Source organism: Rhizobium laguerreae (genome assembly GCF_019778565.1).
GTDB lineage: Bacteria > Pseudomonadota > Alphaproteobacteria > Rhizobiales > Rhizobiaceae > Rhizobium > Rhizobium laguerreae.
Map to the genome: position 1 here is coordinate 168809 of NZ_JAAXQT010000012.1, position 56560 is coordinate 225368.

Sequence of the window (56560 nt, forward strand, 5' to 3'; positions counted from 1 at the left end):
GGTCGAGCATCAGCTTCGGCCGCTGTTTGGTTTTTTCATGGCCCATACCTTACCGACTGCCGTTTACGCGTCCGACCGCGATTTCACAGACTATGCGGTTTCATCCGACGCGCTTTTGGCCCGGATCAACGACGTGATCGGCGAATTGGCGGCCTTCTTTCCGGGCGCAAACCCGACCCTGGCGGCGGCCGAGTAAGGGGGCCGCCATGGTTCGATCTCAAGAAGCGACGATCACCGATGCGGAGAGGCCGGGGCCAAGCGATCAATTGTGGAGCGTCTTCGAATTCGCCCGACGATATCGTCTCGCCAAACGCGAGGAGAACCGCCTGCTGATGCTCTACGGACCGACGGCATCGCTTCACGTTCTACTCGCCAATGCACAACGTCATTCGCTGATTTCCTAGCCGAAGAATACCGGTTCCTGACAGGAGGTTTGCATGAAGCCTGATTTCCACTTCTGGCTGAAGCTCGCGATTGGTCGGCTGCTAGAGCCGAAGACGCCGGCTGTGCGCGAGCCTGTAAACGGGTTGCATGCGCGGGACGAAGAGCGCGACCGGTCCGCCCGCGAATACGAACTCCATTATTGGGGCACCATGCCCGGCCTTTGGTATTGAGGAGAGCGGCGTGATGGCAATTATCGTTGAGACCGACCTGCGTCGGCACGGTGCGAGAAGAGCGGAAGGCAGTGTCATGTCGCATTTCAGGCATGCGGCCGGAATCTGCACGATCGTCAGCTCCTTTACTTTCCTGTTCGCGCTGGTGATCGGGTGGATCTGATGAGTGAGGTCAGATGTTTGCCCCGATCGGGAAAAAGACCGGCGCGCGGCTTGAGAGAGGATGCCGGCAGATGATCGATGTACTTATTCTTCCCGGGCTTTTCGGCTCGGGAGAAGGGCATTGGCAACAGCACTGGCAGCAGGATCAGCCGGGCAGTCGTTGCGTCGTTCAGGACGACTGGGATCATCCGAACCTTGACAACTGGCTGCTGCGACTGGAAGGCGCGCTTGAGGAGGCCGGCGAGGCCTATCTGGTCGCCCATAGTCTCGGATGCCTGCTGGCCGCCCGCTTGGCCGGGCGAAGTGCTGCGCGGCGCGTCAAGGGAGCATTGCTCGTTGCTCCATGCGATCTGCCGGTCACGGAAAACCTGCATCCGGGGCATATTTCGTTTGGCGCCATGCCGACGGCACCTTTGCCTTTTCCGAGCATCGTCGTCGGCAGCATGAACGATGCCTACATGACGGTCGACCGGTTGACCCTGTTCGGCCGCCTGTGGAACGCAGAGACCAGGAATATCGGCCTTGCCGGGCACATCAATGTCGCCAGCGGCTTTGGCCGCTGGCGCAACGGCTACCGATTGCTGGAGGGCTTGAAGACGCAAACGCGCGGTCGAAGGCATGTCGTTTCCACGCCGCCGGCTTTTGCTATGTGAGTGGAATCGCAATGTCCGACATTGTCGCCGACCTGCTGCGCCTGAGCGAAGATCCGAATGCCGACCCGAGGACCAGGCGCCGCCAAACCATGGAGCGGCTGGTGCAGACGCTGCTCACCATGGCCGATGCCCAAATGGGATCGGAAGATCCGCAGCATCGCCATTCCATTATTCATTTGACGACGATCATCCGCGAGATGACGGGAAGGATCGCAGAGGCCGATGATGCTACGTTTTCGGCAATCGTCAGGGAGGCCGCGATGCTGATACGCAGCCTGCAGCGGCGCCAGGCCGACGCGGCCAGATTTACGGTGCACTGACGCATGACGGATATCCGGGAGCATAAGCTGGTGACGGTCCAGGGAAGCAAACTTTTGATGACCGGATCAACAATGGCTCTGACGGACGAGCTCGTATCGCTGAGCCTTCGCCCCGCGATCGACGTCGGCCCCGAGCCACACCGAAAACCGCTGACCGAAGCGGAGGTGGAGATGCTCGCCAACCGGCTTCTCCAGGAGTCTACCGGCGCGCCACTTTGGATCTTCGCCTATGGATCATTAATATGGAAGCCGGACTTCGATGCCGTCGAATCGCAACATGGCGCTACAAGAGGGTGGCATCGCTCCTTCTGCCTGCAGATGACCCGCTGGCGGGGAACGCGCGCCCAGCCGGGACTGATGATGGCACTTGATCGTGGTGGACGTTGCAACGGCATCGTCTTCAGGCTTGCCGATGATGATCGCCTTGGTCAGATTCGGCGGTTGATCCGCCGTGAAGTCGGCACGATCGAAGACACTGCGACCGTTCGCTGGATCCCGGTCGCGACCGCGCATGGGCTGGTGCGCGCGCTGGTCTTTTGGGCTGGTCCGAAAGGCGAGCGTGTTTCCCGCAGATTGCCGCTGGAGACGGTGGCGCAGGTGCTCGCGAGAGCCTGCGGACACATGGGCTCCTGCGCCGAATATCTGTATCTGACGGTGAAACATCTGGAAGAACGTGGCATCCGGGACCGCAATTTATGGCGGCTTCAGAAGCTGGTCGCAGCCGAGCTCGTCGCCATACACGGGCTGAACGCGGCGGCGGGAAACCATTGAATATCGCTCCCTGCCGCCCTCTGGTCAGAGCTTGCCCTTCCAGGGCACGAGGAACGCCTCCAGAAACCGGATGGCAGCCGAGAAGGTGAACGCGCAGATCGCGATGATGCCGATGCCGACGAAGACGACGTCGGTCGCCAGGAACTGTGAAGCCGACATGATCATGAAACCGATCCCGCGCGTGGAGGCGATCAATTCAGCCGCAACCAGCGTGCCCCAGCCGACACCGAGCGCGATCCGAATGCCGGTGAGGATCTCGGGCAGGGCCGACGGCAGGACGATATCAAGGAAGAGCTGCAGCCGGCTCGCGCCCAGCGAACGCGCGGCATTGACGCGCTCGATCGGCAGCGAACGGACGCCGGCCTGGGCCGAGAGACAGATCGGTGCGAACATCGCAAGCACCAGCAGCGTGATCTTCGACGTCTCGCCAATTCCGAGCCAGATGATCATCAGCGGCAGGTAGGAAAGTGGCGGAAGCGGCCAGTAGAACTCGATCGGCGCGTCGAGCACCCCTTTTGCCCAGCGGTTCAGGCCCATGAGCAATCCGAGCGGGATGCCGGCGGAGACGGCGATGAGGGCGGCGAGCACGATGCGGAACAGGCTCGCAAAAACATGCTCGGATAGCGACGCTCCGGCGTAACCGTCGCGATAGATGGCGCCGATCTGTGTCAGCACCTCGTCAGGACGCGGCAGAAACAGGTGTGGAACGACACCGAGGGCGGAGACGAGCCACCACAGCAGCAGTATGGCCAGCGCCGTGGCAATGCTGATGGCCACCGTCGATTTCTCGCCGGCTCCAAAGCCCGCCATTTTCACCAGCTTGACCTGATGGTCCTCTCTACCCGCCGCAATCGGCGGGGCCTGCACTATATCGCTCATGCGGCGCTCCTGAGGTCTTCTGTGCTGTGGAGAATGGCGCGTATCTCCTCGCGCAGCTCGGCAAATTGCGGCGATGCCTTGATCGATCGGGCATCGCCGGTTTCGGCGAAGCGACGAACGAAATCCAGATCGAAGCGTGCGACGACGCGCCCCGGTCGAGGTGACATGACTAGGACCTGCGTGCCCAGGAACAAGGCCTCTTCGATCGAGTGCGTGATGAAGAAGACTTTCTTCGCCGTCTTATCCCGGATAGAAACCAGCAATTCCTGCATCTGCTCGCGCGTCAGGCTGTCGAGGGCGCCGAACGGCTCGTCCATCAGCAGGATGTCGGGATTTGTCGCCAGAGCCCGTGCGATGCCAACACGCTGGCGCATGCCGCCCGACAGCTCGTAGGGAAAAGCGCCGGCGAATTCGTCGAGGCCGACGAGACGGAGAAGCTCCAGAGCGCGCGCTTGGCGCTCCCTGCGCTTGACCCCGGCGAATTTCAAACCGAGCGCGACATTGTCGATCACCGATTTCCAAGGCAGCAGCGAGTCTTTCTGAAAAACGACGCCGCGATCTGCGCCGGGTTGTTCCACCGCACGGCCATCGAGCGTGATCCGGCCATCCGAAAGCGGAAGGAAGCCGGCAATCGCGTTGAGAAGGGTTGATTTGCCGCATCCCGACGCGCCGAGTGCGACGACGAAGCCCCGTTCGGGAATATCGAAGGAAACGCGATCGAGCGCGTGAACGGTCCGCCCGTCGCGGGCTGCGAAGAAAACGCTGGCGTGATCGACTTTAAGCATGTTGCGCTCGCAGGTTCGACGCCGGCGCGATAAGCCGCGCCGGCGCTGGGGAGGATCAGTTGCTGACGCCGGTGAGGGCATCTGCGGTGACGAAGGCGCCGTAATTCGCCTGTACATCGGAAACCTTGCCCTGTTCCTTCAGGAACGATGCCGTGTCCTTGAGGATCTTGCCGGCACCTGCCTTTTCGCCGCCGCCGAGCCAGGCATCCGATGCCTGGACCTCAGGTGTCAGAAGCGTGAGGTTCTTCAGGGCCGATGCCTGCTGCTCAGCTGTTCCGCCGAGAAGCTTGGCAAGTGATTTGGCGTTGTCGCTGTCGGGACCCCAGGCGGATTTGTCCGATGCGAAGGAGGCGTAGTATTTGTTGATGACCGAAGCGAAGCCCTTCAGAAAGTCCGGGTTGTCGGCGGCAAATTTCGAGGTCGCGACCCAGGCCGAGAATGTCGGCGCACCCTTGTCTGCCACCTCCTTGGAGGTGACGAGAACCTTCCCGTTCTTCTTCAGTTCGGTGAGCGCCGGATCCCAGACGAAGCCGCCATCGATATCTCCGCGGTTATAGCTGGCGACGATCTCAGGCTGAGGGATTGCGAAGACCTGAACGTCTTTTTCGGTCAGGCCAAGCGATTTGATCAGCGCCAGCAGCTGATAGTGGTCCGTGGATACCGGCGCGGCAGCAAGCTTCTTGCCCTTCAGATCATTCAGGCTTTCGATGCCGGAACCGTTGCGGACGACCAGAGCCTCGTCGATGCCCGAGATGGAGGCGAGGTAAAAGGCCTTGACCTCGAGCCCGCGTGATACCGCAGCCGCAAACGGGCTGGAGCCGACATAGCCGATCTGGACGTCACCGGAGGCAATGGCCGCAAAGATTTCGGCGCCCGAATTGAACCTGCGGAAGTCGATGTCGTATCCCGTCTCCTTGGCGAATTCGCCATTGGCGATCGCCACGGAAGACGGCAAGGCGTCGGTCTGATAGGCGACAACGACCTTCTTGTCCGCCGCTTCGGCGACAACAGCCGTTGCAAAAGTGCCGACGCCGACGGCGATCGCGGCAACCAAATTCCTGAAATTCATCTTGAGCCCCTTTGTTCAGGGCCGGACGGCCCTTGATCTCACCCTCAAAAGCGTAATGGTTGGGGAGGGGCTAGCGGGAGAAATAACAAACTATATTTATAGACAATAGAGATAATTGTTTCGTGATTCTGCCGCTTGTGCGATCAACAGGGACCGGCGAGCGACATTGGGCTTGAATGACGAAATATCTCGATGACGCTCTGAGCTTCAGGGAGAATGTATTTGGCATATGATGTTATCGTGGTCGGTTCCGGTTTTTCAGCGATAGCGGTTACCTGCAATCTCATCGAGCAGCTTCCCGCTTCGGCGAAGGTCGCCGTCGTCGGCGACGATCCTGGTTTCGGCCGCGGGACGGCTTACCGGACGGAGCTCTATCTCCATCGCCTCAATGTTCCGGCCGGCCGCATGAGCCTTTTGCCGCATCAACCCGACGACTTTGTCGACTGGCTTAAAAGCCATGGCCGTCCGTTGCAGGCCGGCGATTTCGCCTCGCGCAGCGATTATGGTCTTTATGTCCGCGATACGCTTGCACGGTTGCTTCGAAAGCGGGACGGCCGTTGCCGGGTCGATTTCATCAAGGCTAAGGCAGCGGGATGCGTTGAACGTTACAGCAGCACGCTGGCCTTCCATCTCGGCAACGGTGACGAGATTGCCGGGAAGACCGTGGTGCTCTGCCTCGGCGTCGGGAACGCGACCCTTCCGGTCGCTCCGGACGGAATTCCGTCATCGCTGCGATCGCGGATCATCGAGAACCCGTGGCGGCTTTCGTGGCTGAGGCGCGTCGCACCATCCGATGCGGTGTGTATCCTCGGATCCGGCCTGACGATGATCGATCAGGTGCTGGCGCTTCGTGCCCATGGCCACCGTGGCAGGATCGATGTGCTTTCGCGGCGCGGGCTCGCACCCCTCGGACATGCGCGAAAGCCGCCGGCGCCTCTGCCGATCGACGTCGAGAAGCTTCCAGATACGATCAGCGGCATATTGAAGACCCTGCGGGGAAAGAGCAGGACGGTTGCCGACTGGCGAGCCGTGATGGACGGTCTGAGGCCTGCAACGCAAGCTCTCTGGCAACGGCTTTCGAGCAAAGAGCGGGCACGATTCCTCAGGCATGCGCTTCCCTGGTGGAACATCCACCGTCACCGGGTCGCGCCTGACGTGTTCGACAGGTTTGAGAAGCTGGTCTTAGACGGAACTGTTCGTTTCCACGCAGGCTTCATGAAATCGCTCGGGGCCGAGGAGGGCCGGCTTGTTGCCGGCTACAGGGTCAGAGCGGCGCGCGAGATCGCCGAGATCAGGGCGGACTGGCTCGTCAATTGCACGGGAATGGAGCGGGCCGGGATCAGTCATTCACCGCTTTTGAAGGAAATGAGCCGCTTCGAGTTGATTGCCCCCGATCCTCTTGGCCTCGGGATCCAGGTGGATGCGGCTTCCGAGGTGATAGCCCCGTCCCGGATATCGCCGGCCCGACTATTTGCGGTCGGTGCCCTGACGGCGGGGCAATTCTGGGAGATTACGGCCGTTCCGGATATCCGGGTGCAGGCCAAGGCCGTGGTCGAAGAGATCGTTTCAAGAGGCTAGCTCCCGACGTGTCGGCAGCAGATCAAAGGTGCTGCAACGTCCTTTGCGCGTCTGAAAAGGCGAGCGGCGCTATTGGTCGGCACAGCGCTTGTTGAATTGCCGGGCGCCGACAGCTACAGTATCTGGTACGCCATAATACGATTCTTGCATTCGGCTGCCGCGGCGGAAGTTGAGCGTGCAAAGTCCAACACTGAGGTACAGAATGAGCGGCGCTCTAAAGGACGCAATTCGAGTCGAGCGTCCTGCAAAGACCTTGCGGGAATTGGCGCTCGACAAGGTCCGCGAAGCCATCGTCAACGGATATTTCCGTCCCGGAGATCGCCTTGTCGAGCGTGACCTCTGCGCCCAGCTCGGCGTCAGCCGAACAGTCGTGCGCGAGGTTCTGAGGCATCTGGAATCGGAAGGGCTTGTCGCCAATCTGCCGAACAAGGGGCCGATCGTCGCGCAGCTCGACATCGGGGAAGCCAAGCAGATCTATGAGATCCGTGGCGCGCTGGAAGGCATGGCGGCGCGGCTGTGCGCGGAGCGCCGCAGCCCCGAGATCGTCGCTGCGCTGGAGGAATCTCTGGCCGGGATCCGCAACAGTTACCGCGATAACGATATGGCGGCTGTGCTGACGAACACCTCTTCCTTCTATCATACGCTGTTCACGATGGTTGACAGGAACGTTGCCTGGGGTGTCGTCAATCTTCTCACCGTGCGCATCAACCACCTGCGCTCGATGACGATCAAGACGGAGAGACGCGGCATCGAAGGCCCGCTGCAGATGTCGAAGATCGTCGACGCCATCCGCCGCGGCGACGGCGAGGGGGCTTACCGGGCGGCGATGGATCACGTCGCCGCCGCGAGCGCGATTGCCGAAGCGGTGCTGTCGGGGAAGAAGCCTGCCGACTAGGCACGAGCGGCCCCTGCCGCTTCCCCGCAGGCCTGGCAAAGCGCTCATCTCAGCTGTCGATATCACTCCATTCGCGATGATGTTCCGCGCAATTTAGCGGAACCCATACTCCGCGCTTGACACCCAACTTTGTCCAATGTGATGGTATGCCATATTAAGTAATATGTAAGGCGGTAGCATGAACTGGGATGACCGTGACTTCTGCACTCGGCCTGCCTCCACGGGCGCCGCCATGTCGTTTGTCAGCTGACAACGCGCTGACGGGAAGAAAGCGCTGCCCGGTGGGTCGAAGGGCGCACGCGCGGCAAATCGAAAAACTCGCCTTGGCCTAAACTGCTCCTCGAGGGAACCAACTTGACACTCATATATTATGGTATACCATAATACGAAATTGAGAAATGAGGTGCTCTATGGCCATTCAAATTCGCAAGACGGGACTGCAGATCGAAACGACGCTGATCGAAGGCGGCAAGGCCGCGGCGGTTCCGCTGAAGCTGTTTACCGCCTTCGCGGTCGTGAAGAATCCCTGGGCCGGTCGCGGCTTCGTCGACGACCTCAAGCCCGAAATTCACGCAGGCGCTCCGGTGCTCGGCGAGTTGCTGACCAAGATGATCATCGATGCGGTCGGGTCCGGCGAAGCTGTCGAAGGATATGGAAAGTCCGCTGTCGTCGGCCTGGACGGCGAAATCGAACACGGGTCCGCGCTTATCCACACGCTGCGTTTCGGCAATTTCTATCGCCAGGCCGTCGGCGCCAAGTCCTATCTCGCCTTCTGCAACACACGCGGTCCGGCCAATGCGCCGATCATGATCCCGCTGATGGACAAGAACGATGAAGGCCGCCGTTCGCACTACCTGACCATCCAGACGTCGATCCCCGACGCGCCTGCTGCCGACGAGATCGTCGTGGCTCTCGGTGCTTCGATAGGCGGGCGCCCGCATCACCGCATCGGCGACCGCTACCAGGATCTGAAAGACCTGGGGCAGGACGTTGCCAATCCTGCGGGCGTTTGAGGGAGCGCCTGAGATGCTGACAGCCGGATCGACCACACGCACCGCTGCAGCAACAAACGCCGCCGGTGCCTTGCCCCGCAAGAAAACGGCAAGCGGAACGGCCTATCACGAGGCCGGCAGCGGCGAGCCGCTGGTTCTCATTCACGGCGTCGGCATGCGGCTGGAGGCCTGGGCTCCGCAGATTGCATTCCTGTCTGCAGGCCATCGCGTCATCGCTGTCGATATGCCGGGACATGGAGAGAGCGCAAAGCTGCCGGCGGGCAGTCGGCTCGAGAAGTTCGTCGACTGGTTCGGACGCTTTCTCGACGAGATGGCAATCGACACGGCAAATGTTGCCGGACACTCGATGGGCGCACTGGTTTCAGGAGGGGCGGCCGTGACCTTTGGCGAGCGGATCAGCCGCGTCGCCTACCTCAACGGCGTCTACAGGCGTGATCCTGAAGCAAAGGCCGCCGTGCTTGCGCGCGCCGCGGCCATTCCGGTATCGGGCGTCGACAAGGAAGGCCCTCTGGCCCGCTGGTTCGGCGATGATGCAGACAGCGTCACTGCGCGTGAATTGACGCGAAAATGGCTGAACCTCGTTGATCCCCAGGGCTATGCCGTCGCTTACGCCGCCTTTGCGGGAGGAGACGAGACCTATGCTGACGGCTGGAAAGACGTGGCTGGTCCGGCCCTGTTTCTGACGGGGTCCGATGATCCGAACTCGACGCCCTTGATGGCGACGCAAATGGCAGAGCTTGCGCCGCAGGGCTACGCTCGCATCGTCGAAGGCCATCGTCATATGGTGAACCTGACCGCGCCTGATATCGTCAATTCGCTGCTCGCCGAGTGGCTGTCGTTCGGGGAGGATGAACGATGACAATCCAGACTGTCGACCCAAGAGCACTGCGAGATGCATTCGGGGCCTTTCCGACCGGGGTGACTGTCGTCACCGCCTGTGACGGGGATGGAAATCCGATCGGCTTCACAGCGAACTCCTTCACCTCAGTCTCGCTTAATCCGCCTTTGCTGCTCGTCTGCCTTGCCAAGTCGTCGCGCAATTTCGCCACCATGACCGGAGCACAGCACTTTGCGATCAACGTGCTTTCGGAAACGCAAAAAGACGTGTCGAACACTTTTGCTCGCCCGGTCGAGGACAGGTTTGCGGCGGTCGAATGGGCGAAGGGATCGGCAGGCTGCCCGATATTCTCTAGCGTTGCGGCCTGGTTCGAATGCGCCATGGAAGAGGTCATCGAGGCTGGCGACCACGTCATCTTGATGGGGCGCATCGAAGCTTTCGACAATAGCGGCCGCAACGGTCTCGGCTATGCGCGTGGCGGTTATTTCACGCCGACGCTCGCAAGCAAGGCGGTGTCCGCGGCAAGCGAAGGCAATATGGAACTTGCAGCCGTTGTCGAACGCCGCGGCGAGGTTCTGCTGCTCGGCGAAGATGTGCTCTCCCTGCCAGGTGTCGATGCCCATGACGGCAGTCCGACCGAGACGCTGCAAAAATACCTGGAAACGCTCACCGGGTTGAAAGTCAGCATCGGCTTTCTCTATTCGGTTTATGAGGGCAAGAGCGACGGCAAGCAGCACATCGTCTATCACGCCGTTGCCGGAGAGGGCGAGCCTGCCGGCGGCAGGTTCCTGAAGCCTGACGCATTGGTTGCGGCAAAGTTCAAGACCAGTTCGACTGCCGATATCGTCAACCGTTTTGCGATGGAAAGCTCGATCGGCAATTTCGGCGTCTATTTCGGCGACGAGACCGGCGGCACTGTTCACCCAATTCCAGCCAAGGACGCAAAAGCATGAAGTTCTCCCTCTTCGTCCATATGGAGCGGCTCGACGCCAATCAAAGCCATAAGAGCCTCTACGAGGAATTCGTCGCGCTTTGCGAGATCGCCGACAAAGGCGGCATGCACGCGATCTGGACCGGTGAGCACCATGGCATGGATTTCACCATCGCGCCCAATCCGTTCGTGACCATTGCCGATCTGGCGCGCCGCACATCGCGGGCACGGCTCGGAACGGGGACGGTGATCGCCCCCTTCTGGCATCCGATCAAGCTTGCCGGCGAGGCGGCCATGGCCGATATCATCTGCGATGGACGACTCGACATCGGTATCGCGCGCGGGGCCTATTCTTTCGAATACGAGCGTCTGCTGCCCGGTCTCGATGCCTGGGGCGCCGGCCAGCGGATGCGCGAGCTCATCCCGGCGGTCAAGGGCATATGGGCCGGCGACTACGCCCATGACGGGGAATTCTTCAAGTTTCCGTCGACCACGTCGGCGCCGAAACCGCTGCAGCAGCCGAACCCGCCCATCTGGGTGGCAGCGCGCGATCCGAACTCGCACGAATTTGCCGTCGCCAACGGCTGCAACGTTCAGGTGACGCCCCTCTGGCAAGGCGATGACGAGGTTCAGTCGTTGATGGAGCGCTTCAACGACGCCTGCGCCAAGCATCCCGAGATCGAGCGGCCCAAGATCATGTTGCTGCGCCATACCTATGTCGGCTCGTCGGCGGACGATGTCGCCCAGGCCGCCCATGAGCTCAGCGTCTACTACAATTATTTCTTCGCCTGGTTCAAGAATGAGAAGCCGGTTACCCAGGGTCTGATCGAACGTATCCCGGACGAACAGATCAGAGCAAACGCCATGCTGTCGGACCAGGTCATGCGCACCAACAATGTCGTTGGTGACGCTGAGACCGTCATCGCCCGGCTCAAGGCGTATGAAGCACTCGGCTACGACGAATATTCCTTCTGGATCGACACCGGCATGAGCTTCGAGCGCAAGAAGGCGTCGCTCGAACGCTTCATCACCGAGGTCATGCCGGCATTTCAGGAGTAAGACCATGCGGCGTTTCCAGCACTATATCGATGGCGAATTTTCAGATGGCGAGTCCTGCTATCCGAGCATCGATCCAGCCTCCGGCGCGGTCTGGGCGGAGATGCCCGAAGCGCGCGAGGGCGATGTCGATCGGGCTGTGAACGCGGCCGACAGGACGCTTTACGAGGGCCCCTGGTCGAAACTGACGGCCACCCAACGCGGCAAGCTGCTCTACAAGCTGGCCGATCTGGTTGCCGCCAACGCGCAGATCCTCGCAGAACTGGAGACGCGCGACACCGGCAAGATCATCCGCGAAACCTCGGCGCAGATCGCTTATGTCGCCGAATACTATCGCTACTATGCCGGCATCGCCGACAAGATCGAAGGCGCCTACCTGCCGATCGACAAGCCCGACATGGATGTCTGGCTTCGCCGCGAGCCGATCGGCGTCGTTGCGATGGTCGTGCCGTGGAACAGCCAGCTCTTCCTGTCTGCGGTGAAGATCGGACCGGCACTCGCTGCCGGCTGCACGATGGTCGTCAAGGCTTCGGAAGACGGGCCGGCGCCGCTTCTCGAATTTGCACGGCTCGTGCACGAGGCAGGCTTTCCCGCCGGTGTCGTCAACATCATCACCGGTTTCGGCGCCTCCTGCGGCGCTGCCCTCGGCCGGCACCCGAAGGTCGCCCACGTCGCCTTTACCGGCGGCCCTGAAACCGCCCGGCACGTCGTTCGCAACTCGGCCGAAAACCTCGCCTCCACCTCGCTTGAACTTGGCGGTAAGTCGCCGTTCATCGTCTTTGCCGACGCAGATCTCGAGAGCGCTGCCAACGCCCAGGTCGCAGGCATCTTCGCCGCGACAGGGCAGAGCTGCGTTGCCGGATCGCGCCTCATCGTCGAACGCAGCGTCAAGGATAAATTCGTCGCCCTGTTACGGGATAAGGCGGAGGCGATCCGGATCGGTGCTCCGCTCGATATGGCGACCGAAGTCGGCCCGCTTGCCACCAAGCGCCAGCAGGACAATATCGGCGCCCTCGTCGCCAAGTCGATCGAAAGCGGCGCCCGCCTTGTCACGGGAGGGCGCAAGATCGACGGCGACGGCTATTATTTCCCGCCGACGATTCTCGACTGCGACGATGTCGCCTCGCCGTCGCTGATCGAGGAGTTCTTCGGGCCGGTCCTGTCCGTCGTGTCGTTCGAGACGGAGGCCGAGGCGCTGCGGCTCGCCAACGATACCCGTTATGGCCTGGCTTCCGGCGTTTTCACCCAGAACCTCACCCGGGCGCACCGGTTGATGAAGGGGCTGCGTGCCGGGATCGTCTGGGTCAACACCTATCGCGTGGTGTCGCCGATCGCGCCGTTCGGCGGCTTCGGCCTGTCAGGCCATGGTAGGGAAGGCGGCATGGCCGCGGCTCTCGACTATACCCGCACCAAGACGATCTGGCTCAGGACATCGGACGATCCGATCCCCGATCCCTTCGTGATGAGGTAGCGCCGATGTTTTACGAGATCCGCACCTACCGGCTGAAGAACGGCACCATCCCGCAATATCTCAAGGTCGTCGAGGAAGAAGGGATCGAGATCCAGAAGAGCCATCTCGGCACGCTCGTCGGCTATTTTTTCTCGGAGATCGGGACGATCAACGAGATCGTTCACATCTGGGCCTTTGCGAGCCTGGACGACCGGGAGGCGAGGCGCCAGAGGCTTTTGGCCGATCCCCGGTGGCAGGCCTTTCTGCCCAAGATCCGCGATCTGATCGAGGTGGCGGAAAACAAGATTATGAAGCCAGCCAACTTTTCTCCGAGGAGCGAGGCGCACTGACGGCATAAGGCATACAGGACAAACCAGAACAAGGATAAGGGAACATGAAAACAACATTTGCTTTCGCGGCGGTTGCCGCATTCGTGGCTGTGTCCGTACCGGCGCACGCCGACAACATGGTCTTTTCGAGCTGGGGAGGAACGACCCAGGACGCGCAGAAGGCCGCATGGGCCAGCCCGTTCACGGAGAAGACCGGTATCACCGTCGTACAGGACGGGCCGACGGACTACGGCAAGCTCAAGGCGATGGTCGAGGCTGGCCAGGTCACCTGGGACGTCGTCGACGTCGAAGGCGACTATGCCGCCCAGGCCGGCAAGAATGGCCAGCTCGAGAAACTCGATTTCTCCGTCATCGACAAGTCCAAGCTCGATCCGCGCTTCGTGACCGATTATTCGGTCGGCAGTTTCTATTATTCCTTCGTGATCGGCTGCAATGCCGATGCCGTCAGCGCCTGCCCGAAGACATGGGCGGACCTCTTCGACACGGCAAAGTTTCCGGGAAAGCGCACATTCTACAAGTGGTCGGCTCCTGGCGTGATCGAAGCGGCGCTGCTTGCCGACGGCGTGGCCGCCGACAAGCTCTATCCGCTTGATCTCGACCGCGCCTTCAAGAAGCTCGATACGATCAAATCGGATATAGTCTGGTGGTCGGGCGGCGCACAGTCGCAGCAGCTTCTGGCATCCGCCGAGGCTCCCTTCGGCAGCATTTGGAATGGCCGCATGACCGCGCTTGCGGCGAGCGGTATCAAGACCGAGACCTCATGGGAACAGAACATCACCGCTGCGGATTCGCTCGTCGTGCCGAAGGGTTCGCCGAATGTGGAAGCCGCGATGAAGTTCATTGCAATGGCGACCTCGGCCGAACCGCAGGCCGCCCTTGCAAAAGCCACCGGATATGCGCCAATCAATGTTGACTCAGCCAAGCTGATGGATCCGGAGACGGCCAAGACCCTGCCGGATCAGCAGACGGCCAGCCAGGTGAATGCCGACATGAACTACTGGGCGGACAATCGCGATGCCATCGGCGAGAAGTGGTACGCCTGGCAGGCGAAATAGCCTGAAACTTGAGACGGATAGGCACGGCGACTGTTCGCCGTGCCTCCCGCAGCGTCGGTGCCGGTTTGTTGGACCGCGACGCCTGTGGAAATTGACGGGTGGGAAGGACTGTCATGTCGACATATAGCGATGCCTCCGCTGCAATTGTGCCCCTGCCAAAGGTACGCAAAGCAACAGGTTTCGGCGGGGTCCTTCCGGCTCTCGCCTTCGTGGCGATCTTCTTCATCGCGCCGGTGGCGGTACTCTTGTTGCGAAGCGTGCTGGAACCTGTGCCGGGTTTTGGAAACTATGCGCAGCTGATCGGGTCCGCGACCTATCTCAAGATTTTCGCCAACACCTTCATCGTCTCGGGTCTGGTCACGGCGATTTCGCTGCTGATCGGATTTCCCGTTGCCTGGGCGCTGGCAATCATGCCCGGGCGGCTGACCTCGGTAATCTTTGCGATCCTGCTCCTGTCGATGTGGACCAACCTGCTGGCCCGCACCTATGCCTGGATGGTGCTTCTGCAGCGGACGGGGCTGATCAACAAGATGCTGATCGGAATGGGGCTGATCGACAAGCCCTTGGCACTGGTCAACAACCTGACCGGGGTCACGATCGGCATGACCTATATCATGCTGCCCTTCATCATCCTGCCGCTCTACGGCGTGATCAAGAAGATCGACCCGTCGACCCTGCAGGCGGCAGCACTTTGCGGCGCCAACCGGTGGCAGTGCCTGACCCGTGTCCTGCTGCCCTTGGCCATGCCCGGCATGGCGGCTGGCGCCCTCATGGTCTTCGTCATGTCCCTTGGTTATTTCGTCACGCCGTCGCTGCTCGGCGGCACCGCGAACATGATGCTCGCAGAGCTGATCGCGCAATTCGTGCAGTCGCTGGTCAATTGGGGAATGGGAGGTGCCGCGGCGCTGGTTCTCCTCGTGGTGACCTTGTCGCTTTATGCCGTGCAGCTGCGCTTCGTCGGCAACCAGAACCCGGGAGGGCGTTGACATGTTGCTCAATTTCGACCGCCTCGGCTGGTGGAAATATATCCTGCTGGCGATCACGCTTCTGACTGCGGCCTTTCTGCTGCTGCCGATCGTCTTTATCGCGGCGCTCTCCTTCGGCTCCTCGCAGTGGCTGATCTTTCCGCCGCCGGGCTGGACGTTTCAATGGTACAGCGAGCTCTTTGCCGATCCGCGCTGGCTGGAATCGGCCTGGACGAGCTTCAAGATCGCGGTCATCGTGACGATCCTGTCGGTGCTGCTCGGGCTCGTAACCTCCTTCGGGCTGGTGCGCGGTTCGTTCCTGTTCCGCGATGCGCTGAAAGCGCTGTTCCTGACGCCAATGATCCTGCCCGTCGTGGTCCTTGCGGTTGCCCTTTACGCCTTCTTCCTGAGGATCGGCCTCGGCGGCACGTTGGCTGGCTTCGTCATTTCGCACCTCGTTCTCGCACTGCCCTTCTCGATCCTGTCCATCTCAAGTGCCCTGGAGGGCTTCGACAAGTCGATCGAGGATGCGGCCGTTCTGTGCGGCGCCTCGCCTCTGGAAGCAAAGATCAGGGTCACCCTGCCGGCGATCAGCCATGGGCTGTTTTCGGCTGCCGTCTTCTCGTTCCTGACATCCTGGGACGAGGTAGTGGTGGCGATCTTCATGTCCAGCCCGACCCTGCAGACGCTGCCCGTCAAGGTGTGGGCGACGCTGCGGCAGGACCTGACGCCCGTTGTCGCTGCGGCGTCGACCCTTCTCATCCTTTTGACGATTCTCTTGATGGCGCTGGTTGCCGTCGTGCGTAAGGTACTGAAACAATGAAAGAACCATTCCTTCAGATCCGTGGAATACGCAAGGAATACGGCCCTGTCGTCGCCGTCCACGACGTCAATCTCGACGTTCGGCGCGGGGAGTTCCTGACCTTTCTCGGACCGTCCGGATCCGGGAAAAGCACCACCCTCTACATCCTGGCCGGGTTTGAAACTCCGACGAAAGGCGACATCACGCTGGAGGGCAAGACCCTGCTCGACACGCCGTCGCACAAGCGCAACATCGGCATGGTGTTCCAGCGCTACACCCTGTTTCCGCACCTGACGGTGGGCGAAAACATCGCATTCCCGCTGAAGGTCAGGCGCAAGTCCAAGGCCGATGTCGACAGCAAGGTGAAGGAGATGCTGCGCCTCGTCAGGCTCGAAGGCTTCGAGGATCGCAAGCCTGCGCAAATGTCCGGCGGTCAGCAGCAGCGCGTCGCCCTTGCCAGAGCCCTTGCCTATGATCCGCCGGTGCTTCTGATGGACGAGCCGCTGTCGGCGCTCGACAAGAAGCTGCGCGAGGAAATCCAGCATGAGATACGCCGGATCCACCAGCAGACCGAAGTGACGATCCTCTATGTCACGCATGACCAGGAGGAGGCGTTGCGGCTCTCCGACCGCATCGCCGTCTTTTCCAAGGGTGTCATCGACCAGATCGGGACAGGCCCGGAACTCTACGCCAATCCGCGGACCCGCTTCGTGGCCGAATTCATCGGCGACAGCGACTTTATTTCATGCGACCTGCTGTCATCCTCCGATGGGCAGGCCACCATTTCGCTTGGCGGCGGGAGCGTCTTCAATCATATTCCGGTGCATGGAAAAGGAACCTCCGGGACGAGGGCGGCCCTGATGCTGAGGCCGGAGCGCATTCGGTTGTCGCGAAACCAGGCGGCGGGAGCGGGTCTTGCCGCAACGGTCAGCGACATTACCTTCCTCGGTAACAATATTCACGTCTCGACCGAGACGGCGACGGGCGAGGCACTGGCGGTTCGCTTGCCGTTTGGTCACGAGGCTATCGCGGGGCTCAGCCGTGGCGATATAGTCCATCTGAATTTCGATCCCGGTGCGGCTCACGTATTCTGTTGAAAGTTGTCATATGAAGCTCAATGATCCCTCGCTGTTCCGTCAGGCATGCCCCATCGCCGATCGCTGGATCGAAGCGGAAGGCCGCAAGGCGGCGACGGTCCGCAATCCGGCGACAGGCGAGCCGCTGGGGGTGGTCCCCGACCTCGGTGCCGCGGAAACGGAAGATGCCATCCGCGCCGCGGTCATTGCCCAGAAGCTTTGGGCGAAGAAGACCGCCGGGGAGCGCGCCGCCGTTCTCAAGGCATGGCATCGGCTGATGATCGAAAACCGCGACGATCTGGCGATGATCCTGACGCTGGAACAGGGAAAACCCCTGGCCGAGGCCAAGGGGGAGATCACCTATGGTGCGAGCTTCATCGAATGGTTCGCCGAAGAGGCGAGACGCATCAACGGCGAGGTCGTACCGGGACATCAGCCGGACAAGCGGATCCTCGTCCTGCGCCAGCCTGCAGGCGTAGTGGCCGCCATCACGCCCTGGAACTTTCCGAACGCGATGATCACCCGCAAGATCGGCCCCGCGCTTGCCGCCGGCTGTGCCGTCGTTCTCAAGCCGGCGCTGCAGACGCCATTCTCCGCCATAGCGATCGCCGTTCTCGCCGAGCGTGCCGGCCTGCCGCCGGGGCTTCTCAACATCGTCACGGGTGACGCAGCGGCAATTGGCGGGGCGCTGACCGCCAGCCGTGACGTTCGGGTCCTGACCTTCACCGGCTCCACACGGACGGGCGAGCTGCTCTACCGGCAATGCGCGCCGACGATCAAAAAGCTCGGCCTCGAGCTTGGCGGCAATGCACCCTTCATCGTCTTCGACGACGCTGATCTCGACGCTGCCGTCGAAGGCGCAATTATCGCCAAGTTCCGCAACAACGGCCAGACCTGCGTCTGCGCCAATCGGCTTTATGTCCAGGACGGCGTCTATGAGGCATTTGCCGCCAAGCTCGCCGTGGCCGTTTCGACCTTGAAGGTCGGCAACGGTCTCGACCAGGACGTCGTGCTTGGCCCGCTGATCGACGACAACGCCGTCGCCAAGGTCGAAAGCCATATCGGCGATGCTGTTTCAAAGGGTGCCGGGATCGTCTTAGGCGGCAAGCGCCACGCGCTGGGCGGCCATTTCTTCGAGCCGACGATCCTGCGCGATGTTGCTGCCGGCATGCAGGTGGCGCGTGAGGAAACTTTCGGGCCGCTCGCACCGCTGTTTCGCTTCCGCGACGAAGAGGACGTCATCGAACAGGCGAATGACACCGAGTTCGGGCTTGCTTCGTATTTTTACGCCCGCGATCTGTCGCGGGTATTTCGCGTCGCCGAAGCGCTCGAATATGGGATGGTCGGCGTCAATACCGGTCTTGTCTCGACGGCCGAGGCTCCGTTCGGCGGCGTGAAGATGTCGGGTCTCGGTCGCGAAGGGTCGAGGCACGGATTGGACGAATATACCGAGCTCAAATATGTATGCCTGGGCGGCATTGCCTGAGCTGGTCGGTGCTTGGGCTTTGCAACGGGGCCGCGCTTCAAGCGCCATCCCAGTCTTGCAGGATCAGCAGCGTCCCGCTGCCAGTTCGGGCCGCATCCGAACACGAACAGTCGTAACAGATCGCCGCAAGAGCCAGCAACCGCCGGATCTGATCGGTATCCTTCGTCTGTCGTGCGAGCTGCGAAAATCAGCTCCGCCGTGTTGTCATCTCACCTCACCGTGATAGAGGAGGAAAAATACACGACCATTAGATCTGTTGCGCGTTTCTCTGAGATTGGCTGCGATAGAATTGAACGTTGCCGCTACGCGAAATATACAGCACCGATGCCATGCTGAAACCCGCAACACCGATTCCAGCAACCAAATCGACGACATAGTGTCCGCCTTCGGTGATGGCCGCCAGCAGCATTAGCACATTCAAGAAAATCATCGGAAATCTTATCCATCGTATTGTCCATGCGCCCCAACTGCACAACACAGCTACCGCCGCATGGACCGACGGAAACGAAATGATGCCGCTTGCATGCTCCAATTGCAGGACAAAATTTGGGTCATTTCTGACGGCTACAATTTGTGGGACGTACTCAACTCCGAGTATGCCATTTATGTTTTTGAGATCGCCAGGGCGGAGGGAAAAATCTGTGTAGGTTCCTAGCGCTGGATACCAAATGGTGATGATACTCGCGATGACGCAAATGAGGCCATATGTCCCCACGACCTGATACGCGCGAGAGCGATGACCGCACAGGCTCAGCACCACTGGAAGGAATAAAAGCTGATAATGGAATGTTTGATATGCGGTCATCAGTGACTTTGCGAGCAGCGGATGCGCGTCGAAAAAGGCAATCAAACTCAACCAGTCGATGCCAAGAAGGCGATCCAGTTGGAGAAGCTGCTGATCCTGCAGAGGCAGCTTCAGCGCAAAAGCAATGTAGGTGGACACGACGAGCGGACTCGTTAGCAATAATCCCATGCCAGTGCATTCAACAATGCAGAGCAGTGACGGGATCCCGCGCCAATGGCACAGGAGGCCAAAGCCTAAGAGAAAAATCATGGCGCCCGCGCTTAGCTGCGTGAAGCCTCTTGGATCCACCGACAGGCCAACGAGCCAAGCCAGTATCGGAACAATCGCGTAGGCACATCCGGTAAGGCCTATCAAAAAGGCTCGCGCTTTGGATGTCTCGGACATGAGGTAATCCCTTGACGTGTGCGTGATCAATTATCAATCACAGGTTAAGGTTTAGTGGATTTTGTGGCCGTTTGTTGCAATTTGAAAGCGTTACTTCAGCGCGAGCCACGAACGAACAAGGCTAGTGGAGGTCTATCGCTCGAACCTTGAATGTAAGGAAAAATTCCATTACTTTTGTATTGGCTGGAGATAGGAGATTTTCCATGGCTTCCCTTGCCGTCACAATGAAAGGGCAGATCACGCTGAGACGGGATTTGCTGACGCACCTTGGGGTCAAACCGGGGGAGCGGATCGAATTCGACAAGTTGCCTGGGGGCGAGCTGCGGGTAAAGGCTGCTCGTCCAAGGGGGACAATCGACGACTTTATCGGTCGGCATGCTGGCAAGATGAAGAAGCCGTTGACCATCGAAGAGATGAACGAAATTGCGGCTTCGGGTTGGGCTGGCGAGGAATGAAAGTTTCAGTCGACACCAACATTCTTGCTCGAGCAGTCCTGCAGGATGATGCCGAGCAGGGCAGGGCAGCGGCAAAGCTCCTCAAGGAAGCATCGCTGATCGCGGTTTCCGTGCCGAGTTTGTGTGAACTGGTGTGGATACTGCGTCGAGGAGCCAGGCTGTCAAAGGAAGATGTTTCACAGACGATCCACGACCTGCTCAACGCGGGCAATGTGGCGATGAACCGTCCTGCGGTCGAAGCAGGACTGGCCATGCTGGAGGCAGGTGGCGATTTCGCAGATGGCGTGATTGCCCATGAAGGAGCATGGCTTGGCGGCGAGAGCTTCGTATCTTTCGACAAGCAGGCGGTCGAACTGATAATCAGCCAAGGCCAACCCGCCCGTCTTCTCGCCTGAAATTCCGCAGGCTTCTGACCAGGAAAGGTTCCAGCCCTGGCACTTTTCGCCTGGTGCCGATCAGGTCGATGCTGAGCGGTTGCAACTTTTCAACGCTGAGACGACGGGCGGCGTTAGCTTCAGAACCGATGTTCCGCTCCTTCGACCGGATTTGCCCAGACCGTCATTCCAGGCGCAAACGGTGTCTCGCCTTCGGCGCGCACGACCATCTCGCCGAGCTCGGGAACGTCGAGGTAGAGGATCGCGTCGGCGCCAAGCCGCTCGAGATGCCGGATCCTGCCCTGCCATTGCCCGGCACCTTCCGAAAGCCTGATATGTTCGGGCCGGATGCCATAAGTCGTGCAGTTCATTCGCCGCGCGGTCTCGCCGCCATAGAGGTTCATCTTCGGGCTGCCGATGAAACCGGCGACGAAGGGTGTCGCGGGATTGCGGTAGAGTTCCATCGGGCTGCCGATCTGCTCGACCGCTCCGCCATTCAGGACGACGATCTTGTCCGCCATCGTCATCGCTTCGACCTGGTCGTGGGTGACATAGATCATCGTCGACTTCAGGCGGGCGTGGAGATCTGATATCTCGAGGCGCATCTGGGCTCTGAGCGAAGCGTCGAGATTGGAGAGCGGCTCGTCGAACAGGAAGACTTTGGGGTCGCGAACGATCGCCCGACCGATGGCGACGCGCTGCCTCTGGCCGCCGGAGAGTGCTTTCGGTTTTCTTTGCAAGAGATGGGTGAGCTGCAATGTTTCGGCAGCCCCCGCCACCTTGGCGGCGATCTCAGCCTTCGGGCGGCGGGCGAGCGAAAGCCCGAAGCCGATATTTTCCGCCACGGTCATGTGCGGGTAGAGCGCGTAGCTCTGGAATACCATAGCAATGCCGCGCTCGGAGGGTTCGGCATAGGTCACGTCCTTGCCGCCGATGGTCAGCATGCCTGAGCTCGTTTCTTCTAGGCCGGCAATGATGCGCAGCAGCGTCGACTTTCCGCATCCAGACGGGCCGACGAAAACGACAAATTCGCCGGAGGCAACCTCCAGATCGATCCCCTTGATGACTTCAAGGGCGCCAAAACTCTTGCGAACCTGCTTGAGAGTGAGCTCAGCCATTCGGTTACCCTTTTACTGCGCCTGATGTCATGCCGGCGACGATCTGCCGGTTGAAGAAGATGAAGACGACCAGCGGCGGGATCGTCACGAGGAGGATATTCATGAAGAGGAGATTGTACTGGCTCGTATACATGCTCTGGAAATTATAGAGTGTCAGCTGCACGGTCACGTTCTCCTTGCCGGGAAGGTAGTAGAGCGGGTTAGTAAAATCGTTGAAGATCGCGATCGACTGCACGACGATGTTGGTGACGGTCACCGGCTTCAGCAGCGGCAGGATCACCCTGAAGAAAATCTGCCGGGGCTTGGCGCCATCGATCAGCGCCGCCTCGTCGAGGTCGCGTGGTATGGTCGAAATGAACGACCGGTAGAGCAATGTCGAGAAGGAGAGATTATAGGCGACCTGGATCAGGATCATCCCGGTCATGGTCTTGAAGAGGCCGATCTCCTGCAAGAGGCCGATGGTGGGCACGACGGCCGGTGGCATCATCAGACCCATGAAAAGGGCAATGGAGGCCACCCTGTTCCAGACGCTCTTGCGGCGCTGCATCACATATCCGACCATTGCCGACAGCAGGATCAGGATCGTGACGGAGGCGACGGTGATCAGGGTGGAGTTGAAATAGGCGAGCACGAGCTGGTAGTCGCGCGCCTTGAAAACGGCGACCAGATTGTCCCAGAACAGCCACTGCTCAGGCAAATCGAAATTGAGGCGGGACGCTTCGGATTTCGATTTGACCGCCTGCAGAGCGACGAAAACGAAAGGCATCACGAAGACGACGGCAGCCACCGCAAGGGCTATCGCGCCGGTCACGTAAGGGCGGGAGCTTCTCATTCTTCGACCCCACGTCGGTTGAACCAAAGGGTGAGTGGCAGGATGATCACTGCAATCAGCGCAAACAGGATGACGTTTCCAGCGGTCGACAGACCGTAGAAGCCTGCCTGGTACTGTTTGTAGATGACCGAAGCGATCACATCAGAGGAGAAACCGGGCCCTCCGCGGGTCATCGCCCATATCAGGTCAAAGGATCGAAGCCCGCCGATCAGCGACAATGTCACCACGGTAATGGTAGCGGGACGCACAAGCGGCAGAGTGATCCGGAAAAATTGCTGGGGGCGTGTGGCGCCGTCAATTCTGGCCGCCTCATAATAGTCAGGGCTGATCGCAGCGAGGCCGGCGATGAAGATCAGTGTGGCGAGGCCGACACCCTTCCAGAGATCGACGAGCGCCACGGAAAAAAGCGCGAGTGCCGGATTGGTGAGCCATCCCGGGCCGGGAATGCCGAGCGTTTCGAGCGTGACATTGATGATGCCCCTGGTGGGATGCATCATCACCGTGAAGGTGATGCCGATGCCGATCGTCGAGACCAGAACGGGAAAGAAGACCAGCGTGCGCAGGAAACCACGGGCGAAAATATTGCTGGTCAGCATCACGGCGAGCAGCAACCCGCAGACCGTCTTCAGGCCGGATGTCGTCATGGCATAGATCAGCGTGTTGACCAGTCCCTTGACCAGGAAGGGTTCGGAAAAGAACTGCTGAAAGTTTTCGAGCCCGATGAATTCGGCGGTCGAAAGATCCCAGCGTGTCAGGCTGAACCAGAGAGAGGATACCGTGGGAACCAGAAAAAGCACGCCGTAGATGATTGCGGCCGGAATGAAAAACCACAGCGGGTAGGGCGATTTGCGCGAGCGGGGGCGTGTCTCGGTCATGACTACCTCTTCGATCGGGTGGAACCTCGCCCCTTTAGGAGCGAGGTTAATTGACCCGAAAGACCGCTACCAGTTGGGCAGGCCGAGTTGCTTGGCCTGTTTGCGCACATCGTCGTCATAGAGTTTTGCCGCGTCGGCAGGCTGGCGAATACCGGAGCCGACTTCGACGGTGATCTGCTCGAGAGCCGGCCCCTTGACCGGCGAACCAAATTCCAGCGCCGGGGTCGTCTTGTCCTTGGCCCCGAAATAGGGGAGCATGTCCTTTATCGCAGGCGGCACGTCGGCTGGCAGGTCGCAGCCGTCGATCAGAGAAGGCCCCTGAACGGCATTGGTTTCCACCATGATCTTGCAGGCCTCGACGCTTCCTGCAAAATCCACGAATTTCTTCGCTTCCTCTGCGTGCTGACTGGTAAGGGGAATGTAGAGGGCGGGCGGCATCCAGACCGTCAGGCCATTCGTCGCCGCGTCGTCGCTCGGCTGCGCGAAGAAACCGACATCTGCGAGGTTCTCGGGATAATTCTGCTTGAGCGCGCCGATTGCGAAGCTCAGCATTGGATAATGCGCTGCCTCGCCCGTTGCCACCATTCTCAAGCCATCGTCATAGCTTGCCGCGCCGAAATCCTCGTTCATCAGGCCAGCGTCGTGAACGTCCTTCAGCCGTTCGAAGCCTTTCATGGCCGCCGGCGTCTCGGCGTATTTCGCCTTGTTGGCAGTGTAGTCGGCAGCGAAGTTCGGCACGGCGGCATGGAGGTTGTAATAGTCCGCCAGAACGAATAACTGCGAGGTCCAGGTATCGCGATAGGTCTGCGCCACGGCGACCTTGCCTGATGCCTTGACCTTTGCGTTGTTCGCCATGAAGTCCGCCCATGTCTTCGGGACTGACAGGCCGAGGTCCTGGTAGATTTTCCTGTTGTAGAGGATGCCGCCCGCCATCGCCGTGCCGAAGGGAACACCGTAGAGCTTGCCGTCGGCACGGACGACCGACTTGAAGCCTTCGTCCACCTTCGCCTGGGACGCAAGACCGCTCAGATCGACAAGCGTCTGCGCGGGTTTCAGCGCCTGGAGCAGCGAGCCGGAATTATAGAGAAACACATCGGACATCTCGCCCGTCGCCAGGCGCGTCTTGATGATGTTGTCACCCTCGCCACCTCCTGCCCGCGGCTCGATTTCGATCGTCACGTCAGGCGCCTTTGTCTGATAGGCGGCAACGAGTGCCTCGGCCGCCGCGACGGTGTCCGGATTGTTGTCGATCAGGAATGACAGCGTGGTGTCTGCATGCGACGGGTCGGCCGCGGCCAGCGCCAAAAGCGCGGACGCGCCCGCAAGAATGAGCTTTATCCGATGTGTCATGACGTTCCTCCTCTGAACGGTGTGACGTGTATGCTCCTCAAGAACTGGGTAGGGAAAAGACCAGTCGGTGCGTTCCCGGGGGAAGAACGGCTTCCTCGACGACGGGCTCTCCGTTGAGCGACGGGTTTTGATGCCGTTTTCCTGGTCGGAAGCGGCCGATGCAGCCTTCCGGAAGTGTCAATACATAGATGACCTTGTTGCCGTCGCACTGCCAGCCGGCCTCGATGCGGCCCTGGCTGATATCATGATGGGCCGAAACCGGCGAAAGGGACGGGATCGGCGCCGGATCGACAATGACCTCGGCAAATCCGGGTGCGCTCGCGCTCGGCGAAATTCCGGCGACGCTTTCGAACAGCCATTGGCAGACCGCGCCATAGGCATAGTGGTTATAGCTGTTCATATCAGGTTCGTAGATGGTGCCGTCAGGCGCCATGGAATCCCAGCGCTCCCAGATCGTCGTCGCTCCCTTCGACACCTGGTAGAGCCAGCCCGGCACATCCTCCTGCAGGAAGACTTTTTCGGCCAGATCGTCCATGCCGAGCTTCGTCAGCGCCGGCAGCAGGGCCGGCGTGCCGATGAAGCCGGTGCCGATCTTGTAGTCGGCATCGATGATCACCTGCCGGAAATGCTGCTGTGCGGCTTGCGTGTGCTCCGCCGGTATCAGGTCGTGGAGGAAGGCAAGCGCATAGGACGTCTGGTCGTTGTGCGCGAGCCGTCCCGCCGGCGTAATGAACTCATTGGCGAATGTCAGCCGGATCTCGTTTGCGCGCTGTTTCATCTTCTCTTCAAGGACGTGCTCACCGAGAGTGGCTGCGATCCTTGCCAGAAGGTCGGTCGAGATGAAGTGGTAGAGCGTCGCCGCGCAGTCGTCGGCGATCGTCGGACGAGGCTTTCGATTGTCGCCGACCGGCTGCAGCCAGTCGCCGAAGGTGAAGCCGCGGGCGCCCCAATGCGAGGGCGGACGCACGAGCGGACCATCCGAGATCGACCAGACGAAATCGACCCAGCGCACCATGGAATCCAGGCACTCCGACAGGACGGCCCGGTCGCCGTAATGGGTATAGAGAACCCAGGGGATGACGACGATCGCGTCGCCCCAGCCGGTCGAGCCGGCATAGCCCGGGAAATTGGCCGGATGCAAGCGCGTCGGATCCGGCGAGAAATGTGAGACGGCGCCATCCTCGCGCTGATCGGCCATCACATCGCGCAGATATTTCCTCAGGAAGGATTGGCTGTCGCTCAGCCAGCACGCCGTTGCGGCAAACACCTGGGCATCCCCCGTCCAGCCGAGGCGTTCGTCGCGCTGCGGGCAATCGGTCGGCACTTCGACGAAATTGGCGCGTTGGGACCAGATGGTATTCTCGACGAGGCGATTGACCAGCGCATTGCCCGAGGTGAAACCGCCGGCAGGCTCGGGCACAGATGAGATCGGGATGGATGCGATTGCGAGGATCTTCGCATCGCCCTTGATCGTCACCCTGGCATAGCGGAAGCCGTGGAAGGTGAAATGCGGCGCGTAGGTCTCGTCGCCGTCTCCCCGCAGCGTGTAGACGGTGTGCGCGGCGGCCGTGCGATAGTTGCGATTGTCGAAATGACGGTCGGGACCGAGAACTTCCGAATGCTCCACCCGGACTTCGGCGCCGGCAGCGCCTCGGACGGTATATCTAACATAGCCGCCGGCATTCTGGCCGAAGTCATAGACCGTCCTGCCGCCATCGTCAGTCCAGCTTTCGACCGGAGCAAGCGGCTGCAACTCCCGCACCGCCGCAGTTTCATGCGCGACGAGCAGCGCCCTGTCGAACGGCAATCTTTCGGTGCCGTGGGTCTCGGCATAGTTTTCCTCGCGGGCATCATAGACTTCGCCAAAGTAGATCCCCGACTGCAGGATCGGCAAAACACCGCTTCGCCATGTCGTGTCGGTGGAAAGAACGGTGCCATCAGCTCCGATCAGATCCGCAATGGCGCCGATCCTGTCGCCCCAGCAGTTCGGGATCGCCTTGGCGCCCCACATCAAGGGCGATCGGTACCATCCGTCGGCAAGCCAGATTTCAATGCGGTTCGGCCCCGGCTTGAGCAGGGTCGAGACGTCGTATCGCTGATAGGCAATGCGATCGTCGTAGTTCGTCCAGCCTGGTGTCAAGAGGTCGCTGCCGACACGAACGCCGTTGATGAAGCAGCGATAGAGGCCAAGTGCGGAGATAAAGAGCTCGACGGGAAGCTTGGCGCCATCATGTTCGAAAGTCTTGGAGACGAAACTTGCGGCCGTTCCCTGGCCGCCATCCGATAGTGGCGCGATCATATCCCCGGACCAGGCGCGCGAAACGAGGTTGCCGCTGATGGCTGCCGGCTGAAAGTTCATCAAGTCCTCCCGACGAATGTAGAACGTTCTCCATATAACGTTCTACATTTTCTTCGGAAGCGCAATAGAATTTTCGTTGCCAGTCTGCCATGGTGATTCTGCGGGCGATGTTGACGACCCGCAGCCGCAAGCCAGAGAGTTCATGTCAATCGAAGACAAACAAAAGCTGCAACGAAACGGCCGCGTGACGATCCGGACCGTGGCAACTCACGCAGGCGTATCGGTCGCAGCGGTTTCCAAGGTGATGCGAAACGCCTATGGAGTCAGTGATGCCTTGCGCGCAAGGGTGACGGATGCCATCGAGGCACTCGCCTATCGCCCCTCGCGGGCAGCTAGAGGCCTGCGTGGCCGGAGTTTCACCATCGGCGTGCTCCTGATCGACATCCGCAATCCCTTCCTTCCGGAGGTGATTGCCGGCGTGAACGAGGTGCTTGGGCCTTCGCACTACCAGGCGATGATCGGCGTCAGCGATGCGCGCGTGCAGCTGGAGACGTCGTTGATCGAGTCGATGATCGACTACAAGATGGACGGCCTTGTCCTCGTTGCGCCGCGCTTGCCCTCGGAGATCCTCGCAAAGTTCGCAGTCCAGATACCGATCGTCGCCGTCGGTTACCACGATGCCAGCGCTACTGCCTTCGACACCGTCAACGCAGACGATCAGTGCGGAGCGGAGATCGCCGTGGAAGCGCTTCTGGCCTGCGGCTATCGCGATATCGAAATGCTGAGCCTTGGCGAGCGCCAGGGGCACGCGGTCTCCGTCGTCCGCCAGCGTGAGATCGGGTTTCGCCGGGCGATGCAGCGTGGCGGGCTCGGCTCCTCACCAGCGATCGGCAAAATTCCCATTGCTTCGCCGAAGCGGGAAGAGGCGATGCGAAAGTTCCTATCGAGGAAGGACAGGCCGCGCGCCGTGTTCTGCTGGAGCGATCTCGACGCGATCACCCTTCTGAGCCTGGCTACGGAGATGGGTGTGCGCGTGCCAGAAGATCTCGCCGTCATCGGATACGACAATTCGTCGACCGCAGCACTCGGCCTCGTCAATCTCGCAAGCATCGATCAGTCGGGCAGGGAGCTTGGCCAGATCGCAACCCGAGCCCTCATTTCCAGAATAGAAGGCCGCACCGCTTCCGAGCATATTCTCCAGATACCGTCGCTGGTCAGCCGCAACAGCCTGATCCGTTCCGGCAATTCCACGGATAGATAATAGCGACGACGGCCGGCTTGCCTGTGTTGCTTGCCGTCGTTTTCAGTCGGATTGAAGGAGCCTGCCGCAAGACTGCCGCACGACCAGGCGACACGGCAATCTGGTGATGCCGGTCGGGACCAGTTCACCCTTGGAGAGGCTGAGGATTGCCAGGCCGGCGCGATGGCCCAGTTCCTTCAACTCCATGTCGATGGTGGTCAGCGGCGGGCGCGTTTGCCGTGCGACGACCTCCCAATTGTCGAACCCGACCACGGCGACATCCGTGGGAATCTCCACATTGAGGTCGCGCAGCGCGTCGAGGACGCCGCGGGCGATCTCGTCACTGCCGCAGAAGATGGCGTCGGGCTTTGGGCCGGGCCGGGCAAAGACCGTCTGGACGGCTTCGTGACCCCATTCCTCCGACCATTCGCCGAACATCGCTTCGGCACCGTCGCCGCAGGCGTCGAGATAGGATTGGGCGCGGATGCGAGCGGCCAGGTAATCCCGCGGGCCGGTGATGTGCAGGATCCGCGACCGGCCCAGTTCCTTGAGATGGTCGACGGCGAGGCGCGCGCCCTGTTCGTCGTCGGGAAAGAAGGTGACGCTGTCGGCCGGTCCCTCGGCAAAGACGTAGACGACGGGTATCGGCAAGCGGGACAGCTGGACCGGCGGCGCGAGGTCGAGGCGCGTCGCGGTGAATATGATGCCGTCGACCTGCCTGTCGAGCAGCGCCTCCAGGTGCAGCTGGGCGAGCCTTGGATCATTGTTCGTGGCGCAGAGGAAGACGGAAACGCCGTGATCGACCAACACTTCCGACACCCCGGCCGCCATTGGCAGCGTCAGTCTGCCATAGGTGTCGTTGGTCAGCATGCCGATCGCATGGCTTCGCTTGCTTAGCAACCCACGGGCGAGTGCGTTCGGCCGAAACCCGATCTCTTCTGCCACGCGCCGGACCCGTTCGCGCGTCTCCGCATTCGTTCGGCCGGTGTCGTTCAGCGCGTTCGACGCCGTCGAAATGCTGACGCCCGCAGCCTTCGCCACGTCGTAGATCGTCCGTCTCCGATCACTCGTATTCTTCAAACCACGCCTCGTCTTCAATTCATGCTAAAAGCTTTTAGCAGAAAAAATCGTGCTGTTAAAAGGTTTTATCAATCGCACACCAGATTTATGCACACAGACTGTCGACAGCAAAAAAAATCTGATTTAACGTCCATTTCGTCCGAAGGCCTGAGGCCTGAACGAGAAAAAGGGGAACAAGCATGCTTCGACTGAAAACAACGATTACTGCTCTTGCGCTGCTGGCAAGCTCTTCTCTCGCCAGCGCCGAAGAAATCACCCTATGGGTGCGCACGTCCTCCGGCGCCGTCCTTCAGGGACTGGCCGACAAATACAACGCATCGCACGCCGACAAGGTCAACGTTACCCAGATCACGGCAGAGCAGATGGTGCCGAAGCTGGGTGCGGCGATTGCCGGCAGCGCGGCTCCCGACGGCGCCGTGCTCGACCTGATCTACCTCCCGACCTTTGCCGCCGCGGACGGTCTCGAGGATATCTCCGACTTCGTGAAGGGCTTGCCTTATTCCTCGGCCATGAGCCCGTCGCATATCCGCCTTGCCACCTATGAGGGCAAGATCTACGGCGTGCCAGCCCTGCCGGATGCCTCGATCATCGCCTATAACACCGATCTCTTCACCAAGGCCGGCCTCGATCCCAACAAGGCGCCGGCATCGATGGAGGAGATCGCCGCCGATGCCAAAAAGATCGCCGCGCTCGGCAACGAGACCTACGGCTTCTATTTCGTGGCGAATTCGGGAAGCTGGCTGATCTACGACTTCCTGCCGCATCTTTGGGCCGCCAATGCCGATGTGCTGAGCGATGATGGCCGTAGCGCCACGGTCGATACGCCGGCGCTGCGTGAGACCATCGCTGCCTATCGCGATATGTGGAAGGCTGGTGCGATCCATCCAACCTCGCGTTCTGGCAACGGCAACAACGCCGTCGAGGCCTTCGCCTCGGGCAAGGTCGGCATCCTGATGACAGGCTCCTACATCGTCAATCTGCTGACCAGCAAATATCCCGACGTGAAATTCGCCGTCGCACCCATCCCCGGGCCGAAGGGCGGTGAATCGAGCTTTGCCGGCGGCGATACGCTTTCCCTGATCAAGGGCATCAGCGAAGAGAAGAAGAAAGTCGCGCTCGACTTCGTCAATTTCTACATGCAGCCCGAGCAGCAGGTCTATATCACCCAGGAATCAGGGATGCCCTCGCGCACCGATCTCGCAGCGGAAGCCTATGCGAAGTTCGACCCGCGCAATCTCGTCGCCTACAATATCCTCGCCAAGGCGCGCACGCCCTACACATTTTCGTCGGACGAACTCTTCGTCAGCCGCACCGGACCCTTCCTCAATCTGATCCAGGGCACGATCTTCGGTGACGATGTCGACGGAACGATCGCCAAGACGCAGGCCGACTTCACCCGTATCCTCGAACGCACCAATCCGAACTGAGTCCGACGGGGCTTCGGCAGGGTGTCCACGGATGCCCTGCCGTTCCCTTCACATCTCGACATTCAAACGGAAGGAGGAGTTGCGGTGATACCCTCGACACTTCGTAACCGGAGGCGCACAGCCGCTACCGGAGAGCCCGAGCCGAAGGGTTGGCTCGGCCTTGCCTTCATCTTGCCGGGCTTGCTGTTCATCGTCGTGCTCTTCCTCGTGCCGCTTGTCATGACGGTCTGGATGAGCTTCTACAACTGGCCGCTTCTCGGCCGGACGAAGTTCGTCGGCCTGTCCAACTATGCCGAACTGATCGGCGACACCCAGCTCTGGCATTCCCTGGGCTTCACGCTGCTCTACACCGTGCTGGTCACGGCTGCGATCTTCCTGGTGGCCTTTCCCCTGGCGCTGCTCGTCGACCGGCCGCTGCGTATCGCCGGTTTTTTCCGCACGATCTATTTCATGCCTGTCGTCATCGGCTTCGGGGCGGCCTCGACATTGTGGATGTGGCTGCTCAATCCAGATAGCGGCGTCTTTGCGCAGCTGTTGCGCGGCGCGGGCATCATCGACAGCGCGCCGAGGCCGCTCGAAAGTTTCTGGCCGGCGCTCGGCGTCGTCATCCTGATGGTCGTCTGGAAAACGGCGGGCTTCACGATGATCATCCTCCTGACCGGCCTTCAGAGCATTTCGAACGACGTCATCGAAGCCGCCAGGATCGACGGCGCCAGCGTCTGGAGCCGGTTTCGCCGGATCACGCTGCCTCTGATGAGAAACTCGGTCGTGCTGGCGCTCGTCCTCAACGTCACTTCATCGATGCTGGCCTTCGATCAGTTCTTCATCATCACCCAGGGCGGCCCTGAGAACAGCACGATCTCCGCGGTCTTCTCGATCTATCTCGCGTCGTTCTCATCCTACCGTCTCGGTTACGGCTCGGCGATCTCCTTTGCCCTGCTCGTCGTCCTGGTGGCGATCAGCGCGATCCAGTTCGTCCTGCTGCGCCAGCGGCCGGAGGAGGGTTGATGGAACGGCTCAACCACAAACTCGCAGCGAAGCCGGTGAGCGAGCGGCTCGGTTATCTCGCCTTCGTTCTGGCGGCATGCGTCTTTGCCGTCTTCTTCGTTATGCCGATCGTCTGGTCCTTCGCCAATTCCTTCAAACCCGCGGCCGCAGCACTTGCCGATCCGGCAGCGCTTTTCTCGAAGGCATTCTCGCTTGAAAATTACCGCCGTCTCGAACATGTCGGCGCCGGCTGGTACGTCTATGCCGGCAATTCGGTGCTGATCGCTGCCGGAACGGTGCTCCTGACGGTGCTCGTTGCGGTGCCGGCGGGATACGGCTTTTCGAAATTCCGCTTTCCCGGCCAGTCGCTGCTCTTCGTGCTGATCATGGCGACGATGATGATCCCGTTCCAGTCGATCCTGACGCCGCTTTTCCTGATCCTGAAAGTCTTCCGGCTGCAGAACAATCTTTTCGGCCTGGTGCTGATCTACGTGACCTTCCAGCTTCCTTTTTCCGTTTTCATGATGCGCAACGCCTTCGACGCGGTGCCGAAGGCGCTGATCGAAGCGGCGCGGATAGATGGCGCGTCGCAGGCGACGATCCTGCGCCGGATCATGCTGCCGATCGCGCTTCCCGGTGTCGCCACCGTTGCCATGTTCGCCTTCCTGAATTCCTGGAACGAATTCCTCGCTGCCCTCATCTTTCTGTCCGATCAGAACAAGTTCACGCTGCCGATCATGCTGGTGAATGTTTCGTCGGGCATCTATGGCATCATCGACTGGGGCGCGCTTCAGGCCGGCATAGCCGTGACTATGGTTCCCTGCATCCTGCTTTTCCTTCTCTTGCAACGATATTACGTGCGCGGCCTGACGGCCGGCGCCGTGAAGTAACAGCGCTCGTCCGCTCAGGAGTCCTCATGACCAGCTCACCTCGCTTTCAACCGGCACGCGCTGCGGGACGGCAGCGATACAGGCCTGCCGACCATTCCGGCGTCGTATTCGATGGCGGTTTCTGGCAGAGCTGGACGGAGACGGTCCGCAACGTCACCATCCCGACGCAGCACAAGCGGCTGGAAGAGGAGGGCTTCCTCGAGGTGCTCGATTTTGACAAGCCGGCCGGGCCGCTGGTGCGCCCGACCCAGCCGAGCGGACTGTCGATGCAGCATTTCTTCGATTCCGATTTCGGCAAATGGATCGAGGCCGCAAGTTACACGCTGAAGGCTCACCCGAATGCTGCGCTCGAAACTAAGATCGATGCTATCGTCGAAAAGCTCGAAAAAGGGCAGATGGCGGATGGCTACCTCAACAGCTGGTTCATTCGCCGCGAGCCGGACAGGCGCTGGACCAATCTGCGCGACTTGCACGAGATGTATTCGATGGGCCACTTGCTGGAAGGGGCCGTCGCCTACTACGAGGCGACGGGAAAGCGTCGCTTCCTCGATGTGATGATCCGCGCAGTCGACCATATCATCGCCACCTTCGGTGCGGAGCCCGGAAAGCTCAGGGGTTACGATGCCCATGAGGAAATCGAGCTGGCGCTGGTCAAGCTCTATCGCGTGACGCGCGATCCGCGGCATTTGAAGCTTGCGACCTATTTCGTCGACGAACGTGGCCGGATGCCCTCATATTACGACGAGGAGGCCCGCAAGCGCGGCGAGAGCCCTGATGATTACGTCTACAAGACATATGCCTATAGCCAGGCTCATATGCCGGTGCGCGACCAGCACCAGGTCGTCGGACACGCGGTTCGCGCCATGTACCTGTTTTCTGCGATGGCGGATCTCTTCCGTGAAAACGACGATCCGACATTGAAGGAGGCCTGCGACCGGCTTTTCGACAATCTGGTCAGCCGCCAGCTCTACGTGACCGGCGGCCTTGGCCCATCCGCATCCAATGAAGGGTTCACCCAGGAATTCGACCTGCCGAACGAGACGGCCTATGCCGAGACATGCGCAGCCGTCGCACTCGGCTTCTGGAGCCATCGCATGGCGCAGGTCGATCTCGATAGCAAGTTCACCGACAGACTGGAAACGGTGCTCTACAACGGCGCGCTTTCCGGCATCTCGCGCGACGGCGAACATTATTTCTATGAGAACGTCCTTGAAAGCCACGGGCAGCACCGCCGGTGGAAATGGCATTACTGCCCCTGCTGCCCGACCAACATTGCCCGTTTCATCACGTCGCTCGGCCAATATTTCTATTCGACTGATGATCATGAGCTCGCCGTCCATCTCTACGGCACCAATTCCGCCGAGCTGACAGTCGGCGACAGCTTCGTGCGCCTGGTACAGGAGACGCAATATCCCTGGGATGGCGACATCAGCCTGCGGTTCGCAGTCGAGCGGCCAAGCCGGTTTCAGCTTCGTCTTCGCATCCCCGGATGGTGCAGGCAGGCGCAGATCTCGGTCAACGGCGTTGCCGTCGATCTCGATCAATGCGTGACGAAGGGTTATGCCGCAATATCAAGGGAATGGTGCAATGGTGACGAGGTCCGCATCGGCTTCTCGATGCCGGTCGAGCGCATCTACGCACATCCTGCCGTCTCCGAAGACGGCGGACGCGTCGCGCTGCGGCGCGGGCCTGTCGTCTATTGCATCGAGGAGACGGACCTCGGCGGCGAGCCGCAGCGGCTCCGCCTGCCGGCATCTGAGGAAATTTCTGCCCGTTACGATGCCGCGCTTCTCGGCGGAGCGACCGTCCTCGAAGGCAACGCGCTCGAAGCCGATATAGCCGATTGGCAGAATGCACTCTATCGCACCGCGCCTCCCTCGCTGAAGGAGCGGCCCTTCACGGCGATCCCCTATCACCTCTGGGCCAATCGCGAGCCCGGAGCGATGGCGATCTGGCTGCAGGAGGTCTAGGAGAAAACCATGGCACGGCTGGAACTCAAGAGCATCGTCAAATCCTATGGCATCTACGAGGCCGTGCGCGGCATCAGCCTTGACATCGAAGACAATGAATTCGTCGTTTTCGTAGGCCCGTCGGGGTGCGGAAAATCGACGACATTGCGCATGATCGCGGGTCTCGAACACATTACCGGCGGTGAGATCGTGATCGGCGACCAGGTCGTCAACCGGCTTGGCCCGGGCAAACGCGATATCGCCATGGTCTTTCAGAACTACGCGCTCTATCCGCACATGACGGTGCGGGAGAATATTTCGTTCTGCCTGGAGCAGCAGAAACTCGCCAAGAGCGAGATCGATGCGCGTATCATCAGGGCGGCGGAAACCCTGCATATCAGCGAGCTGCTCGGCCGGCGTCCGGGCCAGCTTTCGGGCGGCCAGCGTCAGCGCGTCGCGATGGGGCGCGCGATCGTGCGGAATCCGAAAGTCTTTCTCTTCGACGAGCCGCTGTCCAACCTTGATGCCAAGCTTCGCGTGCAGATGCGCACGGAGATCAAGCGGTTGCACCAGCTGTTGCCGACGACGACCGTCTACGTCACGCACGACCAGGTCGAGGCGATGACCATGGCGGATCGTGTCGTGGTGATGAATGGTGGCATTATCGAACAGGCGGGGCCGCCGCAAGCACTCTATCATCGGCCGGTCAGCCAGTTCGTCGCCGGCTTCATCGGCTCACCGTCGATGAACTTCCTGTCCGCGACGCTGCTATCAGGAGAGAAGGGTCTCGTTGTCAAGCTGACCGACGGCAGCGAGCTTCCAGTGCCGGAGACGCGCGCCGGCGACTATGCCAGCCATGCCGGTAAATCAGTCGTGTTCGGGATCAGGCCGGAATCGATCACCGAGCGCCAGGCCCGTCCTGGTTATGCCGACATCGAAGCGAAGATCGATCTTGTGGAACCACTCGGGCCGGAGACCATGGTTTATTTCGGCATCGGCGAGGCAAGCCTTTGCGCCTGCATCGATCCGGAGAGCGGGCCGAGGCCGATGTCGACGATGCCGCTCTCGTTCAACATGAACCGGATGCATCTGTTCGATCCGGCGAGCGGCCGGTCGCTGGCGCTTGCCTGAACCGCAAACACGGAAAGGCCGGCAACCGCGGGGTCGCCGGCCTCGTTGTATCAGGCGGCCTGGCGGATCTTCGAGGGACGCGTGGCGGCGGCCTTCTCGACCATGGCGGTGACTTCAGCGCGGCGGGCGCCCGAAAGCGGCAGGCGCGGCATGCGAACGCGCTCGGAGCCGCGGCCCATGATCTGCTCGGCAAGCTTGATCGACTGCACGAGGTCGTGTTCGGCATCGAGGTGCAGAAGCGGCATGAACCAGCGATAGATCTTGCGGGCCTCTTCCCAGTCGCCTCGTTCGGCGGCGGCAACGAGCTGCACGGATTCCTCCGGGAAGGCGCTGGTCAAGCCCGAGACCCAGCCCTTGGCACCGAGCAGCAGGCCCTCAAGCGCGACGTCGTCGAGACCTGCGAAGATATCGAAACGATCGCCGAATTCATTGATGAGATCGGTGAAGCGGCGCGGATCCGGCGCACTTTCCTTGACCGCCTTGATGTTCGGCACGTCGGCAAGCACCTTCAGCACATCGGCGCCGATATTGACGCGGTACGCCGGCGGGTTGTTGTATAGCATGATCGGCAGCGAGGTCGCTTCGGCGACGGTGCGGAAATGCGCGATCAGCTCTTCGGGTTTCGGCACATAAACCATGGCCGGCAGCAGCATCAGGCCGTCAGCGCCGAGCTTTTCGGCGTCACGAGCATAGGCGACGGCACGGCGCGTGTCGAATTCGGACACGCCGGTGACCACGGGAACGCGGCCGTTGACGACTTCGACGGCAGCTTTCAAGATCGTGCGCTTCTCCTCGGGGTCCAGCGAATTGTTCTCGCCACATGTGCCCATGACGATTAGTCCGTTGACGCCATCGTTTACAAGCGCGTCCTGGACGCGCTGGGTCGAGGGCAAATCAACGGAAAGATCATCGTTGAACTGTGTCGTTACGGCGGGAAATACGCCCTTCCATCCTGTGGTCATTGATCGAGCCTCGTTGAAACTGGTTGCCTTATATACAAACTGTCGACAAGATTCAATGATGTGAGCTTACAAATTTGAGGCCCCCGAAGACCGACATTGCGAGAATCGGCCGAAACGAAATACAAGGCTCTAACGAAAGAGGGCAGACGGATGCGGAACGACGCGGAAAATGTGCGGGTGCGCGGCTCTGGCACGCAGAGCGTCTATGTGACGCTCCGCCGGGAAATCCTGTCGATGGCGCTGGAGCCTGGCAGTCCGCTCGACGAGGTGCGGCTGTCGGAGCGTTTCAGGATGTCGCGGACTCCCATTCGCGAGGCGCTGTTGCGGCTCGCCGCCGACGGGCTCGTCACGACGCTGCCGAACAGGAACACGATCGTTGCGACGATCGATTTCGCAAGCCTGCCCACCTATTTCGAAGCGCTGACGCTGATGTACCGGGTGACGACCCGCGGCGCCGCACAACGGCGAAACGCTGAGATCATGAAGACCGTCCGCCGGCATCAGAAGGACTTCGCCGACGCGGTAGCCGCGCACGACGCCTATGCGATGATCGAAGCAAACCGCGAATTTCATGTTTCGATCGCCGAACTTGCCGGCAATCCCTATTACACGGCCTTCTTCGCCAGGCTGCTCGACGAGGGCCGCCGCATCCTGCGCCTTTACTACTCGACATTCGACGACCGCCTGCCGCGCCAGTATGTCGATGAACACGAGGAAATGATCGCCGCGATCGAGGCCGGCGACGTCGAGCGGGCCGACCAACTGGCGATCGCCCATGCCGCCCAGATCGTCCGCCAGATCCAGGAATATATCGCCCGCGACCTCGACCGGCCGGTGGCGATCAGCATGTCCTGACGCGACGAGAGTAATGGAACCGTTGGAGCCTCAGGAGGCGAGGGGGCCGCCCTGCTCCCTGACCAAGGTTATCAGCCTGCGCAGGACAGCCGCCGACTGGCGAACGCCGTCATGTTCGAATTCGTTGGTCACCCATGCCTGCACATTGGCTACGTGGTGCGCCGTTTCGAGCGAAAACCCGGCAGCGGTGCGTCTTCAAGCTTCAGCAAGCCATGGCGGCCATCGCTCTCCTCATTTTCATGTCGACATATTGCCTACAGCGGCATTAGTGTCGGTTCACAAGATCCTGGCTGCAAGGCGAGGGCTTCATCGATCTGGAAGCGCAGGAAAAGCAGGAAAACAACATGTCGTGGCAGCATACGGTACCCCGCATAACTGAGGATGAACGGCAGAACCGCCTCGCCAGGCTTCGCAAAATGATCGAAGCCGAAGGGTTGGCTGCCGTGCTTCTTGGGCCGACCGAATGCCTGCATTACTTCACGGGGTTGGTCTGGCATCCGAGCGAGAGGTTCCTCGGCGCGCTCGTCACGTCCGCGACCATTTCCTACATCGTTCCGGGGTTCGAGCGCAGCCGTGTCGAAACGCTGCCGCATCTGCCGGGGGAAATCCTGGTCTGGGAAGAGGAGGAGAGCAGTGCCGCTCTCATCGCCCGTCTTGTTGCCCAGGGCGGCAGACTTGCCCTCGACGATGGTTTGCCGCTTTTCTTCTATCATGCATTGGCAGCGGAGATGGGCGCGGTGAGGCTTGCCGATGGCGGGCGGCTGATCCGCGACCTGCGTTGCATCAAATCGGCGGCGGAGATTGCCCTCATTCAGTATGCGATGGACCTGACGCTTGACGTCCACAGGCAAGTGCATGGGCTTTTGAAGCCGGGCATCAAATCATCCGAGGTGGTCGATTTCATCGACCGGCAGCATCGCCAGGCCGGCGCCGATGCCGGCTCGACATTCTGCATCGTCTCCTTCGGCGCGGCGACCTCGCTTCCGCATGGCGCCGACGGCGATCAGGTCCTTGGTCGCGATGACGTCATTCTCATCGATACAGGATGCCGAATCGACGGTTATCATTCCGATATCACCAGGACCTATATGCTGGAGGGCGGCGAAAGCGCATTCGAACGGGCCTGGTGGATCGAGCGCGAGGCGCAACAGGCCGTCTTCGACGCAGCCCGGATCGGCGCCGCCTGCTCGAGCCTCGACGATGCGGCCCGCAAGGTGCTTGCCAAACACTCCCTCGGCCCCAAATATCGCCTGCCAGGTTTGCCGCATCGCACCGGTCATGGCCTCGGGCTCGAGATCCACGAGGAACCCTACATCGTTCGCGGCAACGACGCGCCGCTTGCCGCCGGCATGTGTTTTTCCAACGAACCGATGATCGTCTTCCCCGGGAAATTCGGGATCCGGCTGGAAGACCATTTGTACATGACCACCGAGGGACCATGCTGGCTGACCAATCCGGCGGCGGGACCGACCGAGCCATTCTCCTGAGCAGGCCCCATCTCCTGCCCGCTCAGGCAGCGCCGGTTTTCAAGTGGCTGTCAGGCGGCTGACGATCGCTCACGCGGCGCAGATCGTCCGACAGAACCAGGAATATATTGCCCGCGATCTCGGCCGGCAGCCGGCGATCAGCGTAGCCTGAAGCGACCGGATTGATGACGCGGAGGCTGCCCCGGCCCGCACATTAGCGAGGGTAGCCGGAAATTCGATCCGTAAAGTATTACTTCACAAACGTTACTTGCTTTCTGGCGTGGTAAAAGGTTGACTATGGTTAACCCTATAGTCTCGAGGATAGGATGATGGATTTGTTCAGAAGGGAGGGGGATGACCACGCTCAACTGAAGAAAATGACACTGACTGGCAGATATAGAAATATAGCAGCGATGCTTTCGATAGCCGTGGTTGCCCTGTCTATATTCTTGATATCGTTTGGTGCTTTAATTGAATTTTTTCAACCTTCGTTTTTGTCAAACGTCATTCTCGACGACGTCCCCTTGCACTACATCGCCTGGTTCATGATTACCTTCGGGATCACTATCGCCGTCATCAACGTGATTTTGGCAGCAAGACGGGAGATCGAGCAAGAAACGGCCGAAAGCATGCTTCCATCGGACGCAGCCGAGATCAAAAGGCAGGCTTTGCGTGACCTTCGAACACATCGAAACGGCTATGCGCGCTCCTCCAAGCTCAATCAATATCTCTGGAATTTTCTCACATTGGGGATCATCGTTTTGAGCGGTCTCTCATCGTTGTTTTCCGCCTACGGCCCGGTTGTCCCCAATTGGCTGCCAATGACCGCTTCCGCGCTCGTGGCACTTTTCGGCGTTATAATGGTTCAATTTCGCGTCAGGGATGTCTGGCAATTGCGAGAGCAGGGAAGGATTGAGGCGGAGGTGCTCGTCGCCGATGCCCACCTCATCGAGACAACTGACAATCTTGCAACGCTCAAACAGGCTGCCGCCCTCAGAAGGCGCGCCCATGCGCTCGAGATGAAACAACTCAACCAGCTCTTCGTGGAAACCACCGAAGCCAATCCGTAAGCCACTGTCGGCTTATGGCGGGGCGGAGCCGTTCTGAGCCGGCATATGCCCCGCCCGCTCGGGCAATCTATCTCAGCTGCGCGATCGTCCGCCGCCCTTTAATCCTGAATGCCGGAGGAGCTCCCCGCCTTGAGCTTAACTTCGATGACCGGGACCACGATCTGAGGTCGGCGCACCGGCAGGACGAATGTCATTTGATCATCACCGACGGGGAACTGGGTGTTTGCCCACAAGGTATTGGCGGACGGGCGCAGCCAGGTGACCTCGCTGCCATCATGCAGGAATTGCGCATATTCGACTTTCCCCGCCAGCGCATCGAAATGCAGATGGCGATAGGGCCAGTTGAAGAGGTGGATATAGAGACGATCGCCATTCTGGGTCAGGCGGCAGTCGGCCGGCGCGGTGAAGTCGGACTGGGTGCAGCCGACGATGCTGCGCTCGTGCAGCGCCATCCACTCCTCATAAGCGGCAAGGGCCGCAATCGCTCGGTGGTCGAGCGTGCCGCGCGCCGTCGGGCCGACATTCATCAGCAGATTGCCGCCCATGGCAACGGTACCTACCAGCATCTGCACCAGTTGTTCCGTGCTTTTCCACGTATCTTCGTCTCGGTGATAGCCCCAGGAACCGCTGAGCGTGTGGCACGCTTCCCAGACGACGCGTCTGCCATCGCGGAGCGGCCGGGCGCGCGGCATATATTGCTCCGGCGTGACGATGTCGGGCTGCAGGCCGGCGAGATCGAGCCGGTTGTTGATGATGATATCGGGGGCGAGTTCGCGCACCAGGCGCACGAGTTTCTCGCTTTCCCAATCCTGATGGCCCTTTCCGACCAATTCTCCGAGCTTCCATTGCGGATAGCTGAAATCGAACCACATGATGTCGATCTGCCCGAACTCGGTCAGCAACTCGCGGACCTGTTCGCGCATGAAGGCGGCATAGCGGTGCATATCCCGGCCTTCGTTGATTTTCAGCGCATCTGGATGATTGCGCTGCGGGTGGCGCGGATCGACCGTGAAGTCGGGATGATGCCAGTCGATCAGCGAATAGTAGAACCCGATCCTCAGGCCCTCTGCGCGGAAAGCGTCGACGAATGGACCCAGCAGATCCCGCCCATAAGGCGTGTTGGTCACCTTGAAGTCGGTCGCCTTGGTATCCCAGAGGCAGAAGCCTTCGTGGTGCTTGGTTGTCAGCACGACATATTTCATGCCGGCCGCCTTTGCGCGTCTGGCCCATTCTCTGGGGTCGTAGAGATCGGGATCGAAATGATCGAAATATTTCTGGTAGTCGGCATCATCAAGTTCTTCGCGGCTCTTGACCCATTCATGGCGTGCCGGCAGGGCGTAAAGCCCCCAATGCACGAACATGCCGAACCGGTCGTGGACGAACCAGGCCTTCTTCTCCTCGGGCAGGGCCAGTGACTGCAGATTGCTGATATCCATCGGATACTCCTCCTGTTCCAAGCTTTAAGAGTTGGAGCATGATGTCGTCCGAAAACCGCTCACACTTTTCGGCATCATGCTCCGGGCGTTCAGGTTGTTTCGCGGATGATGAGCTCGGGCACGATGACGATGCCGTGCTGGCGATTTCTGGTGGCGATGCGGCTGAGCAGCAGACGCACGGCTTCCTCTCCCATTTCGCGTTTTTGCACCCGCAAGGTGGTGAGCGCCGGGGACAGCAGTTCGGCAGTCGGAATATCGTCGAAACCGATCAGGGCGATTTGCCCGGGGATCGAAATACCGGCGGCCCGGCAGACCTTCATGGCGCCAATTGCGTTAAGGTCGTTGTAGCAGACGAGAGCATCGATGCCGGGCGCCTCCGCCAGCAATTGCGCGCCCGCCGTTTGGCCGCCTGCCGCGGTGGGATCGCAATAAACGATGCCTTGCGCCTTGAGCCCGTGGGCTGCCAGCGTCTTGCGAAAGCCGACAAGACGGCTCTTGCCGCCAAACGAACTGCGCGGCCCGGCGATGATCGCGATCCTGCGGCGCCCGCGCTCGACGAGATGGTCGATGGCACGCGAAGCTCCCGTCTCGTAGTCGGTGACGATCGTCCCGGCGACCTCGTTGGGCGCCTCGCGGTTGATGAGCACCACGGCGCGGTGGGGCGCAAGCGCCTTGTGCAGCGCGGCATCGGGCAGCCGCGGGCTGCAGACGATGATCCCGTCGACCCGGTGCCGCAGCAGCGTTTCGATGAGCTCTTCCTCCCGCTTGCTGTTTTCGACGACATTGGACAGAAGCAGATTGTAGCCGGCGGCGCTCGCGGCATCCTCGGCTCCCCTGATGACTTCGGGAAAGAACGGATTGGTGATGTCGGGAACGAGAAGGCCGATGGCCTTCGATCGATCGGACCGCAACCCGCGCGCAAAGGGATTGGGCCGGTAATTGAGTTCGCTCGCCGCTAAAATAATGCGCTGACTGGTCTCCGCGCTGGCTCCGCCCCGATCATTGAGCACGCGCGATACCGTCATCGGCGATACCCCTGCGGCGCGAGCGACATCGGCAATGGTTATTTTGGATTCTGGCTCTTTAGGGCGGCTCAACTGGATAGTCTCATCAAAATGGGCGGGAATCTACGATAACGATAACTAACATAATTTCGGGGAAAGCCAAGGCTGATATGGGCATGGATGGGGCTCCGAGAATCTCTTTGACAAGATTTAACGGTAACGATAACGTTAAAGAAAGAGGAGAATACGTTAACGATAACCTATAGCGGAATATTGGGAGGAAAGAATGCAACACGTCAGAATCTTAAGACGGCAGGTTGTCTCGACCGTTGCCGCGGCGATCCTCATGGGTGCCGGCTGGGCCGGTGTCGCATTCGGCTTTGAGGAGTCGCCCGAACTGAAGGCGCTCGTCGAAGCCGGCAAACTGCCGCCGGTCGAAAAGCGGCTGCCCAAGGAGCCGCTGGTGCTCACTCCGCTTGAATCGGTCGGTACCTACGGCGGCACCTGGCGCACCGCCACCTTTGGCGGTGGCGACAGCGAGATCGAACGTTCGATCGGCTATACAAGACTGGTCCGCTGGAATCCTGAATGGACCGAAGTGATCCCCGATATCGCCAAGAGCGTCGAGGTCAATGCCAATGCCACCGAATATACGTTTACCTTGCGGGAAGGCACGCGCTGGTCGGACGGCGAGCCGTTTACCGCAGACGATCTTGTGTGGTGGAACGAGAACGTGCTTCGCAACACCAGGATCACCCCTGCCGCACCCAACTGGCTGACCGCAGGCGGAGAGACCGTCAAGGTCGAAAAGCTCGCCGACGACAAGGTCGCCTTCAAGTTTGCCGCGCCGAACGGCCTGTTCCTGATGAACATGGCGACCGTGCGCGGCTCCGATATTCTGGCGGCCGCGCCGGCGCACTACCTCAAGCAATTCCACAAGGATTTCAATCCCGACGGCGTCGACGCCCTGGTGAAAGCAGCCGGCGCAACCGACTGGGTCCAGCTCTTCAACAACAAGATCGGCTTTCCCGGCCGCTGGCGCGATCTCGGCCGTCCAACGCTCGATGCCTGGGTGTTGACCGCGCCCTATAACGGCACCACCCAGGTCGTCGCGGAACGCAATCCATACTATGCCAAGGTGGATACCGCAGGAAACCAGCTGCCTTACTTCGATCGGATCACCATTGATGTGATGCAGGATACCCAGGCCATCATCCTGAAGGCGATTAGCGGCGAAATCGACATGCAGAACCGCTTCATCGAGACGACGGACGCCCGTACGGTGATCGTGCAGAACCAGGAGAAAGGCGGCTACGGCCTGTTCATCGCCCGGCCGGCGTGGTCGAACGCCCTGCTGATCACCCTCAACCAGACCCACAAGAATCCGGCCTTGCGGGCTGTCTTTTCCAACAAGGATTTCCGCATCGGCCTCAGCTTCGCCATCAACCGCGAAGAGCTCAACCAGCTGATCTATGCCGGACAGGCCAAGCCTTATCAGGCAGCACCGCGCGAAGGCACTGCGCTCTACGACGAGAAGATGGCGACGCAGTATCTGGAGTATAATGTCGATCTCGCCAATCAGTATCTCGACAAGGCCGGCCTCACCAAACGTGACGCGGAAGGCTATCGCCTCGGTCAGGACGGCAAGCGGATTACCTTTGCGATCGACGCCTTGACCGGAAGCCCGATCCAGGTGGACGCCCTTGAGATGATCCAGCGCTACTGGCGGGCTGTCGGCATCGACATGCAGCCCCGCCCGGCCGAACGTTCGCTGATCTTCTCCCGCCTGCAGAACAACGAGAATGACGGCCTTGGATGGGTCGGCGGCGGTGGCTACGACTTCCTCGGCCTGCTCGATCCAAAATGGTATTTCCCGCACGAATACGAATCGAGCTTCGCGACAGCCTGGGGCCTCTATTACCAGAACCCCAAGGATCCGAACGCGCAAGAACCGAGCCCCGCTGCCAAGAAGCAGATAGATTTCTACCGGCAGGTGAAGGAAGCGCCGACGCTGGAAAAGCAGTTGGCCGCGATGAAGGAACTGCTGGCGATCACCCGTGACGAATTCTACGTCATCGGCACCAACCTGGAGCCGGACCGCGTCGGAATCGTCAAGACCAATATGCGCAATGTCCCGAAGGTCATTCCGAGCACGTCGTTCTACATGACGCCGGGGCCGGCAAAGCCCGAGACCTTCTACTACCAGCAATAACGGATCGCGACCGACAGGGATGGCGCCCGCGGGCGCCATCCCATCGACACCAGCCCAGTCCCAATCATCCAATCCGATCGGCGATCGCCGATTGAAGGAGCTTGACCATGGCCGGCTTCATCATCAGACGCCTGCTTTATATGATCCCGATGATGTTTGCGATTTCCGTCGTGACCTTCATCATCATCCAGTTGCCGCCCGGCGACTTCCTGACCGCGCTGACCGCGCGTCTTGCCTCCCAGAACGAAACGATCGATCCCAGCGTCATCGCCGGGCTGCGTGAACGTTATGGCCTCGATCAGCCCTGGGCCGTCCAATACTGGAAATGGATCAGCGGCATCCTGCTGCGCGGCGATTTCGGCCAGTCCCTCGATTGGAACAAGCCGGTCAGCGAGCTGATCTGGGCCCGCATGGGCCTGACGATGGTGGTCTCGGTCACCACGCTGCTCTTCGTCTGGGCGGTGGCCTTTCCGATCGGCATCTATTCGGCCGTGCGGCAATATTCGGTGGGAGATTACGTTGCCACCTTCTTCGGCTTTCTCGGCCTTGCCATCCCGAACTTCCTGCTGGCGCTGGTGCTGATGTATGTTTCGGCACAGTATTTCGGCCAAAGCACCGGCGGGCTGTTTTCACCCGCCTATATCAACGCCGTCTGGAGCTGGGCCAAGCTCGGCGATCTCATTTCGCATATGTGGATACCGGTCGTCGTGCTGGGCACCGGCGCCACCGCGGCGCTGATCCGGATCATGCGCGCCAACCTGCTCGACGAACTCAACAAGCCCTATGTCGACATGGCCCGCGCCCGGGGTTTGAGCGAAATCCGGCTGCTGTTGAAATATCCGGTGCGGGTGGCGCTCAACCCGTTCGTCTCGACCGTCGGCTGGGTGCTGCCGCACCTCGTCTCCGGCTCGGTGGTTGTCTCCATCGTTCTCAGCCTGCCGATCACCGGACCACTGCTGCTCAACGCCCTCTTTGCCCAGGACATGTATCTGGCCGGCACGTTCATCCTGCTGATGAGCATGCTGACGCTGATCGGCACACTGATTTCGGACCTGCTGCTCGCCTGGCTCGATCCACGCATTCGCAACGGCTGAAGGACGATACCATGACCGATCAAGCCATCGCGCTATCGCCTGAACTGATCCAGAATTCCGACGCGGTCGCCGGGCAATGGAAGCTCATCTGGCGGCGCTTCCGTCGCCATCGGCTGGCGCTGGCGGCAGGCGTCGTCATCTTTTTGATCTACCTGGTCGCCCTGTTTGCCGAGGTTCTCGCCCCGGTTTCATCGCAGACCTACGATTCCCGCTACACCTATGCGCCGCCGCAGCAGATCAAGTTCGCCGGCTACGACGCGGCCGGGCAGTTTCATCCGCTCTACGTCAACGGTTATTCGATGAAAGTTGACCCGATCGCGCTCAGCCGCAATTACGTGCCCGATCCGGCCGTCGTCATCCCCCTCGGCTTCTTCGTCAAGGGCGAACCCTACCGGCTCTGGGGGCTGTTCGATTTCGACCGGCACCTGATCGGCCCGATCGAGATGGGCAAACCATTCTACCTGTTCGGCGCCGACCGCCTCGGTCGCGACGTCTTCAGCCGGACGGTCCACGGCACGCGCGTTTCGATGTCCGTGGGGCTGATCGGGGTGGCAATCAGCCTCATCCTCGGCATCATCCTGGGCGGCATTTCAGGGCTCTACGGCGGCTGGGTGGACGATGTCATCCAGCGTTCCATCGAGCTCATCAACTCTATCCCGACCATCCCGCTGTGGATGGGCCTTGCGGCTGCCGTCCCGATCAGCGCCGATCCGATCCTGGTCTATCTCTGGATCACCATCATCCTGTCACTGATCGGTTGGACCGACCTGGCGCGGGTGGTGCGCGGGCGCTTCCTGTCGCTCAAGACGGAAGACTTCGTCATCGCCGCCCGTCTCGACGGCTGTTCGCAGATGCGCATCATCTGGCGGCACATGGTTCCGTCCTTCATGAGCCACATCATCGCCTCGGTGACGCTCGCCATCCCGACGATGATCCTCGCAGAAACCGCGCTCTCCTTCCTCGGCATCGGCCTGCGCCCGCCGGTGGTGAGTTGGGGCGTGCTGCTTCAGGAGGCGCAGAACATTCTCGCAGTCTCGAGCGCGCCCTGGCTGTTTCTTCCGGGCCTCGCGGTGATCGTCACCGTGCTCGCCCTCAATTTCCTCGGTGATGGATTACGCGATGCTGCAGATCCCTATGAATACTGATCCCAATTTTGCCGCTGCCGGCGGCCGGCACGGGGATCGCGACCCGCTGATCGAGGTCGTTGATCTCAGGACCCATTTCTTTGGGGGTGCGGGCACCATCAAGGCGGTCGACGGCGTCTCCTTTTCCATTCCGCGCGGCAAGACGGTCTGCGTCGTCGGCGAATCCGGTTCGGGCAAGAGCATCACCGGCCGCTCGATCCTCAACCAGGTTCCCAGGGGAGGGCGGATCGTCTCGGGGGCAATCCGCTACCGGCCGGATCCGGCCGCACCCTCGATCGACTTGGCGGCGCTCGATCCGCGCGGCTACGATATGCGGGCGATCCGCGGTGCCCAGATCGGCCTGATCAGCCAGGAGCCGATGGCGGCCCTTTCTCCCGTCCATACGATCGGCAACCAGATGGTCGAGGTGATCCGCCTGCATCTGAAGATGGGAAAGAAGGAGGCGCGCGAACATGCCATCGAGACATTGGCTCTGGTCGGCATTCCGCGGCCGGCCGAGCGCATGGAAAACTATGCCTTCCAGTTTTCCGGCGGCATGCGCCAGCGCGTCTGCATCGCGCTCGCGCTTGCCTGCCGCCCCAGACTGCTGATCGCCGACGAGCCGACCACGGCGCTCGATGTGACCACCCAGGCCAATATCCTCGATCTCCTGGCCTCGCTGCAGGCCGAATTCGGGCTCTCGGTGCTGTTCGTGACCCATGATCTCGGTGTGGTGGCCGAAATCGCCGACGAGGTCGTCGTCATGTATGTCGGCCGGGTCGTCGAGGCAGGCAATGTCGATACGATCTTCCACGCACCTGTTCATCCCTACACCAAGGCGCTGTTGCAATCGGTGCCGCGCATGCATGGGCAACCCACCGAACGGCTTGCGATCATCGATGGCATGGTGCCCTCGCGGTTCAACCGGCCCCCAGGCTGCAGCTTTCATCCCCGATGCAAAGAGGCGAGGGCCGGCCTGTGCGACCAGAAGGATCCGCAGCCCGTCACCATCGGCGACGAGCATGTCGCCAGCTGTCTGCTTTACGAAGGAAGACAATGATGGCCGATCCCATGACACAACCAAGCCCGCTGCTCGAACTGAACGATCTCAGGATGCATTTCCCCATTCGCAAGGGCGCATTTCGGCGTGTGGTCGGACACGTCAAGGCGGTCGACGGCGTTTCGCTTCGCATCGATGATGGTGAAACACTCGGCATCGTCGGGGAGTCCGGCTGCGGCAAGTCCACGCTTGCGCGCACAGTGCTGCGCATCTATCAGCCGACAAGCGGCCAAATCCGCTATCGCAACCGCAGCGGCGGCACTGTCGATCTCGCGGCGTTATCGGGTTCCGCCCTCGACGAAATCCATCGCGACCTGCGCATCGTGTTTCAGGACCCGCAATCGTCGCTCAATCCGCGCCTTCCTGTCATCGACATCATCGGCGAGGTGCTTGGTGTCAACGGCATCGCCAAGGGCCGGGAGCTCGAGCACCGGGTCGCCGACCTGATGCAGAGCGTCGGCCTGCGGCCCGAATATATGCACCGCTATCCCCATGCGTTCTCCGGCGGCGAGCGCCAGCGCATCGGCATCGCCCGGGCGCTGGCGTCCAATCCGCGGCTGGTGATCGCCGATGAGGCCGTCTCGGCGCTCGATGTCAGCGTGCAGGCACAAACCATCAACCTGCTGCAGGACCTGCAGGAACAGTTCGGCCTGACCTATCTTTTCGTCGCCCACGATCTCTCGGTCGTCCGGCACATCTCGGACAATATCGCCGTCATGTATGTCGGCCGGGTCGTCGAAAAGGCGCCGACGGAGCAGATCTTCTCGCGCCCGCTTCACCCCTATACCGAAGCGCTGCTCTCGGCGGTGCCGATCGCCGATCCGAGGATGCGCCGTCACGGCCAGCGCATCCGGCTGGCGGGCGAGGTTGCCGATCCCGCCCATCCGCCTCCCGGCTGCGCATTTCATCCGCGTTGCCGCTACGCCACCGAGCTCTGCAAGCAGGAGGTGCCGGGCTTACGCACCGTCACGGCCGATGGGCACGCAGTGGCCTGTCATTACGCAGAATCCCTGACGCTTAATCCCTTTGCCGACCGTATCGTTCCGGAGTTCAATTGATGCCCGAATTCATTCCACGCTCCGAGCAGCGTCCGATTGTGGATACCTCCTCCACGACGCTCGATCTCATCTACTTCGATCTCGTCACGCTCGCCTCCAACGAGCAGGACATCCGGCGGCTGCCGGCGCACGAAAGCCTCTACGTCGTGCTGTCGGGTCAGGTGGATATCGAGGTGGATGGCATCATGTTCGAAGCGGTGGGCCGGCGAGCCGATATCTGGCGAGGCGATGCGGACTCGGTTTACGCGCCCGTCGACGCCAAGGTCCGGATATCGGCTCGTGGTGCGGCGGCGGAAGTCGCCATCGCCGGCGGCCTCTGCGACACGCGCTACGAGCCGTTTCGGGTGACGCCGGATGAGGTCGATGCGGTCAATGTCGGTTCGTCGGACACGCACAGCCAGCGGCGGATCGTCCATCTGCTCGGCCAACGGCAGAACGGACGCTGCGGCAACCTGCTGGTGAGTGAACTCTATGCCGGCGAGGGCTGCTGGTCCGGCTATCCCCCTCACAAGCACGATACGGAAGACGGCGATGTCGAGACCCGGCACGAAGAACTGTATCACTACCGCTTCCAGCCCGAGACCGGCTTCGGCAGCCAGATCACCTATGACGAAGACGGTCCGGTCAAGATCCTCATGACCCGCAACGGCGACACTGTCCTGGTCGACCGGGGTTACCACCCGACGGTCACCTCGCCTGGGCATCGCGGCTACATCTTTACCATTCTGGTTGGCAAGCATCGCCGGGGGCTGATCCAGCGCTTCGATCCCGCCCATCAGCATCTGACCAAAACCATCCCCGGCATCGATGCGATGCGCGACAAGTTCAAATAATCCGGCTCCTGGCCTCGTGCGCCGGAATTGCGGCGCTGTGCCAACATTCCGCCCAAGGAGAGACGACCCATGCGTGAACGTACGCGAATAAACGTTGATGCCAGTGAAGCGGTGCGCCCGTTCAACCGGTTCTGGCGCGGCACCGGCTTTTCGCCCGCCGAGCTGCTGCTCGAGCCCGAGATGCGCCAGATGCTCGCCTATATCGGCGGCCTGCCGAATGAGGGCATACGGTTCCTGCGGGTGCATTATCTCTACAATCTGCTGAGCGCGAAGGGCGAGGGCAGCTATGACTGGTCGCTGCTCGATCGCGCGCTCGACGTGATGATCGAACACCGCCTTAAGCCGTTCTTCGAGCTGATGGGCAACCCGTCGGGCCTATTCACCGATTATGAGGACATGGATCAGGTCAGGCGCTGGCGGGATCTCGTAACAGCGACGGCCGATCGCTATGGCGCGCGCTACGGCATGGACGAACTGCGCACATGGTATTTCGAAACGACGAACGAGGCCGACTCCGGCTGGTGGACCTACGGGATCAAGGGTTACACCAACTACTACGACGCCTGCGTCGCGGGGCTTGATGCCATCGATCCCAGCCTGCCGATGGGCGGACCCGGCACCGCCCGCACGCTGTCGCCGATCTTTCGCGCCCTCATGGCCCATTGCGACAGCGGCACGAACTGTCTGACCGGTGACGGCCAGCCGCGGATCGATTACATCTCGATCCACGAAAAGGGTGTCAACGGCAGCAAGGTAGACCTGACTCCGAAAACCAACGGTATCGTCGACCGCACGCTTCTCGTCGTCGACTATCTCAAGGAGCATCACCCGCGCCTTGCAGGCCTGCCCATCATCAACGATGAATGCGATCCGCAGCTCGGCTGGAGCGATCACCATAGCTGGCATGGCAAAGCCTATTACGCCGGGATCATCGCCCGCATCATCGAACAGCACGACCGGCGCATCATCGCCCCGAAAGCGGCGAATTTCACTTTCCTCAGCAATGACCACGCCTTTATCGGCGGCTGGAGCCAGCGCACGATTTTTGCCTATTTCGGTTCGCGCAATTTCACCAAGGCGCAGTGGGAGCACAAGACCAATCTGGACATGCTGGTCACGGATGTCGACAGGGCGCCGCCCTTCGACATCATCAAGAAGCCCGGCCTCACATCGATGGAATTGCTGGCAACGCTTGGCGATACCGTCTGCAAGGTGACCGCCGAACCGCCGCTTGCGCCCGATCAGGATGGCCTGGCGATCCTGCCGACGCGGCTGCCGGGTGGCGGTGTTTCCATCAGCCTCATCCATAGCGTCGATGCCATCAACCGCTCGGGCCGGACCGCCGTCCGTCTCGAGGTGAGCGGTTTGGTTGCCGGCCGCCACGCGCTTTGTCTGCTGCGCATCGACGAGGAATTCACCAATCCGATGGAGGTCTGGGAAGCCCAGCGCGACGAAAGCAACCCGCGTGGGCTCTTCGAGCCGGTCGGCGCACCGCCCGCACCTGATGAAGCGCAGTTTGGCGAAATGCGCCGGGCGCAGGAGCCCGCTTTGCTGCATCCGATCAGCGTCGTCGCGTGCGACGAAGGCCGGATCAGTGTCGACCTGGATGTGCCATTGCCGTCGCTGACGCAGGTGCTTGTCGTTCCCGATATCGGCGCGCCCCCGGTGGCACCTGCCCGCCTTGTCGTCGAACGCTACCTTGGTCTTGGCGGTCGGGAGGAGCGCATGCTGTTCTGGGCTGCCGGCGATGCCGGGCCGGCCATCTTCTACGATGTCCTGGTCAGCACCGATGGGGGGACTTTTGAAAAGGTCAGTCCCGTGCCGCTGATCTCGACGGCATTCCTGCACATGTCGCCGCCGGAGGGCGTGCGGTATGCGGTGCAGGCTCACGATGCATTCGGTCGCCGCAGCGAGCTTTGTCTCTCCCGCTCGTGAACAGCGCCTTTCCGTCTGGGATATGATCCATGGATATCGCCTATTTCACCAAGACCCTCGAAGGTCTGCCGCTCGCGACGGCGGCCAAGATCACAGCCGGTTTGGGGTTCGACTGTGCCGATCTCCTTATTCGCGATGGCCATGCCGTTTCCCCTGACAGGCCGGAGGGGATCGTCAATGCGGTAAAGTTCTTTGCCGCGGCCGGTGTTCGCACCCCGATGGCGACCATCGATTCCACCCGGCCCGACGATGCCGCATCTCGGCTTCTCGGTTGTTGCGGCGAGGCCGGCATCGGGCAGATCAGGCTTGGCTTCTGGCGCTACGACCCGTCACGGCGCTGGCAGGTCCAGGTCGATGAGGCACGGTGGGATCTCGACGGCTTCGAGCGCCTGGCCGAACGCTTCGGCATCAAGCTGACCGTCCAGCTTCACGGCGGCACCCTGCACAGTTCGGGCGCGCTGGCGGTGCGATTGCTGGCCGGGCGCGATCCGATCCGGATCGGCGCCTATCCCGATCCCGCCAATCAGATCATTCGGGAGGGAAGCGAGGATTGGCGTCTGACCCTTGATATTCTCGATCCGTGGTTCTGCTGCATGGGCGTCAAGAACAGCGGTTGGTCGCCCGGCGCTTACGGATCCAACGGCCAGCGCGCCTGGCATTCCGACTGGTACGGGCTCGACGAAGGCATGGTGCCTTGGAACGAAATCGTCCCGCATCTGGTCGCCAGCGGCTTTGCCGGCGTGCTCTCGATGCATTCCCAATACCGCGTCTCCCGAGAGCAGGCGCTCGACAAGGTTCGCGCTGATCTTGCCCATTTCCGGCGCCTGGTCGCCGCAGCGAAAGAGTAGAACCATGAACGAACAGGCTCCCGTTATCGCCGTACTGCTGACCGAAAAGACCCGCCGGATGATGCTGGACGATGTGGCGATTGCCCAGTTGAACGCTCTTGGCGAGGTGCGTTGGCCGACCGGTGCCGCAATCGACGCTGCCGATGTCGACCAGCTGCTGCAGGGCGCTGTCGCGTGCCTCACCGGATGGGGCACGCCGGTCTTCGATCCCACCGCGCGCCAACGCCATCCGCAACTCGCCCTCGTCGCCCATTCGGCAGGCAGCGTCCGAACACTCGTTCCCGCCCGTCTGTTCGACGATGGCCTTCGCGTCACCCATGCCGCCTCGAAAATTGCCGCCTCGGTTGCCGAGTTCGTCGTCGCCGAAGCGTTGCTCGCCATGCGCGGCATTCATCGGCTGCATCATCAATTGCGCAACGGCGGCGAATGGCTCGACGTCCGCGCCGCCGTGCCGCAGAGATTGCTTGGCGCCAGAACGGTCGGCATCGTCGGCGCCGGTTATGTCGGGCGGGCGGTCATGCGGCTGCTCGTTCCATTCGGCTGCCGCGTGCTGGTTGTCGATCCGTTTCTCCATGATAGCGAGGCTGCTGCGCTCGGCGTTTTCAGAGCCGGGCTGAACGATATGCTGGCCCAGGCAGATGTGGTCTCTCTGCATGCGCCTGTCCTGCCCGAAACGCGCCGCATGATCGGTGCCCGCGAACTGGCGCTACTGCGCCCCGGGACGCTGTTCATCAACACGGCGCGCGCGGAGCTGGTCGACGAGGCGGCGCTGCTCGCCGAGATCCGCTCCGGCCGTATCGAAGCGGCTCTTGATGTCTTCGACAACGAGCCGCTGCCTCCGGACAGTCCCTTCCGCGATCCCGCACTGGCCAATGTCACCATTTCGCCGCATGCCGCCGGTCACACTGAAGAGGCGCACTTCGCCCAAGGCCAGGCCATGGTGGACGAGATCGGCCGGCTGCTTCGCGGGGAGCCGCTCCATCACGAAGTGTCGCGCGCCATGCTCGACCGGATGGCATGACCGTGGACAGAAACATTGGAGGTTCCGTGACGGCGCCGCGTATCAGAATCATCGAGATCGACGCCTTCGAGCGCGATATCAGGCTGCGCCTGCCGTTCCGCTTTGGTGCGGCAACCCTCGAAAAGGCGCCGCAAGCCTTCCTCAGGGTCCGCGTCGAGGATGAAGAGGGGCGAACCGCCCTTGGTGCGGCCGCCGAGATGATGGTGCCGAAATGGTTCGACAAGAATCCGGCCTTCACGCCGGCGCAAAATGTCGATCAGTTGCGCACCTCGATCCGTACCGCTGCGGCTGCTTCGCTCGAACCGTCTGCGCCGGCGACACTGTTTGCCGCCGCCCGCCTGAACGAGATGGAGACCGTGCGGCGCCTGCCTGGAAATCCATTGGCCGCCTGTTTCGGCCCTTCGCTGATCGCCCGCGCCGCGCTCGATGCCTATTGCCGCCTTGCCGGCATTTCCTTCTTCGAGGCGGTGCGGAGCAACCTCGTCGGCATCGGCGGCCCCATGCTGCCCGACGATATCGACGTGGATGCAGCGTTGGCGGTGCTTTCCGATCTTCGTCCTGCCGGCGCGATCTCGGCCCGGCATACGATCGGGCTTGTCGATCCGATCACCGAGGGCGATATCGTCCATCCCGTCGGTGACGGCCTGCCGGAAAGCCTCGAGGCGGTGATAACACGCTATGGCAACCGCTGGTTCAAGATCAAGCTTTCGGGCACGATCGATGCCGATATCGACCGCCTGACCAGGATCGCCGCCGTGCTGGACCGCCTGCCCGACTATCGGGTGACGGTCGACGGCAACGAACAGTTTGGCGCCGCCGAACAGCTTGCCGCCTTGCTGGCACAAATCGAGGCGACGCCGCGGCTGGCGAGGTTGCGTGCGGCCATTGCCTTTGTCGAACAGCCATTCTCGCGCGCGATCACCATGGAAACGTCGCTGGGGGACCTGGCGGCGCAATTGCTCTTCCTGATCGATGAGAGCGACGACGGCGACGGCGCCTTCGCCGGCGCCAGGCGGCTGGGATATACCGGCGTCTCCTCGAAGACCTGCAAGGGCATCTACCGTTCGCTCATGAAGGCGATCCGCATCAGAACCGGAACCGTGCCGGGACTGTTCCTTTCGGGCGAGGATCTGACCTGCCAGGCGGGGCTTGCCGTGCAGCAGGATCTGGCGCTGGTCTCGCTGCTCGGCCTCTCTCATGTCGAGCGCAACGGCCATCACTATGTCGCCGGCATGCAGGGTGCGCCGCAGGCCGAGAAGGCGCGCTTTGCCGCGGCCCATCCCGATCTCTACGAGCAGGGTGCCGATGGACCGCTCCTGTCGATCCGCGACGGCCGGATCGCCATCGGCTCGCTCGGGGCGGTCGGCTACGCGAGCGGCGCTTTGCCCGATTTCGCAGCCATGAAGCCAATGTTATGACGCCCGACCCAACGTGCAGCAGGTCGCCAAAGGCTATGTGGACCTTTATGTCCCGGTCGGTGCCGGCTACCTCACAGGACAAGGGCCTGTTGCCTCCGAACGAGCGGGGAAGTCAGGCTGAAGGCGGCTTCTTGACTATCGCCCGGCCACATCCAGGATGCGCATCGCGAGCTTGAGATGCGGCAAATCCAACATGCGCCCATCAAGCTGAACGACGCCCGCGTCGGGCCTGGCGGCGAAGGCGGCGGCGACTTTCTCGGCCCAGGCGATCTCGGACGGATCCGGCGTGAAGGCGTGATTGATCACCTCGACCTGGCTCGGATGGATGGCCATCATACCGGAAAAGCCATCGCGCCGGGCGCGGCCGACATAGGCCCTGAGACCGCCCAGATCGCGGAAATCTGGATAGACGGTGTCGATCGCCGGAACGGCGGCGGCATGGGCTCCGAATAGCGTGAGCGAACGGGCAAGCTCGTAAGGTGGCGTATAGCGGCCATCCGTCCTCCGCGCGGTCGCAGCCCCCATCGCGGCCGGCAGATCCTCAGCCCCCCAGGTCAGGCCGCAGAGGCTGGTTGAGACATCCCGGTAGCTGCCGATCTCGAAGATCGCAGATGGCGTTTCGGTTGCGATCGGCAAGATGGGAATTGCAGATGCAAGAGAGCCTGCGAGCTTCAGCACCGAGGCGGCACCCTCGGCCTTCGGCAGCACGATCGCGAAAGGATGAAGGCCGCCCAAAGCGGCAAGGTCGTCTTCGAATTCTGGCGAGGCGAGGGGATTGATGCGGATCAGGAGAGGGGTCTCGCCGGCATGATGCAAGACGAACTCGTGCACGCTCTCGCGCGCTTTCGGTTTGTTTAGGGGCGCAACCGAATCTTCCAGGTCGAGAATGACGGCATCGGCGCCCGAGGCAAGCGCTTTTTCGAAACGCTCCGGCCGGTCACCGGGCGCAAAGAGCAGCGAGCGCAGCCTCATGACGGTTTCACCTTCAGCATTGCCGTGCGCAGGCACTGGCAGACGATCTCGCCGCGCTGGTTAAGCGTGATATGCCGGAAGGTGATGATGCCGGCATCGGGGCGGGAGTTCGAGCGACGCAGCTCCATCACCTCCGTTTCCACCCGCAGCGTATCGCCTATGAAGACCGGCTTCGGCATCGTCACCTTGTCATAGCCGAGATTGGCGACGAGCGTGCCGAGCGTGGTGTCGCCGACCGAAAGGCCGAC

Annotated in this window: 56 protein-coding genes and 1 pseudogene (2 of these 57 cut by a window edge); 41 read left to right on the forward strand and 16 right to left on the reverse strand. The window is 61.1% G+C overall.

The annotated features are described in order from the left end of the window. The 7 genes from msuE to HFO71_RS30615 form a co-directional block, all read left to right on the forward strand. Positions 1-196, forward strand: the 3' end of a protein-coding gene (msuE, locus tag HFO71_RS30585; RefSeq protein WP_221988842.1) for an FMN reductase. 365 nt of this gene lie to the left of the window's left edge; the window shows 196 of its 561 coding nt (coding positions 366-561); its start codon lies beyond the left edge, outside the window; it ends in the stop codon at positions 194-196. A gap of 10 nt (positions 197-206) precedes the next feature. Then, on the forward strand, positions 207-404 hold the full coding sequence (locus tag HFO71_RS30590; RefSeq protein WP_221988844.1) for a hypothetical protein: 198 nt from the start codon (positions 207-209) through the stop codon (positions 402-404). Positions 405-437: 33 nt separating this feature from the next. Further along, positions 438-614: a hypothetical protein gene (locus HFO71_RS30595; protein ID WP_221988845.1), complete on the forward strand. Its 177-nt coding sequence runs from the start codon at positions 438-440 to the stop codon at positions 612-614. 13 nt (positions 615-627) lie between these two features. After that, complete coding sequence (locus HFO71_RS30600) at positions 628-777, forward strand: hypothetical protein (RefSeq protein ID WP_165411174.1); 150 nt, start codon at positions 628-630, stop codon at positions 775-777. 70 nt (positions 778-847) lie between these two features. Then, positions 848-1429, forward strand: coding sequence for an RBBP9/YdeN family alpha/beta hydrolase (locus HFO71_RS30605; protein WP_221988846.1), 582 nt, complete (start codon positions 848-850; stop codon positions 1427-1429). An 11-nt stretch (positions 1430-1440) separates the two neighbouring features. Next, a complete protein-coding gene (locus tag HFO71_RS30610; protein ID WP_163879380.1) occupies positions 1441-1749 on the forward strand; it encodes a hypothetical protein in 309 nt (102 codons plus the stop codon). Between the two features lie 3 nt (positions 1750-1752). Continuing rightward, the gene (locus tag HFO71_RS30615) at positions 1753-2520 is read left to right on the forward strand and encodes a gamma-glutamylcyclotransferase (RefSeq protein ID WP_221988847.1); all 768 of its coding nucleotides are present in this window, start codon (positions 1753-1755) and stop codon (positions 2518-2520) included. Between the two features lie 24 nt (positions 2521-2544). Here the strand turns inward: HFO71_RS30615 and HFO71_RS30620 are convergent, their stop codons facing one another. From HFO71_RS30620 to tauA, 3 genes are read right to left on the reverse strand one after another with little or no spacing between them, the layout of a single operon-like run. Continuing rightward, entirely contained in the window at positions 2545-3399 is an 855-nt protein-coding gene (locus tag HFO71_RS30620) for an ABC transporter permease subunit (RefSeq protein WP_207160140.1), read from the reverse strand. After that, entirely contained in the window at positions 3396-4184 is a 789-nt protein-coding gene (locus HFO71_RS30625) for a taurine ABC transporter ATP-binding protein (RefSeq protein ID WP_221985392.1), read from the reverse strand. Before HFO71_RS30625 ends, HFO71_RS30620 begins: the two co-directional genes overlap by 4 nt. 55 nt (positions 4185-4239) lie before the next feature. After that, positions 4240-5253, reverse strand: coding sequence for a taurine ABC transporter substrate-binding protein (gene tauA / locus HFO71_RS30630; protein ID WP_221988848.1), 1014 nt, complete (start codon positions 5251-5253; stop codon positions 4240-4242). Between the two features lie 216 nt (positions 5254-5469). Between tauA and HFO71_RS30635 the strand changes: the two genes are divergently transcribed. The 13 genes from HFO71_RS30635 to HFO71_RS30695 all read left to right on the forward strand — a co-directional run bounded on the left by HFO71_RS30635 (position 5470) and on the right by HFO71_RS30695 (position 18748). Next, positions 5470-6831, forward strand: coding sequence for an FAD/NAD(P)-binding protein (locus HFO71_RS30635; protein WP_221985394.1), 1362 nt, complete (start codon positions 5470-5472; stop codon positions 6829-6831). 202 nt (positions 6832-7033) lie between these two features. Then, positions 7034-7726 carry a GntR family transcriptional regulator gene (locus HFO71_RS30640; RefSeq protein WP_003555665.1) on the forward strand — a complete coding sequence of 231 codons (693 nt, stop codon included), beginning with the start codon at positions 7034-7036 and terminating at the stop codon, positions 7724-7726. Between the two features lie 410 nt (positions 7727-8136). Next, entirely contained in the window at positions 8137-8739 is a 603-nt protein-coding gene (locus HFO71_RS30645; protein WP_003538313.1) for an amino acid synthesis family protein, read from the forward strand. Positions 8740-8752: 13 nt separating this feature from the next. After that, entirely contained in the window at positions 8753-9598 is an 846-nt protein-coding gene (locus HFO71_RS30650) for an alpha/beta fold hydrolase (protein ID WP_221988849.1), read from the forward strand. Next, on the forward strand, positions 9595-10530 hold the full coding sequence (locus HFO71_RS30655) for a flavin reductase family protein (protein WP_130788497.1): 936 nt from the start codon (positions 9595-9597) through the stop codon (positions 10528-10530). The genes HFO71_RS30650 and HFO71_RS30655 overlap by 4 nt, the downstream gene beginning before the upstream one ends. Continuing rightward, positions 10527-11567, forward strand: coding sequence for an LLM class flavin-dependent oxidoreductase (locus HFO71_RS30660; protein WP_128407487.1), 1041 nt, complete (start codon positions 10527-10529; stop codon positions 11565-11567). Before HFO71_RS30655 ends, HFO71_RS30660 begins: the two co-directional genes overlap by 4 nt. 4 nt (positions 11568-11571) lie before the next feature. Beyond that, on the forward strand, positions 11572-13035 hold the full coding sequence (locus HFO71_RS30665) for an aldehyde dehydrogenase (RefSeq protein WP_221988850.1): 1464 nt from the start codon (positions 11572-11574) through the stop codon (positions 13033-13035). Positions 13036-13040: 5 nt separating this feature from the next. Then, on the forward strand, positions 13041-13364 hold the full coding sequence (locus tag HFO71_RS30670; RefSeq protein ID WP_003538302.1) for an NIPSNAP family protein: 324 nt from the start codon (positions 13041-13043) through the stop codon (positions 13362-13364). Positions 13365-13408: 44 nt separating this feature from the next. Then, positions 13409-14419 (forward strand): ABC transporter substrate-binding protein, encoded by a 1011-nt coding sequence (locus HFO71_RS30675; protein WP_017992525.1) that lies wholly within the window; start codon positions 13409-13411, stop codon positions 14417-14419. A gap of 113 nt (positions 14420-14532) precedes the next feature. Then, positions 14533-15405 (forward strand): ABC transporter permease, encoded by an 873-nt coding sequence (locus HFO71_RS30680; protein ID WP_017958319.1) that lies wholly within the window; start codon positions 14533-14535, stop codon positions 15403-15405. A gap of 1 nt (position 15406) precedes the next feature. Beyond that, positions 15407-16207 carry an ABC transporter permease gene (locus tag HFO71_RS30685; protein ID WP_025398202.1) on the forward strand — a complete coding sequence of 267 codons (801 nt, stop codon included), beginning with the start codon at positions 15407-15409 and terminating at the stop codon, positions 16205-16207. After that, the gene (locus HFO71_RS30690; protein WP_221985398.1) at positions 16204-17283 is read left to right on the forward strand and encodes an ABC transporter ATP-binding protein; all 1080 of its coding nucleotides are present in this window, start codon (positions 16204-16206) and stop codon (positions 17281-17283) included. The genes HFO71_RS30685 and HFO71_RS30690 overlap by 4 nt, the downstream gene beginning before the upstream one ends. Before the next feature lie 10 nt (positions 17284-17293). Further along, complete coding sequence (locus HFO71_RS30695; protein WP_221985399.1) at positions 17294-18748, forward strand: NAD-dependent succinate-semialdehyde dehydrogenase; 1455 nt, start codon at positions 17294-17296, stop codon at positions 18746-18748. Positions 18749-18995: 247 nt separating this feature from the next. On the opposite strand, the gene HFO71_RS30700 is transcribed toward HFO71_RS30695, so the two are convergent. Next, on the reverse strand, positions 18996-19937 hold the full coding sequence (locus HFO71_RS30700; RefSeq protein ID WP_221985400.1) for a phosphatase PAP2 family protein: 942 nt from the start codon (positions 19935-19937) through the stop codon (positions 18996-18998). A gap of 203 nt (positions 19938-20140) precedes the next feature. Here HFO71_RS30700 and HFO71_RS30705 point away from each other — a divergent pair, with 203 nt between their 5' ends. Then, positions 20141-20392, forward strand: coding sequence for an AbrB/MazE/SpoVT family DNA-binding domain-containing protein (locus HFO71_RS30705; RefSeq protein ID WP_221985401.1), 252 nt, complete (start codon positions 20141-20143; stop codon positions 20390-20392). Beyond that, on the forward strand, positions 20389-20787 hold the full coding sequence (locus tag HFO71_RS30710) for a type II toxin-antitoxin system VapC family toxin (protein WP_221985402.1): 399 nt from the start codon (positions 20389-20391) through the stop codon (positions 20785-20787). The genes HFO71_RS30705 and HFO71_RS30710 overlap by 4 nt, the downstream gene beginning before the upstream one ends. Positions 20788-20906: 119 nt before the next feature. Here HFO71_RS30710 and HFO71_RS30715 read toward each other — a convergent pair whose 3' ends face one another. The 5 genes from HFO71_RS30715 to HFO71_RS30735 all read right to left on the reverse strand — a co-directional run bounded on the left by HFO71_RS30715 (position 20907) and on the right by HFO71_RS30735 (position 27300). Beyond that, on the reverse strand, positions 20907-21884 hold the full coding sequence (locus HFO71_RS30715) for an ABC transporter ATP-binding protein (RefSeq protein ID WP_221985403.1): 978 nt from the start codon (positions 21882-21884) through the stop codon (positions 20907-20909). Positions 21885-21888: 4 nt separating this feature from the next. Beyond that, complete coding sequence (locus HFO71_RS30720) at positions 21889-22716, reverse strand: carbohydrate ABC transporter permease (RefSeq protein WP_221988851.1); 828 nt, start codon at positions 22714-22716, stop codon at positions 21889-21891. Beyond that, complete coding sequence (locus HFO71_RS30725; protein ID WP_131642009.1) at positions 22713-23591, reverse strand: carbohydrate ABC transporter permease; 879 nt, start codon at positions 23589-23591, stop codon at positions 22713-22715. Before HFO71_RS30725 ends, HFO71_RS30720 begins: the two co-directional genes overlap by 4 nt. Before the next feature lie 66 nt (positions 23592-23657). Continuing rightward, complete coding sequence (locus HFO71_RS30730) at positions 23658-24941, reverse strand: ABC transporter substrate-binding protein (RefSeq protein ID WP_221988852.1); 1284 nt, start codon at positions 24939-24941, stop codon at positions 23658-23660. 37 nt (positions 24942-24978) lie between these two features. Further along, the gene (locus HFO71_RS30735; RefSeq protein WP_168337825.1) at positions 24979-27300 is read right to left on the reverse strand and encodes an alpha-L-rhamnosidase; all 2322 of its coding nucleotides are present in this window, start codon (positions 27298-27300) and stop codon (positions 24979-24981) included. Positions 27301-27442: 142 nt separating this feature from the next. Here HFO71_RS30735 and HFO71_RS30740 point away from each other — a divergent pair, with 142 nt between their 5' ends. Then, entirely contained in the window at positions 27443-28501 is a 1059-nt protein-coding gene (locus HFO71_RS30740; RefSeq protein WP_168337824.1) for a LacI family DNA-binding transcriptional regulator, read from the forward strand. A 42-nt stretch (positions 28502-28543) separates the two neighbouring features. Here the strand turns inward: HFO71_RS30740 and HFO71_RS30745 are convergent, their stop codons facing one another. Then, on the reverse strand, positions 28544-29560 hold the full coding sequence (locus tag HFO71_RS30745) for a LacI family DNA-binding transcriptional regulator (RefSeq protein WP_168341247.1): 1017 nt from the start codon (positions 29558-29560) through the stop codon (positions 28544-28546). 179 nt (positions 29561-29739) lie between these two features. Between HFO71_RS30745 and HFO71_RS30750 the strand changes: the two genes are divergently transcribed. The 5 genes from HFO71_RS30750 (at position 29740) to HFO71_RS30770 (ending at position 35944) form a co-directional block, all read left to right on the forward strand. Further along, complete coding sequence (locus tag HFO71_RS30750; protein ID WP_168337822.1) at positions 29740-30987, forward strand: ABC transporter substrate-binding protein; 1248 nt, start codon at positions 29740-29742, stop codon at positions 30985-30987. An 84-nt stretch (positions 30988-31071) separates the two neighbouring features. Continuing rightward, a complete protein-coding gene (locus HFO71_RS30755; RefSeq protein WP_077980937.1) occupies positions 31072-31995 on the forward strand; it encodes a carbohydrate ABC transporter permease in 924 nt (307 codons plus the stop codon). Then, a complete protein-coding gene (locus HFO71_RS30760; protein ID WP_168337821.1) occupies positions 31995-32864 on the forward strand; it encodes a carbohydrate ABC transporter permease in 870 nt (289 codons plus the stop codon). The genes HFO71_RS30755 and HFO71_RS30760 overlap by 1 nt, the downstream gene beginning before the upstream one ends. A 26-nt stretch (positions 32865-32890) precedes the next feature. Next, positions 32891-34834 (forward strand): glycoside hydrolase family 127 protein, encoded by a 1944-nt coding sequence (locus tag HFO71_RS30765; RefSeq protein WP_221988854.1) that lies wholly within the window; start codon positions 32891-32893, stop codon positions 34832-34834. A 9-nt stretch (positions 34835-34843) separates the two neighbouring features. Next, the gene (locus HFO71_RS30770; RefSeq protein ID WP_020047969.1) at positions 34844-35944 is read left to right on the forward strand and encodes an ABC transporter ATP-binding protein; all 1101 of its coding nucleotides are present in this window, start codon (positions 34844-34846) and stop codon (positions 35942-35944) included. 50 nt (positions 35945-35994) lie between these two features. Here the strand turns inward: HFO71_RS30770 and HFO71_RS30775 are convergent, their stop codons facing one another. Then, the gene (locus HFO71_RS30775; protein WP_020047968.1) at positions 35995-36906 is read right to left on the reverse strand and encodes a dihydrodipicolinate synthase family protein; all 912 of its coding nucleotides are present in this window, start codon (positions 36904-36906) and stop codon (positions 35995-35997) included. 150 nt (positions 36907-37056) lie between these two features. On the opposite strand from HFO71_RS30775, the gene HFO71_RS30780 reads away from it, so the two are divergent. Further along, a complete protein-coding gene (locus HFO71_RS30780) occupies positions 37057-37761 on the forward strand; it encodes a GntR family transcriptional regulator (protein WP_077980940.1) in 705 nt (234 codons plus the stop codon). Between the two features lie 30 nt (positions 37762-37791). Here HFO71_RS30780 and HFO71_RS36345 read toward each other — a convergent pair. Continuing rightward, positions 37792-37944: pseudogene (locus HFO71_RS36345) on the reverse strand (alpha/beta fold hydrolase); the annotation flags it as partial. A 161-nt stretch (positions 37945-38105) separates the two neighbouring features. Between HFO71_RS36345 and HFO71_RS30785 the strand changes: the two are divergent. Further along, positions 38106-39248: a M24 family metallopeptidase gene (locus HFO71_RS30785; protein WP_131642020.1), complete on the forward strand. Its 1143-nt coding sequence runs from the start codon at positions 38106-38108 to the stop codon at positions 39246-39248. A gap of 308 nt (positions 39249-39556) precedes the next feature. Then, positions 39557-40297, forward strand: a complete 741-nt coding sequence (locus HFO71_RS30790) for a DUF4231 domain-containing protein (protein WP_167383852.1) — start codon at positions 39557-39559, stop codon at positions 40295-40297. Positions 40298-40395: 98 nt separating this feature from the next. Here HFO71_RS30790 and HFO71_RS30795 read toward each other — a convergent pair whose 3' ends face one another. Next, complete coding sequence (locus HFO71_RS30795) at positions 40396-41754, reverse strand: alpha-L-fucosidase (RefSeq protein WP_376774652.1); 1359 nt, start codon at positions 41752-41754, stop codon at positions 40396-40398. Between the two features lie 68 nt (positions 41755-41822). Continuing rightward, positions 41823-42830, reverse strand: coding sequence for a LacI family DNA-binding transcriptional regulator (locus tag HFO71_RS30800; RefSeq protein WP_221988856.1), 1008 nt, complete (start codon positions 42828-42830; stop codon positions 41823-41825). Positions 42831-43023: 193 nt separating this feature from the next. Here HFO71_RS30800 and HFO71_RS30805 point away from each other — a divergent pair, with 193 nt between their 5' ends. From HFO71_RS30805 to HFO71_RS30850, 10 genes are all read left to right on the forward strand, one after another. After that, entirely contained in the window at positions 43024-44949 is a 1926-nt protein-coding gene (locus tag HFO71_RS30805) for an ABC transporter substrate-binding protein (RefSeq protein WP_168337819.1), read from the forward strand. A 107-nt stretch (positions 44950-45056) separates the two neighbouring features. Beyond that, entirely contained in the window at positions 45057-46043 is a 987-nt protein-coding gene (locus tag HFO71_RS30810) for an ABC transporter permease (RefSeq protein WP_168285712.1), read from the forward strand. 11 nt (positions 46044-46054) lie between these two features. Further along, positions 46055-47188 carry an ABC transporter permease gene (locus tag HFO71_RS30815; protein ID WP_065284498.1) on the forward strand — a complete coding sequence of 378 codons (1134 nt, stop codon included), beginning with the start codon at positions 46055-46057 and terminating at the stop codon, positions 47186-47188. Continuing rightward, positions 47178-48227 carry an ABC transporter ATP-binding protein gene (locus HFO71_RS30820; RefSeq protein ID WP_132612546.1) on the forward strand — a complete coding sequence of 350 codons (1050 nt, stop codon included), beginning with the start codon at positions 47178-47180 and terminating at the stop codon, positions 48225-48227. The genes HFO71_RS30815 and HFO71_RS30820 overlap by 11 nt, the downstream gene beginning before the upstream one ends. Continuing rightward, positions 48227-49285 carry an ABC transporter ATP-binding protein gene (locus HFO71_RS30825; RefSeq protein ID WP_206111980.1) on the forward strand — a complete coding sequence of 353 codons (1059 nt, stop codon included), beginning with the start codon at positions 48227-48229 and terminating at the stop codon, positions 49283-49285. The genes HFO71_RS30820 and HFO71_RS30825 overlap by 1 nt, the downstream gene beginning before the upstream one ends. Continuing rightward, positions 49285-50118 carry a 5-deoxy-glucuronate isomerase gene (locus HFO71_RS30830; protein ID WP_077980948.1) on the forward strand — a complete coding sequence of 278 codons (834 nt, stop codon included), beginning with the start codon at positions 49285-49287 and terminating at the stop codon, positions 50116-50118. Before HFO71_RS30825 ends, HFO71_RS30830 begins: the two co-directional genes overlap by 1 nt. A 69-nt stretch (positions 50119-50187) precedes the next feature. Continuing rightward, on the forward strand, positions 50188-52053 hold the full coding sequence (locus tag HFO71_RS30835; RefSeq protein ID WP_077980949.1) for a GH39 family glycosyl hydrolase: 1866 nt from the start codon (positions 50188-50190) through the stop codon (positions 52051-52053). 29 nt (positions 52054-52082) lie between these two features. Next, positions 52083-52901: a sugar phosphate isomerase/epimerase family protein gene (locus tag HFO71_RS30840; protein ID WP_077980950.1), complete on the forward strand. Its 819-nt coding sequence runs from the start codon at positions 52083-52085 to the stop codon at positions 52899-52901. Between the two features lie 4 nt (positions 52902-52905). Beyond that, positions 52906-53922 carry a hydroxyacid dehydrogenase gene (locus tag HFO71_RS30845; RefSeq protein ID WP_221977931.1) on the forward strand — a complete coding sequence of 339 codons (1017 nt, stop codon included), beginning with the start codon at positions 52906-52908 and terminating at the stop codon, positions 53920-53922. Further along, on the forward strand, positions 53919-55340 hold the full coding sequence (locus HFO71_RS30850) for an enolase-like domain-containing protein (RefSeq protein WP_221977930.1): 1422 nt from the start codon (positions 53919-53921) through the stop codon (positions 55338-55340). Before HFO71_RS30845 ends, HFO71_RS30850 begins: the two co-directional genes overlap by 4 nt. 135 nt (positions 55341-55475) lie before the next feature. Here the strand turns inward: HFO71_RS30850 and HFO71_RS30855 are convergent, their stop codons facing one another. Next, positions 55476-56312, reverse strand: coding sequence for an HpcH/HpaI aldolase/citrate lyase family protein (locus HFO71_RS30855; protein WP_132612536.1), 837 nt, complete (start codon positions 56310-56312; stop codon positions 55476-55478). Further along, positions 56309-56560: the 3' portion of a MaoC family dehydratase gene (locus tag HFO71_RS30860; protein WP_130753642.1), read on the reverse strand. 201 nt of this gene lie beyond the right edge of the window; only the last 252 of its 453 coding nucleotides appear in the window; its start codon lies beyond the right edge, outside the window — the gene reads right to left on this strand; the stop codon is at positions 56309-56311. Before HFO71_RS30860 ends, HFO71_RS30855 begins: the two co-directional genes overlap by 4 nt.

Coding starts and splice junctions, on each gene's coding strand:
- HFO71_RS30685 (WP_025398202.1), top strand. CDS start 15,407: ATGTTGCTCAATTTCGACCGCCTCGGCTGGTGGAAATATATCCTGCTG.
- HFO71_RS30665 (WP_221988850.1), top strand. CDS start 11,572: ATGCGGCGTTTCCAGCACTATATCGATGGCGAATTTTCAGATGGCGAG.
- HFO71_RS30750 (WP_168337822.1), top strand. CDS start 29,740: ATGCTTCGACTGAAAACAACGATTACTGCTCTTGCGCTGCTGGCAAGC.
- HFO71_RS30680 (WP_017958319.1), top strand. CDS start 14,533: ATGTCGACATATAGCGATGCCTCCGCTGCAATTGTGCCCCTGCCAAAG.
- HFO71_RS30660 (WP_128407487.1), top strand. CDS start 10,527: ATGAAGTTCTCCCTCTTCGTCCATATGGAGCGGCTCGACGCCAATCAA.
- HFO71_RS30725 (WP_131642009.1), bottom strand. CDS start 23,591: ATGACCGAGACACGCCCCCGCTCGCGCAAATCGCCCTACCCGCTGTGG.
- HFO71_RS30790 (WP_167383852.1), top strand. CDS start 39,557: ATGGATTTGTTCAGAAGGGAGGGGGATGACCACGCTCAACTGAAGAAA.
- HFO71_RS30765 (WP_221988854.1), top strand. CDS start 32,891: ATGACCAGCTCACCTCGCTTTCAACCGGCACGCGCTGCGGGACGGCAG.
- HFO71_RS30815 (WP_065284498.1), top strand. CDS start 46,055: ATGACCGATCAAGCCATCGCGCTATCGCCTGAACTGATCCAGAATTCC.
- HFO71_RS30825 (WP_206111980.1), top strand. CDS start 48,227: ATGGCCGATCCCATGACACAACCAAGCCCGCTGCTCGAACTGAACGAT.
- HFO71_RS30840 (WP_077980950.1), top strand. CDS start 52,083: ATGGATATCGCCTATTTCACCAAGACCCTCGAAGGTCTGCCGCTCGCG.
- HFO71_RS30830 (WP_077980948.1), top strand. CDS start 49,285: ATGCCCGAATTCATTCCACGCTCCGAGCAGCGTCCGATTGTGGATACC.
- HFO71_RS30710 (WP_221985402.1), top strand. CDS start 20,389: ATGAAAGTTTCAGTCGACACCAACATTCTTGCTCGAGCAGTCCTGCAG.
- HFO71_RS30625 (WP_221985392.1), bottom strand. CDS start 4,184: ATGCTTAAAGTCGATCACGCCAGCGTTTTCTTCGCAGCCCGCGACGGG.
- HFO71_RS30640 (WP_003555665.1), top strand. CDS start 7,034: ATGAGCGGCGCTCTAAAGGACGCAATTCGAGTCGAGCGTCCTGCAAAG.
- HFO71_RS30655 (WP_130788497.1), top strand. CDS start 9,595: ATGACAATCCAGACTGTCGACCCAAGAGCACTGCGAGATGCATTCGGG.
- HFO71_RS30620 (WP_207160140.1), bottom strand. CDS start 3,399: ATGAGCGATATAGTGCAGGCCCCGCCGATTGCGGCGGGTAGAGAGGAC.
- HFO71_RS30705 (WP_221985401.1), top strand. CDS start 20,141: ATGGCTTCCCTTGCCGTCACAATGAAAGGGCAGATCACGCTGAGACGG.
- HFO71_RS30605 (WP_221988846.1), top strand. CDS start 848: ATGATCGATGTACTTATTCTTCCCGGGCTTTTCGGCTCGGGAGAAGGG.
- HFO71_RS30760 (WP_168337821.1), top strand. CDS start 31,995: ATGGAACGGCTCAACCACAAACTCGCAGCGAAGCCGGTGAGCGAGCGG.
- HFO71_RS30835 (WP_077980949.1), top strand. CDS start 50,188: ATGCGTGAACGTACGCGAATAAACGTTGATGCCAGTGAAGCGGTGCGC.
- HFO71_RS30770 (WP_020047969.1), top strand. CDS start 34,844: ATGGCACGGCTGGAACTCAAGAGCATCGTCAAATCCTATGGCATCTAC.
- HFO71_RS30600 (WP_165411174.1), top strand. CDS start 628: ATGGCAATTATCGTTGAGACCGACCTGCGTCGGCACGGTGCGAGAAGA.
- HFO71_RS30645 (WP_003538313.1), top strand. CDS start 8,137: ATGGCCATTCAAATTCGCAAGACGGGACTGCAGATCGAAACGACGCTG.
- HFO71_RS30610 (WP_163879380.1), top strand. CDS start 1,441: ATGTCCGACATTGTCGCCGACCTGCTGCGCCTGAGCGAAGATCCGAAT.
- HFO71_RS30695 (WP_221985399.1), top strand. CDS start 17,294: ATGAAGCTCAATGATCCCTCGCTGTTCCGTCAGGCATGCCCCATCGCC.
- HFO71_RS30730 (WP_221988852.1), bottom strand. CDS start 24,941: ATGACACATCGGATAAAGCTCATTCTTGCGGGCGCGTCCGCGCTTTTG.
- tauA (WP_221988848.1), bottom strand. CDS start 5,253: ATGAATTTCAGGAATTTGGTTGCCGCGATCGCCGTCGGCGTCGGCACT.
- HFO71_RS30675 (WP_017992525.1), top strand. CDS start 13,409: ATGAAAACAACATTTGCTTTCGCGGCGGTTGCCGCATTCGTGGCTGTG.
- HFO71_RS30615 (WP_221988847.1), top strand. CDS start 1,753: ATGACGGATATCCGGGAGCATAAGCTGGTGACGGTCCAGGGAAGCAAA.
- HFO71_RS30650 (WP_221988849.1), top strand. CDS start 8,753: ATGCTGACAGCCGGATCGACCACACGCACCGCTGCAGCAACAAACGCC.
- HFO71_RS30595 (WP_221988845.1), top strand. CDS start 438: ATGAAGCCTGATTTCCACTTCTGGCTGAAGCTCGCGATTGGTCGGCTG.
- HFO71_RS30740 (WP_168337824.1), top strand. CDS start 27,443: ATGTCAATCGAAGACAAACAAAAGCTGCAACGAAACGGCCGCGTGACG.
- HFO71_RS30810 (WP_168285712.1), top strand. CDS start 45,057: ATGGCCGGCTTCATCATCAGACGCCTGCTTTATATGATCCCGATGATG.
- HFO71_RS30850 (WP_221977930.1), top strand. CDS start 53,919: ATGACCGTGGACAGAAACATTGGAGGTTCCGTGACGGCGCCGCGTATC.
- HFO71_RS30700 (WP_221985400.1), bottom strand. CDS start 19,937: ATGTCCGAGACATCCAAAGCGCGAGCCTTTTTGATAGGCCTTACCGGA.
- HFO71_RS30670 (WP_003538302.1), top strand. CDS start 13,041: ATGTTTTACGAGATCCGCACCTACCGGCTGAAGAACGGCACCATCCCG.
- HFO71_RS30635 (WP_221985394.1), top strand. CDS start 5,470: ATGTATTTGGCATATGATGTTATCGTGGTCGGTTCCGGTTTTTCAGCG.
- HFO71_RS30805 (WP_168337819.1), top strand. CDS start 43,024: ATGCAACACGTCAGAATCTTAAGACGGCAGGTTGTCTCGACCGTTGCC.
- HFO71_RS30715 (WP_221985403.1), bottom strand. CDS start 21,884: ATGGCTGAGCTCACTCTCAAGCAGGTTCGCAAGAGTTTTGGCGCCCTT.
- HFO71_RS30590 (WP_221988844.1), top strand. CDS start 207: ATGGTTCGATCTCAAGAAGCGACGATCACCGATGCGGAGAGGCCGGGG.
- HFO71_RS30820 (WP_132612546.1), top strand. CDS start 47,178: ATGAATACTGATCCCAATTTTGCCGCTGCCGGCGGCCGGCACGGGGAT.
- HFO71_RS30845 (WP_221977931.1), top strand. CDS start 52,906: ATGAACGAACAGGCTCCCGTTATCGCCGTACTGCTGACCGAAAAGACC.
- HFO71_RS30735 (WP_168337825.1), bottom strand. CDS start 27,300: ATGAACTTTCAGCCGGCAGCCATCAGCGGCAACCTCGTTTCGCGCGCC.
- HFO71_RS30855 (WP_132612536.1), bottom strand. CDS start 56,312: ATGAGGCTGCGCTCGCTGCTCTTTGCGCCCGGTGACCGGCCGGAGCGT.
- HFO71_RS30780 (WP_077980940.1), top strand. CDS start 37,057: ATGCGGAACGACGCGGAAAATGTGCGGGTGCGCGGCTCTGGCACGCAG.
- HFO71_RS30720 (WP_221988851.1), bottom strand. CDS start 22,716: ATGAGAAGCTCCCGCCCTTACGTGACCGGCGCGATAGCCCTTGCGGTG.
- HFO71_RS30775 (WP_020047968.1), bottom strand. CDS start 36,906: ATGACCACAGGATGGAAGGGCGTATTTCCCGCCGTAACGACACAGTTC.
- HFO71_RS30785 (WP_131642020.1), top strand. CDS start 38,106: ATGTCGTGGCAGCATACGGTACCCCGCATAACTGAGGATGAACGGCAG.
- HFO71_RS30690 (WP_221985398.1), top strand. CDS start 16,204: ATGAAAGAACCATTCCTTCAGATCCGTGGAATACGCAAGGAATACGGC.